Source organism: uncultured Intestinimonas sp. (assembly GCF_944387725.1).
Lineage (GTDB): Bacteria > Bacillota > Clostridia > Oscillospirales > Oscillospiraceae > Intestinimonas.
Window position 1 is genome coordinate 1 of sequence record NZ_CALXGA010000004.1, and the last position, 57179, is coordinate 57179.

Genomic DNA, 57179 nt, shown 5'->3' on the forward strand with positions numbered 1-57179 from the left:
TTCCATCACCCGTCCTTAGTTTACCACCTATTCCACCTCCTCGCTATTTCTATTTTCTAACTTGATGGAGTACTAGTCCCGGTCCCGGATGGGACTTCCAGCGCTCCGGGCGGACACCCCGGCCCGGATGCGCTGGGCGGCCTCTTGGGGCCCGATCTTCACCTGCTCCCCCGAGGCCATATCCTTCACCGAGCAGAGCCCGGCGGCAATCTCGTCCTCCCCCAGGAAGACCACATAGGGGATGCCCAGCTTGTCCGCATAGTTCATCTTGCTCTTGAACTTCTTCTTCTCGGTGTAAATCTGGGTCCGCACCCCCGCCTCCCGGAGGGTGGTGGCCAGGGCGATGGCGGGGGAGAGGTCCTCGGTCATGGGCAGCAGAAGGGCGTCGGCGGGGGCGGTGAGAAGGTCCTCATTCAGATACCCCTGGTCCTCTAGTACAAAGAAGAGCCGAGTAAGTCCGATGGAAATTCCAACTCCAGGGAGTTGTTTCTCCGTGTAATATTCCGCCAAGTTGTCATATCGCCCCCCGGAACAGATAGAACCAATCTCCGGGTGGTCCAGCATGACCGTCTCATAGACCGTGCCAGTGTAGTAGTCCAGGCCCCGGGCGATGGTGAGGTCCACGGCGAAGTGGTCCTCCGGCACCCCGAAAGCGGAGAGGTAGCCCACCACCGTGGAGAGCTCCCCGACGCCCTGGTCCAGCAGCTGGTTCTGCCCCCGAAGGTCCTCCAGGTCGGACATGGGGTCGGGAGTGGAGAGGAGGGCCAGCAGCCGGTCTGCCCCTTCCTCCGGCACACCGAAGTCGCCGGTGAGGATGGCCCTGACTTTCTCCGGGCCGATCTTTTCCAGCTTGTCGATGGTCCGCATGATATCCCCGGAGCGCTCCCGGAGGCCCAGCAGGTCAAAGAGGCCACTGAGGACTTTCCGGTTGTTGACCCGGATTTTGAACCGCCGCAGCCCCAGGGCGGTGAAGGTCTTGTAGATGATGGCGGGGACCTCGGCCTCATTGATGATGTCCAGGGCCCCGTCGCCGATGACGTCGATGTCGGCCTGGTAGAACTCCCGGAACCGCCCCCGCTGGGCCCGCTCCCCCCGGTAGACCTTGCCGATCTGGAAGCGGCGGAAGGGAAAGGAGAGCTCATTGTGGTGGAGGGCCACATACTTGGCCAGGGGGACCGTCAGGTCGAAGCGGAGGGAGAGGTCGGTGTCCCCCTTGGTAAAGCGGTAGATCTGCTTTTCGGTCTCGCCTCCCCCTTTGGCCAGCAGGACCTCGCTGGCCTCGATGGCGGGGGTGTCCAGGGGGGTGAAGCCATAGAGGGCGTAGGTCCTCCGCAGAGTCTCTACCATACGGTCGAACTGGACCTGCCGGTGGGGCAGCAGTTCCATAAAGCCAGATAGGGTGCGTGGTTTGATGCGCTCCATTTACAACGCTCCTTTGTATATAATCAGCGGGGGGACAAAAAGGCGCTTCCGCCCCGGCAATGGGACGAAAGCGCCTGCCTCCGTGGTGCCACCCATTTTCAACGGCCTGTGGAAAACCGGCCGTCCTCGCGCCTTCTGTTGCGGGAAGGGAACCGCGCCCGTCTCCGGGCCCGCTGCTGGGGCCGTCTTCTCCCGCTCCTGTCCGCAGAGCGCTTTCAGCCGGCGGCGCTCCTCTCTGTCCGGCGGTGCTGCGGGGTACTCCTGCTCCGTCCTCGCGGTGTCTTTGATGATATTATCCCACAATGGAGAAAAAGTCAATGGAAATCTCCACACTTTTCCGCAGCTTGTGGATAAATCCTCTTGCCGGTTTCTACATCCGCGATTTAAATGAAAAAACCGCCCCATTCTGGGAACGGTTAAAAGACTGGGCGCAGGCCGCAGCGGCCTGCGGTCATCTGCCCCAGGTTTCCCTCCCAGCTCCTTTCCGCCGCGGGACCAAGACTGGTCAGCTCCAGGCCGTCCTCTGTATGGACGGTCAGGTAGCAGTTGTAGTGGTAATCCTCTCCCTCCACAAGATAAGCCCCCAGGTCGGCGTTCCACAGACCTTCCACATCTTGGACAGCCTGAACCTGTCCGGCAAGGGAACCGGCGTCCTCTGGGTCCAGAATGGCGTACCGCACCTCCACCCACACCGCTTCCGCCAGGAGGTTGGGCTGAACACCTCTTGGGTCCAGCTCGATCTGGAGAACCGTGTCCAACCCCCCCGCGCCCAACGGCTCCCATTGGACCTTGCACTCCATGGAGAGGGCCTCCTCCGTCCGCAGACTGGGCAGGGCCTCCCGCCGGATGCTCTCCGCCGTGCCCAGGGCCGCCACCGGGGCTACCTCCTCCCGGAGGGAACAGGTGAGGCGCCCCCGGAGCCAGCCGGAGCCGTCATCGGTGAGTGGGACGCTCTCCCCGGTGTCCAGGCTCAGAAGGGCGGTCTCGCCCGCCCGGAACTCCTTGGGCATCACCCCCGCCTCCAGCACCAGGGCCCCGTCCTCATAGCGCAGGGTCGTCTCCGTCTGAGAAAAGAGACTGGCCTCCCGCTCCAGGGCCTCCTGGAGGGCCGCCTCCTGGCGGTCCATGGCCTCCCGATAGTCCTCCCGGAGATGATTGAAGTCCTCCTGGAGTGCGTGGATTTCCCCGTAAAGCCGGTTCATCTGACCGAAGAGGTCCCAGTTCATCCCCAGCAGCGCAGCCAGGGCGGCCCCGGCGGCCAGGGCAGGCAGTTTTTTCTTGTCCATCGCAGAAACCCTCTCCTTAGGGCTTGTTTGAAAATTGGCGATGTGTCCAGCAGCGAGGGATTTTGAGCCGCTGGCAAGCAATTTTTTCGCAGGAATCCTGGCGGATTTCAAGGAAAAATTGCGCCGTCCAGGGGGCAAAAGACCCGCTGATTGGGTATGTTGCCATTTTTCAAACAAGCCCTAGAAAAAGGGCCCGCTCCTTCTGAAAGCGGAGGGGCGGGCCCTGATATTTGGGCAGAGACTACACGGTGAAGGGGACGGTCTTGGGGCTGACGATGTCCCGCCAGTCCAGATCCCCCCGCTCCAGGCCGTGAATGAGCATTTCGGCGGTGCCCACGTTGGTGGCGTAGGGGATGTTGTACTGGTCACACAGACGGCTGATGTAGTCGATTTCCTTGTCCAGGTTGTGGCTCTGGGGGTCGGTGAAAAAGAGCACCATGTCGATCTCGTTGTAGGCGATCCGGGCCCCGATCTGTTGGCTGCCCCCGTGCTCATGGGACAAAAAGAGGTTCACCGGCAGGCCGGTAGCCTCGGCCACCATTTTTCCGGTGGTATTGGTGGCGCAGACGGTGTGCTTGGAGAGGATGCCGCAGTAAGCGATGCAGAACTGCACCATCAATTCCTTTTTTCGGTCGTGGCTCATCAGCGCGATGTTCATTTCTCCCTCATCCTCTCTTTTCCACAAAGGCCCTTTCCCGGACCTATCGGAGCTTCATCAGGGGGACCCGCTCCCCGACGAGTCGCTTGGCGATGTTTAAGTAGGCCAGGGCGGCCCCCCGGCGGCTGAACAGAATCAGGGGCTCCCCACGGTTGGCGGACAGCATGACATCAGGGTCCTCGGGAACCACCCCCAGCAGGGGGAGTCCGGCGGCGTCCATCGCGTCGTCAATGGTGGTGTGAAGCCGCCGCAGCAGCTTCGGCTGAACCCGGTTCATCACCAGATGAATGGTCTCCAGCGTCCGGGTCAGCTCCACCACCGTCTTCTGGGCGTCCCGCAGGGCAGAGGAGTCGCTGGTGGAGACCACCAGCCCCCGGTCCGCCCCGCAGACGGCAAGCCGGAAGCCGCTCCCAAGTCCCGCCGGGGAGTCCATCAGGATGTAGTCGAACCGCTCCCGGGCCCGCCGGAGCAGCTCCCGCATCTTCTCCGGGTCCAGCCCCTCCCTGGGGGGATAAACCGGGGCCGTGAGGAGGTAGAGCCCCCGAATCACCGGATGTTCCACGGCTGCCCGCTCCAGGGAGCACCGCCCGGCCATCACATCGGAAAAATCCATCAGGGCCCGGTCCGTCATGCCCAGGGAGATGTCCAGGTTCCGCAGGCCGATGTCCATGTCAATGCACAGGGTCCGATGGTTCAGGGCGGCCAGGCAGGAGGCCACGCCCCCGGTGAGGGAGGTCTTGCCTGTGCCGCCCTTCCCGGATGTGACCACGATTGCTGTTCCCATTGCCTTCCTCCTCAGCCTTGTCTCTCATTATACCATTTCATTGGGCAGATATCAAATCATATTTGTGAAAAATGGGCAAAAATTTTCGCTTCGCTGCCCAAATTATAAGGGGGCCTTGCGGATTCTCGCCCAGCGGCGGGGATAGCCCTTGGGGGTGGGAGCGATTTTCTCCACCGCCGCCACCGTCCGCTTCACCTCAGTCCCGGGGATGGCGTAGTGCCAGGCGGGCAGCAGCCGCCCCCCCAGCACCGATACCGCCCGGCCGGCGGCGTCCACCTCCGCCTGACAGCCTGCGGCCTTCATGGCCAGGAAGCGGCCCCCCACCCGCACAAAGGGCAGGCACAGCTCCGCCAGGACCCGCAGATCGGCCACCGCCCGGGCGGCGGCGAAGTCAAAGGCCTCCCGCCAGTCCGGCTCCTGGGCCAGCTCCTCGGCCCGGTCGTGGCGGAGGGTCACCCCCTCCAGTCCCAGCGCCTGGCACACGGTCTCCAGCCAGTCCAGCCGCTTCCCCAGGCTGTCCACCAGGGTCAGCCGCAGGTCAGGCGCCAGCACCTTGAGCACCACGCCGGGAAAGCCCGCCCCGGTGCCCACGTCCACCAGAGAGGCCCCCGCCAGTCCGGCGCAGCCCAGCAGGGCGGCTGAGTCCAGAAAGTGCAGGGTGGCCACCTCCTCCGGCCGGGTGATGGCGGTAAGGTTCATCACCTGGTTCTGCTCCAGCAGCAGCTGGCCGTAGCGCATCAGCTTCTCCACCGCTCCCGCAGGGGGCGCGATACCCAGCTCCGCCAGCCCCTGTTCCAGCAGCCCTCTCACAGCCTCACCCCCAAAAATTCCGCAGCAGGGAGGGAATGCCCGACCACAGGTTCAGCCCAATGAGCACCAGGCAGGCCCCGGTGAGCAGCACGCAGGCGGGGAGCCCCCCCCGGCCCAGGCGGCGCCGGAGGATGGCGGTGGCGGCCAGTCCGCCCAGGGCGGGGCAGAGGAAGAGGGGGCCTAGGCCGATGAGGAACCGGGCGGTGGCCAGATAGTAGGTAAAGGCCGCCAGGATCATCAGCATGTAGACCACGCCCACCCAGGCCCAGGCCCGCTTCACCGGCGAGGCGTAGACCACCGGGGCCCGCTCCTCCTCCTCAGGGCGCTTCTCCTCCGGCATGGCCGGCACCTCCTTCCGTCTCCCGGACCCGCTGCCCTTCCCGCAGCAGGTCCCGGATCTCTGTCAGCAGCTTCTCCTCGTTGGAGGGGGCAGGGGGCGTCGGAGCCGCCTCCTTCTTCCGCCACAGGCCGTTCACCGCCTTCATCATACAAAAGACTACAAAGGCCATGATGAGGAAGTTGAGTACAGCGTTGAGAAAGCTCCCCACCATCAGGTCCCCGCCGCCGGGCAGGGGGATGCTCAGGGCGGAGAGGTCCTCGTTGTCCCCGGCGAAGACGCCCAGGACGGGGTTGATGATATCGTTGACCAGAGAGTTGGTGATGGCGTTGAAGGCGCCGCCGATAAGGACGCCCACCGCCAGGTCCATGACGTTCCCCCGGGTGATGAATTTGCGGAATTCAGCAAAAAAGCCCTTGGCATTGTCTTTTCCCATGGTACAGCCTTTCTTATCCAAAATCAGGGAGGTCAGCTTGCCGGCAGGAGCACCCGCCGGGACGGGTCCACAATCCGGGCCAAAACCACCGCCAGCTCGGCCCGGGTGAGGCCCCGGTTCCCGGCAAAGGCCCCGGAGGCGTCCACACCGGTGAGAATACCCGCCCGGTAGAGGGTTAAGGCGGCCTGGTCCGCCGTGTCGGGGATCATCTCCACCTGGTTGATGGGGGTCAGCTCCTCCGCCGGCAGAGCGGAGCACAGCCACTCCGCCAGGTCCAGCCGGGTGGCGGGGTCCTCAAAGGCGGCCTCCTCCGGCTGGCTGTCCAGAAGCTCGTGCTCCCGGGCATACCACAGGGCGTTGCGGTACCACATGCCAGTGGCCGGGGCGGGGAGGAAGGAGGCAAACTCCCGGTTGAAGGCGGTGTAGTCGGAGCCTGGGTCGGCCACGAACTCCATCCGGGCGGCGTAGCCCTCCGCCGGGGCCAGGCTTCCGGTGAGCACCTGTTTGCCGTTGAGAATCAGCACGGCGCTGGCCGCGCCCCCCGCCGGGGTCAGGGCCTGGCCCTCGGCCTCGGTGACGGTGAGATAGAGGTGGAGCTGCCGGGGGTTCTGGGTGTCGAAGCGGTAAGTGAGGTCCCGGTTTTGCTCACAGGTGTTGAAGGACAGGAGCACCGCTCCGGCGGGGGTGGTGATGGCGCCGGTGCCCCAGCTCTCCGGGGCCTCCGGCAGGTCTCCCTGGCCCCCCCCGGCCCGGTAGTGGAGCCGGGCGGCCACGGTCATGACCTCCGCCAGGGTCACCGCCCCCTGGGGAGAAAAGGTATCCGCTCCGGTGCCCTGGAGCAGGCCGGCTTCGACACACAGCTCCGCGCTGTCGGCGTACCAGGCCCCCTCCGGCACGTCGGAAAAGGCCAGGGCCCGGCCCGGGAGGAGCAGGGCCAGGAGCAGCCCCGCCACGGCAATTCGCCTTTTCATTTGCATCCTCTCTTTCTGCGTTGGGCAGGGAAGGGGTCACTTCTGTTTGGGAATCAGGACTTCCTTCCCGCCCATATAGGGCTGGAGCACCTGTGGAATCTTCACGCTGCCGTCGGCCTGAAGGTTGTTCTCCAGCAGGGCAATGAGCATCCGGGGAGGCGCCACACAGGTGTTGTTCAGGGTGTGGGCCAGGTAGTTCTTGCCGTCCTCCCCCCGGATGCGGATTTTCAGCCTTCTGGCCTGGGCGTCCCCCAGGTTGGAGCAGGAGCAGACCTCAAAATACTTCTTCTGCCGGGGGCTCCAGGCCTCGATGTCGCAGGACTTCACCTTCAAATCCGCCAGATCGCCGGAACAGCACTCCAGCTGCCGTACCGGGATGTCGAAGCTGCGGAAGAGCTCCACCGAGTAGCGCCACATCTTTTCATACCACTCCATGGAGTCCTCTGGCTTGCAGACCACGATCATCTCCTGCTTCTCAAACTGGTGGATGCGGTAGACCCCCCGCTCCTCGATGCCGTGGGAGCCCTTCTCCTTGCGAAAACAGGGGGAGTAGGAGGTGAGGGTCTGGGGGAGCTTCTCCTCCGGGAGAATCTGGTCGATAAAGCGGCCGATCATGGAGTGCTCGCTGGTGCCGATGAGGTAGAGGTCCTCCCCCTCAATCTTATACATCATGCTGTCCATGTCGGTCTGGCTCATGACTCCCTCCACCACGTTGCCGTGGATCATGAAGGGGGGGATGCAGTAGGTGAAGCCCTTGTCGATCATAAAGTCCCGGCCGTAGGCCAGCACCGCCTCGTGGAGCCGGGCGATGTCCCCCAGGAGGTAGTAGAAGCCCTGTCCGGCCACCCGGCCCGCGGCGTCCATGTCAATGCCGTCAAAGGACTCCATTATCTCGGTGTGATAGGGGATGGGGAAGTCGGGGACCAGGGGCTCCCCGAAGCGCTCCACCTCCACGTTGGCGGAGTCGTCGGGGCCGATGGGCACCGAGGGATCAATGATCTGGGGGATCACCAGCAGTATCTTGTGGATTTCTCGGGCCAGCGCATCCTCCCGGCCCTCCAGATAGGCCAGCCGGTCGGCGTCGGCCTTGACCTCAGCCTTGAGCTGTTCGGCCTCCTGGAGCTTGGAGGGGTCCTTCTTGGACTGTCCCATGAGGATGCCCACCTGCTTGCTCTTGGTGTTTCGGGCGGTGCGGAGGTCCTGGGCCTCCTGGATGGTTTTCCGGTTCTCGGCATCCAGCGAGAGCACCTGGTCCACCAGGGGGAGCTTTTCGTCCTGGAATTTCTTTCGAATGTTCTCTTTCACGGCCTCCGGGTTCTCCCGGATGAATTTGATGTCCAGCATCTTTTTTCACCTCATTGTTTTTGTGGGGCGGGCTCCACCCCCGGGGGCTGGCCTGGCCAGGGCAGGCGCACTTCCGGCAGGTGTCCGGACCCCAGGGTCAGAACTTCCCTAAAAAGGGCATCGGCCCTGTGTTTCACGTGAAACAATCAATAGAGATCGTCATAAATCTCCTGATAGCGGTCCGCAGGGGAGAAGCGGTCATTGTTAGTGGTGCTCTGTGTGGGGAGATAGTCCTTCAGAGGCGTCTGGCCGTTGGAGGTGTCCTCCATGACCGCCATCAGCTCCCGGCAGAGGGAATACCGGCCCCGGACATAGGCCTCGTTTACCTGCCAAAAGTAGTCCAGCGCCTGGCAGGTCTGCTCCAGGACATACTCCTGATGGCTGATGATGTCAGGCAGCACGTCCAGCTGGTCCTGGGCGTCGGCCAGCTGGCTCTCCAGCTGGGCCACCTGGGCCTTCAGGTCCTCGTTCTCCTGGATGACGTTCTCCAAGGCTGAGGAACTCTCTTCCAGGTCGCTCATGGTCTCATGGTTGGCCCGCTGCTGAATGATATAGCTCCAGGCCATCAGCAGAAAGGCGGCGGCGAAGAGGATCACCAGATAGAGCATCACAGAGGTCCCTTTGCGGCGTTTTTCGGTTTCCGACTGGGCCTTGGCCGGGTCCCACACGGTCTTTTCCGGCTCCTGGCTCACAGGGGGCTCCCTCCCTTCAAGGTCTCCTCCAGCCGGTCCAGCAGCGCGGTCAGGTCCTCGTCATTGTAAAACTCAAACTCCAGCCGGCCCTTTTTGGGGCCCATGGTGATGGAGACCTTCCGGCCCCAGCGGGCCGAGAGCTCCTTGGCGGCGGCGTCCCGGTACAGCTTCATGGGGTCTGACGGCTTTTCGCCGCCGCTGTCCTCCATCTCCTCCCGGTCCCGGGCCAGGCGCTTGGCCAAGGCCTCGGTCTGCCGCACGGACAACCCCTCGGCCACCACCTTCTGAGCCAGCTTCTTCTGCTCCTCGGCGCGGGGCAGCGACAGCAGCGCCCGGGCGTGGCCGGCGGAGAGCCTGCCCTCCTCCACCAGGGCCCGGACGGCGTCGGGCAGGGCCATCAGCCGCAGGGCGTTGGCCACCGCCGGACGGGACTTGCCCACCCGCCGGGCGGCCTCCTCCTGGGTGAGGCCGTACTCCTCGATCAGGGCCTGGTAGCCCATAGCCTCTTCCATGGGATTCAAGTCCTCCCGCTGGAGGTTTTCAATGAGGCCAAGCTCCATGACCTTGCGGTCATCGGCCTCCACAATGACGGCCGGCACCTCACGGAGGCCGGCCAGCTTGGCCGCCCGCCAGCGGCGCTCCCCGGCGATGATCTGGTAGTAGCCGGAGGCCAGCCGCCGGACCGTCAAGGGCTGTAGGATGCCGTGGAGCCGGATGGACTCGGCCAGAGCGGCCAACGTCTCCTGGTCAAAGCGCTTCCGGGGCTGTTTCAGTCCCGGCTCCACCTGGGCGATGGGGAGGAGGACGGAGCCCCCTTCCTGGGTCTGGAGGGCGGCGTCCCCCAGCAGGGCCCCAAGCCCTCTGCCCAGGCCCCGTTCTAGTGCCATAGGATCACTCCTTTTTTGTGATGCTCCCCGTCTGGGGATGGGATTCAACGTTTTGCCGCCACCAGCGCATTTTTCTCCAGCACCTCCTCCGCCAGGGCCTGGTAGGCCTCAGCCCCCCGGGAGAGACTGTCGTAGGCCGTCACCGGCTTGCCGTGGCTGGGGGCCTCGGAGAGGCGGACGTTCCGGGGGATGACGGTGGCGTAGACCCTGCCGGGGAAGTGGCGCTTGACCTCCTCCGCCACCTGCATGGACAGATTGGTCCGGCCGTCATACATGGTGAGGACCACACCCTCCAGGTCAATGTCCCGGTTCAGGGAGCGCTTCACAATGCGGATGGTGGTCAGCAGGTCGCTGAGGCCCTCCAGGGCGTAGTACTCACACTGGACCGGCACCAGCACCGTGTCTGCCGCGCACAGGGCGTTGAGGGTCAGCAGCTCCAGGGAGGGAGGACAGTCAATGAAGAGGTAGTCATACGCATCCCGAAAGGGCGCCAGGGCGTCCTTCAGCAGGTACTCCCGGCGCTCCATGCCGATCATCTCCACCGTGGCCCCGGCCAGAGACTTGTTGGATGGGATCACGTCGGCCCAGGCCGTGGACACCACCGCCTTCCGGCAGTCCGCCCCGTCGATGAGAACGTCGTAGATGGAGGGGGAGGCCGTAGTTTTATCCACCCCGAAGCCCGAGGTGGTGTTGGCCTGGGGGTCAAAGTCACAGACCAGCACCCGCTGGCCCTGGGCCTGCAGGGCGGCGGCCAGGTTCACACAGGTGGTGGTCTTGCCTACGCCGCCCTTTTGGTTGACGATTGCAATGGTCTTTCCCATGAGACATTCGCTCCTGTTTCTCTGTTTGCCCCGACGGGTTGGGATAGGTCTCCATTCTCATGCGTAAAAAACAAAGCCACAGGTCTGGAAAGGCTCTCCGCCCATTGGCTCTGCACATCCTGGGGCAGTCTTTTTCAGCGCGCCCCACGCGGACACAAAGAACTGTGCGGCCATGCCGCACGAATCAACCCCTTTGCGGTCAATTCAGCCAATGACATTATTATAATGCCCCCGGCGGCGGAATTCAACAGGCAATGTGTGTTTCACGTGAAACAAGGTCTACAAAAACCGCAGAAAAAAGCGCGGAATGTTCCACGTGAAACATTCCGCACGATATGGGCGGGCGCAGGGGAGGGAGGAGGCCCTTTCGGGCGCCCGGCCCGAGGCCGGGAGCTTGACCGCCGGCCCGCCGCAGGACCCCGAGAAATTGCAGAGGGCATTGTGCCTCCGGGGTCCAACCACCGTCCAATCAGCCAGGCAGACAACCGCTTAACCCTTGGCCCGGCGCCGGGATTCCGCCGGAGTCTTTGGAATGCGGATGGTCAGCAGGATATTCTCCTCCGTCTCCTCCCGGGCGCACTGGGCGTCGATACCCGCCCCCTGCATCACCGAGAGGCCCCGGTCCACACTGTTGAGGAAAAACCGTACATCCTTGATGAGGTAGATGGGCTTTCGCCGCTTGGGGGGCTTGGGTGTCAGCAGGCTCTCGATGTAGGCCTCGGTCTGGGCCACCGTCAGATGGGCGGCGGCAATGTGATCCAGGGCGGAGCGCTGCGCGCTCTCCCCCTCCAGCCGCAGAAGGGCCCTGGCGTGCCGCTCCGTGAGGCCGTACTTTCGTAGCAGCGCCCGAATCTCCGGGGAGAGCTTCAGCAGGCGCAGCTTGTTGGCCACTGCAGACTGGGACTTTCCGATGCGCCGGGCGGCCTCCTCCTGGGAGAGGTGATAGGTGCGGATGAGCCGGTCCAAAGCCTGGGCCTCCTCCAGGAAGTTCAAATCCCGGCGCTGGAGGTTTTCCACCAGGGCCAGCAGGGAGGAGGCCCGGTCGTCCACATCCACCACAATACAGGGCACCTCCCGAAGTCCCGCCAGCTTGGCCGCCCGGAGCCGCCGCTCCCCGGACACCAGCTCCCAGCCGTCGCCCTGACGGCGCACCGACAGGGGCTGCAGAATGCCGTGCTCTTGGATGCTCTGGGCCAGCTCCTCCAGCCCCTGAGGGTCAAACTGGGTCCGGGGCTGCCCCGGGTTGGGCCGCAGCTCCTCCACCAGCAGATAGAGCACCTTGCCGGTCTCGAAAAGCCCCTCTCTTTTTCGGAAAATCGGCATAAGAAAGCCTTCTTTCACAGATTGATATCCATATTTTACCACATTCTCCGGTGAAATCTGCCGCTCCCCGTCGAAAGGCCATTTTTTCCTCCCAGACAAAGGGGGGGCCTCCGAAGAGGCCCCCGCGTCAGAGCGTTTTTTCATAGATGCACAGACCGTCCGCCCCGCTCCGGCGCACCGCGAAGCCATCGGGCGGAGCAGCGCCGCCAAGGCCCAAAATCCACGCCGTCATATTTTGGGCGCTCTCAATGGCCCGGTCCAGGTCCCCCTGATAGTCAAAGACCGTCTCCACGCCGATCCCCGCCGCCAGAAACATGCCCGGCGCACCGCGCGCCAGCAGTGCGATGCTCCGGTAAATGGCCGCGTAGCAGGACCGATTCTCTGCTGTGATACGGTCACGGTCAAGCTGGGGATGACCAAAGGTATCCACCCAGGCGGTAAAGATGGCTTCCGCCCCCGCCCGCTCCAGATGCCAGCCCGCCGCCCGAAAGGCGACAGCGGCACACTCCGCCACAAGGATGGGATGCCGCGCCAGAAGCTCCGTCAGAGGGCCGGGCATCTCCACCGGCTGCGGGTTGTCAAACTGCCAGCTGTCCATGGAGACAAGGGACCGCGTGGTGATCCCGTACCCACGGATCAGCCTCTGTATGGTCCACAGCTCGGGACACTTCCGAAGCATCAGGTGGACCTCCAGCACTGCGGCCACAGCCATCCCCTCCCACACCGAACATACAAGCCGTCCCGCACCATAGCCTGCGCAGTGGGGCGGGACGGCGGGCTCCGGCTCTCCCAGGCCGTCAGGCCTGGAGGAAACCCTTTCCAAAGATTTCGCTGGAGTTGGTGACGATCATGAAGGCCTGGGGGTCGTGCTCCTTGAGATACCGCCGCAGGAGGACGGCCTGGCCACGGCTGAGGACCGTCAGCACAATGTGGTGCTCCTTTTGAGTATAGGCCCCCTGGGCGTCCCAGACCGTGGCCCCCCGGATGAGGGTCTGGGTGATAAAGTCCGAGGCGATCTCCGGGTGGGAGGTGACGATCATAAAGGCCTTGCGGCGGTTGAGGGACTCGATGGCGCTGTCCACCAGCACCGACTTGAGCACCAAGCCCAGCAGGGAGCACAGCCCTGCGGTGATGTCGAAGACCAGCAGGGCCGCCGCCGCGATGAGGACATCGGAGCACAGCAGGGCCCGGCCCACGTCCAGGCCGGTATACTTCTTGAGTATCATGGCGGCAATGTCAGTACCCCCGGTGGAGGCGTCCAGATTAAAGAGAATGGCCGAGCCCAGGGCCGGCAGGAGCACCGCGAAAAAGAGCTCCAGCATCAGTTCGCCGGTAAGGGGCTCTGACAGGGGGCACAGCCACTCGAAGACCTGGACCAGGGCGGAGTAGAGCAGAGAGCAGTAGACCGTCCGAAATCCGAAGCCCTTGTCCAGCAGCAAAAAGCCCAGCACCAGGAAAAGCAGGTTAATCAGGGTGTTAAACACCGAGGGGGTCAGCCAGGCGTGGGGAAAGAGCTCCCCCAGCAGCACCGCCAGGCCGGATACCCCGCCCATAGAGAAGTGGTTGGGAAACTTAAAGAAATAGACCCCTGCGGACACCAGGACGGTGCCCAGGGTGATGAGCAGGAATTCCCGCACATCCTGTTTTTTCCCCATTGCATCGCACTCCTCTCATGACCGCTGGGCCTGGACGGCCGTCCAGACATCGTAGAAGGGGATGTCCGCCGCCGTGGGGATGGTGCCCAGCCGCCACAGGGAGACCCCTGTGATGCCGAACATCCGGGCCAGGTTCAGCTTGTCTGTGACGCTCCGGGCGTCCTCATACCACAGGGCCACCCGAAGGCCCCCCTCGGTGGTGTAGAGGGCCATGGGGTTCCGGGCGCTCTCGTCGTAGGTCACCACCGTATCGCTCTGCCCCAGCCGCTGGCGGATCACCTCCGGACCTGGGTGGTAGATGGTGGTATCGGCCAGGAGGCCGTTTTCGTCCACCGCAAACCCGGCGGTGCCGAAGGAGATCTGGAGGACAATCTTGCTCCTGTCCTGGACCCCGGTGTCCGGGTCGGTGATGGAGCACAGAGCCCGGTAGATGCTGGGCAGGGGGGTCACCGGGGAGTCGGGGGTGTGGGTCCCCACATACTCCTCCGGTACGCTGGTCCACTGGTAGTCGTGGGCCATAAGGATCACCTTATCGCAGACCTCCCCGATGGCCCGGTAGTCGTAGCCCTGATACCAGTCGTCCGGGGGGACGCAGACATAGAGGGTCTTGCCCTCCGGCAGGGCGGCCCGGAGCTCTGTGAGGAAAGAGACAAAGTCGGCCCGCAGGAGGTCGGTCCGCAGGCCCTCAAAGTCGATGGTGATGCCAGCGTAGTCCGCTGAGGCGGCGGCAAGGGCCTCCACCGCCTGGGCCCGGGCCTGCGGGTCGGGGAGGACGGCCTCCAGCACACTGGTGGAGGAGCCGTCGGCCAGATCCACATTCCGGGCGGTGTCGGCGTAGACGTTCAGATTGTAGGGAGTTCCGTTTCCCTGGAAATAGGAGAGGGCCAGCTCTGCCCCCGCCGGAATGGCCCAGTCGTTGCCGTTGGTCCGGGTGGTGTTCATGCGGGGACCCGCGGCCGAGTCGTACTCCAGCCGGGACCAGCCCAGGGAGACCACCTCCATGGTATCCGTAAGGCCGATCTGCCCATAGGAGGCAAAGGCGTAGAAGGCGTTGAGGAAGTCGACCCTGGAGACATACCGCTCATAGACCCGCACCAGCATGGCCGCCGCCTGGCCCCGGGTGGCGAAGGCCTCCGGCTGAAAGAGGAGGACCCCGTCCACCTCCACGCCGGTGGTCATGCCCATGGACGCGGCCAGGGCGATGTGCCCCACATGACTGGTCACATCGGGGAAGGGGGCACCCTCTCCGGCAATGTCGTTGGCCAGGGTCTCATAGCCCAGGGCCCGGACCAGCATCACCGCCATGTCCTCCCGGCTGATGTAGGACAAAGGGTAAAAGGCCTCTCCGGCCTCCAGGACCCCCCGGGCCAGGGCGGCTTCCACCGCCGCATAGTACCAGTCCCCGGGCTGGACGTCGGAGAAGGAGGGTTTCGCCGGCTCCACCGGCTCCCACGAGAACATCCGCTGGAGGATCACGACAAAGCTGGCCCGGTCCAGGGTCTCCTCCGGGCGGAAGGTGCCGTCCGCCAGACCCTCAATGAGGCCATAGTCCGCCGCCTTTCGGATGTCGGCATAGGCCCAGTGCTCCTGGGAGACGTCGGGGAACTCCACCGATTGGGCCGAGGCGGTGAGACCGCTGAGCAGCGCCATGCAGAAAAGCAGGGCGGCGAGTCGTTTGACATACATAGTGGGAAAACCTCCTTTGTGGGTTCTCCTCTATTCTATCAGCTTCGGCGGAACCTGACAATGGAGAATGTACAAGGATCTCCCGAACCTGTCTGCCAGGAAGAAATCCATTGGTCAAAAGCACGGACCCATCCCCGGTTTTTTGGTACATTTGCTTGATTGAACCGTAGGGGGCTTTCCTGTAAAATAGAACCAGAAAAAAATTTCATCGGGGAGGGGCCGGTATGAAACTTTTGGAGGAACGAATTCGGAGAGACGGAAGGGTCCAGGGCAGCGACGTCCTGAAGGTAGACAGCTTCCTCAATCACCAGATGGATGTGGCCCTCTTTCAGGAGCTGGGCCGGGAATTCAAGCGGCTGTTTGACGGCTGCGGCGTCACCAAGATCCTGACCATCGAGGCCTCTGGAATCGGGATTGCCTGTGTGACCGCGCAGTTTTTCGCCTGCCCCGTGATTTTTGCCAAAAAGAGCAGAACCAAGAACATCGCTGGGGACGTCTACACCTCCAAGGTGGAGTCCTTTACCCACGGCAAGGTCTACGATATCATCGTCTCCAAGGAGTTCCTGCTGCCCAGCGACCGGGTCCTCCTCATCGACGACTTCCTGGCCAACGGCTCCGCCCTCCAGGGACTCATCCAGCTGGTGCGGGAGGCCGGAGCCACCCTGGTGGGGGCCGGCGTCTGCGTGGAGAAGGCCTTTCAGCCGGGCGGCGGCCTCATCCGCAGCATGGGCGTCCGGGTGGAGGCCCTGGCCCGGGTCCAGTCCATGAGCCAGGAGAGCGGCGTCATCTTCTGCGAGGGGTAACAGATTTGCTGTCCGGCGGTTCATTTTGGGCTGGCTCCGCCGCAATCGTCACAGCGCAGCAAAAACGGCATGGGAAAATCCCATGCCGTTTTTTACGCTCTGTTATACGCCGTCCTGAGGGGAGGGGGGCTTGGACTGGCCGCCGCCCCGGCGCCGGCGGTGGTTCCGGCGGCTGCCCGAGGGCTTTCTCTGCTCCCCGAACTCCGCAGCCTCCGTCCAGGGCTGTTGGGGAGGACGATCCCCCCGGGGCGGTTGGGGCGGCCGCTCCTGGGGAGGATGGAGCGTCTGCGGCCCCTTCTTCTCTCCGCTGTTCCCCCGGCGGCGGCGGCTGCCGCCCCGGCGGTCCCCCCGGGCCTCCCGCTTCTCCCTGGCTTGTCCCTCCTCCGAGGCCTGGAAGACCCGCTCCAGGGCGGCGCCCAGCGCCGTCTGCTCCCGGGGCTCTCCGCGGCCCTCCTCCTGGGGGGACGTCAGACGGCGCTTGGAGAGTTCCTCCGGCGGCGGGGGCACATAGCCCTCCGGCCGCCTGCCCTTGCCGTTGCGGACCACGCAGATCTCACAGTTGTGATAACAGCGGGGGGCCTCCGGGGAGCCGTCCAGCTTGACCTTCACTTGCTCCCGCAGCAAATCCACCTGTGTCACGTCCCCCACCCCGTCCGGGGTCTCCACAAAGGAGTCCTGCCTGGGCATCCGGTGCACGGCGTCCTCATAGGCCTCCTGCTCGTATTTCAGGCAGCACATCAGCCGGCCGCAGGTTCCGGAAATCTTGGTGGGGTTCAGGGAGAGATTCTGGGTCTTGGCCATCTTGATGGACACCGGCTGAAACTCCCCCAGGAAGGTGGCGCAGCAGAAGGGCTTGCCGCAGATGCCCAGCCCCCCCAGCATCTTGGCCTCGTCTCGGACTCCAATCTGCCGCAGCTCAATGCGGGTGTGGAAGACGCCGGCCAGGTCCTTTACCAGAGCCCGGAAGTCCACCCGGCCCTCTGAGGTGAAGAAGAAGAGAATCTTGTTCCCCTCAAAGTTGTACTCCACCTCCACCAGCTTCATCTCCAGACCGTGCTGGGCGATTTTCTCCTGGCAGATGCGGAAGGCCCTGGCCTCCTTCTCCCGGTTCCGGGCCACCGTCTTCTGATCCTCTGCGGTGGCCAGCCGGATGAGGGGCCGGAGGGGGGATACCACCGTCTCGTCGGGCACCAGCGTGTTGGCTCTGACGCACTCGCCGTACTCCAGGCCCCGGGCCGTCTCGATGATAACCCCCTGGCCCAGGGCCACCTGGGTCCCCCTGGGGTCAAAATAGTATTGCTTTCCACCGCTTTTGAAGCGGACGCCGATGATCTCTGTCATGGATTTACCTCGTCATAGTTTCTGTGGTGAAGGAAAGGGGGGAGGCCGGACAGGCCCCGGCGCACAGCCATCCGGCAATGTGGCCGGCCCCCACGTTGTAGGCGAGGGCCTGCCGCAGCTGCCGCAGGCGGCCGGTCAGGAACGTCACCCGCCGGGGGTCCGCCCCGGCGGTCAAGGCCCGCAGGAGCTGCCGCGTTGTCTCGTCCAGCAGCTCTCCCAGGGCCTCCCTCTCCCACTTTTCCAGGCCCACGCAGGCCTCCAGCAGGACCCCCTCCGGCCCGGAGAGGAGGAGCTGGGCCAGCCGCGCCCCCGCGTCCTGCACCTCCCCCTGTCCGTCCCCCTCCAGCCAGGACACCGCCCGGCCCAGGACCCCCTCACATCGCCCGGCGGCCGCCAGCACCTCCTCCCGGGGCCGGTCCGGGAACCGGCGAAGGAGCCAGTCCCGGGCCTCCGTCGGAGTCACCGGGGAGAGGCTCAGCCCCTCGCACCGGGAGCGCACCGTGGGCAAGAGGGCCCCGGCGTTGTCTGTGAGGAGCAGAAAGGCGGCATAGGCCGGCCCGTCCTCCAGAATCTTGAGGAGGGCGTTCTGGGCGCTGTTATTCATGGTCTGGGCGTTCTCAAGAAGGTAGACCTTCCGCCCGGCCTCGTTGGGGAGGAGATAGGCGTCGCCGCGCAGCTCCCGGACCCGGGCCACCGTCAGCTCCTTCCCGTCGGCCCCCGCCCGGAGGATGTCCGGGTGAATCCCCGCCGCCGCCTTCCGGCAGTCGGAGCAGGTCCCGCAGGGGACCTCCCCGGGCCCGGAGCAGACCAGGGCCTGGGAGAGCACCGCCGCCAGGGTCCGCTTCCCGCAGCCCGCCGGGCCCGCCAGAATATAGGCGTGGGAGAGTCCCCGGCCAGCAGAGAGCCGCCGCTTCACCGAACCATTGCCGCAGAGGGCCTCCAGCCCCCGCATCAGGCGCGCTCGAACCGCTCGATGTCCACCACAAAGATGGTGGCGCCCCCCACGGTGACCTCCACCGGCATACTGGGATAGTAGCCGTAGCTCATCTCAGTGGTGGTGGGGATCATCTGCTTGCGGCTGTGGGAGTGCTCCTTGATGATGTCGATGACCGCCTGGACCTTCTCCTCATCCACGCCCACCAGGATGGTCACATTGCCGGCCATGAGAAAGCCGCCGGTGGTGGCCAGCTTGGTGGAGGAAAAGCCCTTCTTGGCGAGGGCGCGGGTCACGGCGTTGGCATCGTCAAAATTGATGATGGCAAGGATCAGTTTCATGATAAGCCCTCCTCGAAGGTTCCGATTTCACGCCCTTTGTCCTGCAAAAGGCCGATAGAAGCAGGGGAGGAGTTCCATCGAAAGGAGGCCGGCCCTTCATTCGACGCCTCCCCACAGCTTCGGTACCTTCTATTATACCCTACTTCCCGGCAGAAGGAAAGATGTTTTTTCCCGCCTGTCAGGGCCGGGCGGAAAATTGTTTTCCACACCGGTGTACAAAATGTGGAAAACTTGGTGGAAATGTGCGTAACTTCCCCCGCCTCCGCCGGGGCGGAGGAAAAAAAGCCGCCGGGAGACGGCGCAGTCTCCCGGCGGCTGTGGAAAGATTCAGCTCTGATGCTCCCCCTTGGCGTAGGCCACCACAGTGCGGCGGTTGGGCTCAGTGCCGGTGGAGTAGGTGGTCACGTCTGGATAATCCTGAAGAGCGGTGTGGATGACATGGCGCTCATAGGCGTTCATAGGCTCCAGGGTCACGTTCCGGCGGTACTTCACCACCTTGCCGGCCACCTTCCGGGCCAGCCGCTGGAGGGATTCCTCCCGCTTGGCCCGGTAGCCCTCGGCGTCCACATGAATCCGCACACGCTTGGACTGGCCCCGGTTCACCGCATAGCTGGTGAGCTGCTGGATGGCGTCCAGGGTCTCCCCCCGGCGGCCGATAAGGGCCCCCAAATGCGCTCCCACCAGCTCCACCTTGTAGCTGCCGTCCTCTCCCAGGGAGATGCGGGGGACCGCCTCCACCTCCATATGCTCCAGCAGGCCCGTGAGGAAATCCTGGATGGCCCCGGTCCGATCCCCGGCGGGGGCCGCGCCCTCCGGGGCGGCGGGGGCCTCCTCCGCCTTCCGGGCCTTCCGCTCCTGAGCCTTCTGTTCCGGGGCCGCCGGCTCCGGCTGGTGGGGGGCCGCCTGGACGGACTCCGGATCCTTAACCGGGGCGGGGGGATCGGGCGCCTCATAGGTGACCTTCACCTTGGCCGGGCTGCTGCCGATGCCCAGGAAGCCGCTCTTGGCCCGCTCCAGCACCTCCACGGAGACCTCGTCCCGGTCCAGACCCAGCTTCCGCAGGGCGGCTTGGATGGCCTCCTCCTCGTTTTTTCCTGTGCTCTCGATATGTTGCAGCATCAGTCTCGTCTCCTTATGTTACTCCTTGGGCTTGTCCCCCTGGGTCTCCTCCTGGATTGCCTGGACCTCTTGGTCCAGCTGTTCCCAGGGGGCTGCCTCTCCGGCAGAGGGCTCCGTCTCCCGGGACAAGTCGGACCCCTCCGGTTTCGGGGCTTCTTCGGCCTTGGGGGCCTCCCGGTGCTCCTCCATCATCTCTTCCACAATGAGCTCATCGGCCAGGGCCTCCGCCGCCGCAGCCTGGAGCCTGTCTGACTTCTTCTCCAGGGCCTTCTCCACCGCGTTTTCGTCCACGGCGGGGGCGGTGGGGTCATGGTAAGGGGTGGGTCCGTCGGGGCTGTAGCGGTAGGGATCGTAGGCCCGGCCCCGGGCATAGGCCCGGATGCCGATTCCGCTGACTGAGATCACCGAGGCATCGCTCTTCTTCTTCTCCTCGGCTGGCTTGACCTTTTTCTTGCCCCGGTTGGCCTTGGCCTCCTCGATGGCCCGGGCCCGGCGCTCAGCGGCCTCCCGGCGGCGCTGTTTCTCCTCCTCCTTCTCCAGGCGCTCCTGCTCAGCCTTGGCGGCGGCAGCGGCCTCGTAGTCCTTCTTCAGCAGCCGGCCGGCCACAAGCTCCTGGACCATAGACAACAGGTTGTTGGCCAGCCAGTAGATACTCATAGCCGCCGGCATGGAGTAGCCCACCCACAGGGAGATCACCGGGGACATGATCAGCATGGTGCGGTTGGTGCTCTTCATCTGCTCCGTCTGCTCCTGACTGCGGTTGAGCTGATTGGTCTTCATGGAGATCATAGACATCAGCAGGCCGGTGAGGGCGGAGATTACCGGCAGCAGGAAGGTGCCGATGGCATTCCAGTTATAGGGGCCCCGCCAGACCTGCCAGTTGGGGATGGTCTCCAGGGACAGGCCGAAGAAGGAAAAGTTGATCTGCTTGAGGCTGTCGGCAAAGGCCGCCACCGCCGGGTCGGCCGCCACCGCCTCGAAGTTCTGGAAAAGGACATTGGACGCCGCCAGCTGGTAGTAGTAGTTTCCAGAGGCGTCGATGACCGTGGCCGAGTAGCGGTTGAGGACCTCCACCAGGGTGGTGACCTCCTCCCCGGACAAGCCCATCATGTAGGTCAGGGGCTCCCGGATAATGGCATACAGGGGGAACAGAATCAGAATAGGAACCAAGGTCCACAGGCACCCGCTCATGGGGTTGACCTTCTCCTTCTCGTAGAGCTTCTGCATCTCCAGATTCTGCCGCTCCCGGTCGTTGGAGTACTTGCGCTGGATCTGCTGCATTTTTCCCTGGAGCATGTTCATCTGGATCATACTCCGCTTGCCCTTCAGGGAGAAGGGGAAGAGGATCAGCTTCACAATGACAGCGAAAAAGATCAGGGCGAAGCCGTAGCTGCCGAACAGATTGTAAAAGAGCTGGAGCAGCCAGGTGAACGGCATAAGAATATAATACATTTGCGTGCCTCCACATTTGATTCTTCGGCATTGGGCCTGCCGGAGCCGCAGGGGATGCCAAAGAGGCGGAAAACTCGCCCATGGGGCATCCCCGTACGGTTCAAACAAACCTTAGTACTTCACCAAGTTAGGAATTGCAGATTGGATTTCCAGCGGAATTTTTGCAGAACAAGGCAGAGGACGCCGGTGGGCTGGCGCCCACCAAGGACGATCACGAAGCGATGCGGAAATTCCGCCGAAAGGCAAATGCAATTTTCTGGCTTGGTCGAGTACTAGGGCTTGTTTGAAAATTGGTGATATGTCCAGCAGGGAGGGATTTTGGGCCTCTGGCAAGCAATTTTTTCGCAGGAATCCTGTCGGATTGCAAGGAAATATTGCGCCGTCCAGGGGGCAAAAGCCCCGCCGGTTGGGCATGTTGACATGTTTCAAACAAGCCCTAGGGCACCGGGTCGTACTCGATGCTCTTCTGCCTGTGGAACGGCTGGCACTTGAGGACGCGCCGCAGGGCCAGCCAGCCGCCCTTCCAGGCGCCGTACTTCTCCACCGCCTCCAGGGCGTAGGCCGAGCAGGTGGGGAGAAAGCGGCAGCAGGGCGGATGCAGGGGGGAGATCCGCCGGCGGTAAAACCGAATGAGAAAGAGAAGGAGTCCCTTCACTGATCCGCCTCCCCCTGGCCCCGCAGGCCCAGACGGCCGGCGGCAGAGAGAAAGTGGCGCTCCAGCTGCTGATAGCTGGAAAAAGCCGCCTTCACCCGGGCCACCACCACAATATCATAGCCGGCCCGGAGCTCCCCCTGGTGGAGGCGGTAAATCTCCCGAAGCCGGCGGCGGACCCGGTTGCGCGTCACCGCGCCCCCGACCTTCTTTCCTACAGTGAGGCCAAGCCGGCTCTCCGGCCGGCGGTTCTTCCGGCAGTAGAGGACCACGGTGGGGGAGGCGGCGCTCTTTCCCTTGCGGTAGAGCCGCTGAAATTCATGATTGCGCTTGAGGGTGACCACGGCGCTCAAAAAAATCACCTCTCTCTGGCGGGCGGAACCGGGGAGAAAAACCTCCGTATGCACCGCAGGGGCGGTGGGAATGGCTCCCCCGCCCCTTCTTGACATTCTATCCCGGCTCCGCCCTGCATTCGGCTTCCCCGCTTAGTAGGTCAGGCGGGCGCGGCCTTTAGCGCGCCGGCGGGCCAGGACCTTCCGGCCATTCCGGGTGGCCATGCGCTTGCGGAAGCCATGCTCCTTAGAGCGCTGGAGCTTCTTGGGCTGATAGGTACGCTTCATCTCTTTCCACCTCCTGTAAGGGTATCGACGGGACGGGCCCGTCCGCCACAACGGCCGGCGAAGGACCGGCCGGGGTCGTCTGCACTTGTAGTCCCGCTGTTTTTCGGGACGCATTGACTATTATAGCCTATGGTTTTCTAGGATGTCAACCACCTTTTTTCTCTTTTTTGGAGGATATGACGGGGATTTTTCCACAGGGAAGGGCAAAAGAACCCCTCTAACCGTCTGAGAAAGGGGCGTTGGGGTTATATTTATTAAAGGTAGCCCTGTGGAAAACCTTGCTTCGCACCGTTTCTTTTGATATAATTAGCTGAATACGGATTCTACAAAAAAAGGGAGGTCCCGCGATGAATTCCGCCGCGGATATCTGGTCCAAAGTGCTCTCCCTCATGGAAGCGGACATGACACCCACCACCATCCACACCTGGTTTGACGACACGGTGGCGGTGTCCCTGGAGGAGGACAAATTCATTCTGCACACGCCCTCTGACTTCAAGCGAGATATCATCCTCGCCCGCTACCTGCCACCCATCCAAAAGGCCCTCCACGAGCTCTTTTCCGCCGACTTTCAGGTGGTGGTGCTGGGGGACCAGGAGCTCTCCCAGTACCAGAACGCCCAGAGGCCCAAGGACGACGGCTTCCTGCCGGGCACGGAGGAGTACACTTTTGAGCGCTTTGTGGTGGGCTCCTCCAACAAATTTGCCCACGCCGCCGCCCGGGCCGTGGCCGACCACCCGGGGCAGAACTACAACCCCCTCTTCATCTACGGAGAGTCCGGCCTGGGGAAGACCCATCTCCTCTACGCCATCGCCCACAAGATTCACGCCGATCATCCGGACTTCCGCGTGGTCTACATCAAGGGCGACGCCTTCACCAACGAGCTCATCCAGGCCATCCGGGAGGGGCGCAACAAGGAGTTCCGGGACAAATTCCGCTCCGCCGACGTCTTCCTGATGGACGACGTGCAGTTCATCGCCGGCAAGGACTCCACCATGGAGGAGATGTTCCACACCTTCAATACTCTTTACGAAGCCCGCAAACAGATCGTCTTCACCGCCGACCGCCCCCCCAAGGAGATGCTCAAGCTGGAGGACCGGCTGAAGACCCGCTTTGAGTGGGGCCTCATCGCAGACATCCAGCCGCCGGACTACGAAACCCGCATGGCCATCATCAAGAACAAGGCCATCCGCATGGGGGTGGAGCTGCCCGAGGCGGTGCTCCAGTACATTGCCGAAAACATTACCGCCAACGTCCGGCAGATTGAGGGCACCGTCAACAAGATCATGGCTCTCCGGGACCTGGAGGGGAGCAGCATCGACGCCGCCACCGTCACCCGGGCCGTTCGGGACATGTTCAAGGACACCTCCGACATTATGCCCACCGCCGACGTCATCATACAAGAGGTGTGCAGCTTTTACAACATTGAAAACAGCGCTCTCCGGGGCCAGGGCAGGACCAAGGACACCGCCCTGGCCCGGCAGGTGGCCATCTACCTCATCCGGGAGATGACAAACCTCTCCCTGAAGGAGATCGGCAAGGAGTTTGAAAACCGGAACCACGCCACCATCCTCCACTCCATCGACCACATTGAGCGGCTGAAAAAAACCAATCCCGAGATTGTTGAAGTCATCAAGGACATCCGGGCCAACGTCAACGCCAGGTATGAGTAACGAAATCCCTCCGGGGGCAAGAACCATTTCTTTTTCTGCGGAAAATGAAACGGTTCTTGCCCCGCAACGGAGCCGCAAGTCCCTTCCGGCGGAACGCCGGACTTCCAAACCAGATGGAATCCGGTCAAACGGCCCCCGCCGGGCAGACGCCCCCGGAGGAACTCTGTTTATTCAAAAAATACGAATGAATATCCATTTTATCCGGAAAATGAAACTCATCCCTTTCCACCGGATTTTGTGGAAATGTGGAAAACTCCCTGTGGACAACTTTTCCCGTTTTTTCCCCATGTGGAAAGACCCTGATTTTCTCCACAACCCCTGTGGACAGATTTTTCTTGCAGCCCCAACGCTTTTCGCCGGTTTTCCACATCCATTTCCCCTACGGATACTATTGCTACAAAAATCCTCTCCTCTCCTCACAAAGAGAGCGGCAGAACACGAAAGGAAGGTACCCCCGCCATGAAGTTTTCCTGTGAAAAGGCCATCCTGCAATCGGCCATCGCCGTCACCGCACGGACCGTCTCCCCTAAAAGCTCCATCCCGGCTCTGGAGGGCATCCTCCTGGAAGCCGGGAATGAACTACGGCTCACCGGTTATAACCTGGAGACCGGCATCCGTACCATGGTCCCCGCCCAGATTGAAGAGGAGGGAAGCCTGGTGCTCTCCGCCCGGCTCTTCGGCGAAATCGTCCGCAAGCTTCCCGACGACGTCATCTCCTTCTCCGCAAAGGACTTTCAGGTAGATATCATCTGCGGAACCAGTCATTTCCATATCCTAGCCATTGACCCAGAGGATTTTCCCGACCTGCCCACCGTGGAAGACAAAAACGGATTCCATATTTCCCGGGACAAACTGGGCTCCATGATCCGCCAGACCATCTTCGCCGTCAGCGACAACGAGGCGCGGCCCATCCACACCGGCTCCCTCTTCGAGCTGGACGACACCGGCCTCACCGTCGTCAGCGTGGACGGCTACCGCCTGGCCCTCCGGCACGAGGCCGTCACCGCCAAGGACGGAGGGGCCTTCTCCTTTGTGGTGCCAGGCGCCGCCCTCAATGAGGTGGAGAAGATCTGCGGCGACAGCCAGGAGGACGCGGCCATTACCCAGGGGGAGCGCCACATCATGTTCCAGATCGGAGACACGATGCTGATCTCCCGGCGGCTGGAGGGAGAGTTTTTGGCCTACCGCCAGGCCATTCCCCGGAACAACGCCATCCAGGTAGAGGGGGACACCAAGACCCTATTGACCTCCATCGACCGGGTTTCCCTCATTATCAGCGACAAGCTCAAGTCCCCCCTACGCTGTGTCTTCGGAGACCAGGTGCTCCACATCACCACCAAGACCGGCATCGGGGACGCCTCTGACCAGTGCCCCATCGACGGGGACGGCGGGGGCCTGGAGATCGGCTTTAATAACCGCTATCTCATGGACGCTCTGAAGGCCGCTCCTGCCAGCCGGGTACGGCTGGAACTCAGCTCCGGCGTGGCCCCCTGCGTCATCCTGCCCGCCGGAGAGGGAGAGGAGGACTTCCTCTATATGGTCCTGCCGGTGCGGCTCAAGGCCGGAGAATAAGGAGGAGACCCCTTTTGGAATTGAAACCCTATCTGCGCTTTGCCCAGTTCTATGAGACCGACGCCATGGGCATTATCTACCACGCCAACTACATCCACTGGATGGAGGAGGCCCGCATCGACATGATGGACCAGCTAGGCTGGCCCTACCGGCGGGTCCACGACGCCGGGCTGGACTTCGGCGTCACCGAAGTGAGCTGCCGCCACCGGGGGATGGTCCGCTTCGGGGATACCGTGGCCATTCAACCCTCCCTCATCCGGCTGACCCCAGCCAAGATGGAGGTGGGCTACCGGATCACCGACGCCAAGACAGGGGAGCTGAAGGCTGAGGGTTCCACTGGGCACTTCTTCTTCGATATACGGCAGCAAAAGCCCGTGGCCCTCAAACGGGCCATCCCGGAGCTCTACCAGCTCTTTGCCCAGTGCAAGGAGGGGTGACCCTTGGAGAGAGGAGGAGAGGGAATGGAGGAACAGAGGGTAGCCATCACCACTGAATTTATCAAGCTGGACGCCCTGCTGAAATTCGCCGGGTTCACAGAGACCGGTGGGGAGGCCAAGGAGGCCATCCAGGCCGGGGCGGTGAAGGTTAACGGGGCGGTCTGCACCATGCGGGGCAAAAAGCTTCGTCCCGGCGACCAGGTGGAGCTCCATGGGGTGCGGCTGGTGGTGGAATGATTATCCGATCCATCGCTCTGGAGCACTTTCGCAACTACGGGGCTCTGGAGGCCGGCTTCTCCCCCGGGGTCAACGTCATCTATGGGGAGAACGCCCAGGGAAAGACCAACCTGCTGGAGGCGGTAGCCTATCTCTCCACCGCCTCCTCCCACCGGGCCCGGTATGACCGGGAGCTCATTCAGATGGGGGAGGAGGCCGCACTGATTCGGGCGGGGCTGCTGTCCCGGAACCGGGACTTCACCCTGGAGACCCGGCTGCGCCGGGGCCAGCGGCGGCAGCTCTTTTCCAACGGGGTGCGGCTCCGTTCGGCGGGGGAGCTCTCCGGAATCCTGACCACCGTGCTCTTCTGTCCCGAGGACCTCTCCCTCATCCGGGCGGGGGCGGCGGAGCGGCGGCGGTTTCTGGACGGGTGCATCTGCCAGCTCCGGCCCAGGTATGCCGCCGCCCTGGCCGAGTACCGGCGGCTCTATGAGCACAAGACCCGTATTCTTCGGGACTGGCAGGAGAAGCCCTCCCTTCTGGAGACCCTGGACGAGTTCTCCCTGGCCATGGCCCGGGCAGGGGCCGTGCTCATCCACTATCGGGCCCACTTCATCCGGCGGCTCCGGGAGGCGGCTCCCCCCATCCACGCCGACTTCTCCGGGGGGCGGGAGGCCCTGGGGCTCCATTACGCCACTGTGAGCACCATTTCTGATCCGGAGGCCCCGGTCCGGGAGCTTCTGCCCCGGATCTTGGAGCACCAGCGGACCCACCGCCAGGCCGAGCTGGAGACCCGGCAGTGCCTTACCGGGCCCCACAAGGATGATCTGGTGGTGGATCTGGACGGTATGGAGGCCAAGACCTACGCCTCCCAGGGACAGACCCGCACCGCCGCCCTCTCCCTAAAGCTGGGCTGCCGGGAAATCTTCTACCAGGACACCGGGGAGTGGCCCGTCCTCCTGCTGGATGATGTGCTCAGTGAGCTGGACCACCGGCGGCAGGCCTTCGTGCTCAACCGCATCGGCGGGGGGCAGGTCTTCATCACCTGCTGTGAGGAGGACCGGCTCTCCGGGCTGGAGGAGGGGGCCGTCTTCCACATCCAGGGTGGAAGACTGGTTTGACCCGCCGGGGGGCCGTCCGGCCGGATTCTATCCGGTCCACGGTGGGAGGGGTCCCCTCCCAAAGAGGACAGAAAGGAACAAAACAGCCATGTATCTGCATTTGGGACAATCGGTGGTGGTGCCCTTTCGGGACATCATCGGTATCTTCGAGATGGACAATACCACCTCTTCCCGGCTGACCCGGGACTTTCTGGCTCGGGCGGAGCGGGATGGGCGGGTGGTGGATATTTCCGGGGATCTGCCCAAATCCTTTGCCCTGTGCCGGGCCAGAGAGGGGCCCGCCGTGGTCTATCTCTCCCAGCTCTCCGCCGCCACCCTCCGGGGCCGGGTGGAGGGCGGAACCTTTGAGTAAATCCAATCCATACAGAGACGGCGGAGCGGATAAATCCACTCCCTACCCCTGTTTCCAAGGGTGGGGGGCGCATTTATGCGCTCTGCCCAGAGACCCAGGAGGTTTTGATATGTCAGAAGAATTGCAAAGCGGCGAGCTCACCCGGATGGAGCAGGTGGACCACGAGTACGGCGGATCCGAAATCCAGGTGCTGGAGGGGCTGGAGGCCGTCCGAAAGCGGCCGGGCATGTATATCGGCTCCACCTCCTCCTCCGGCCTCCACCATCTGGTCTACGAGATCGTGGACAACGCCATTGACGAGGCCATGGCCGGCTACTGTGACGAGATCAGCGTCGTCATCAAGGAAGGGGACGTCATCACCGTCACCGACAACGGCCGGGGTATCCCCGTGGATATCCAGCCTCAGACCGGCCTTCCTGCCCTGGAGGTGGTCTTTACCATCCTCCATGCCGGTGGCAAGTTCGGCGGCGGGGGCTACAAGGTCTCCGGCGGCCTCCACGGCGTAGGGGCCAGCGTGGTCAACGCCCTCTCCGAATGGCTGGAGGTCCAGGTCCACAAGGACGGGAGCATCTACGAGATGAAGTTCGCCCGGGGCAAGGTCACCCAGCCCATGACTGTGGTGGGGAAGACCGGCCAGCACGGCACTGTAGTCACCTTCAAGCCAGACCCGGAGATGTTCACCGAGACTACTATCTACGACTACGAAATCCTCCACACCCGGATGCGGGAGGAGGCCTTCCTCAACGCCGGGCTGCGCATTCACACCATTGACCAGCGGCCGGGGCAGGAGCAGCACGACGACATGTGCTACGAAGGGGGCATCCGGGAGTTTGTCACCTGGCTCAACCGCTCCAAGACGCCCATCCACCAAGAGGTCATCTACATGGAGGGCCGGAAGGACGCCTCTATGGCTGAGCTGGCCTTCCAGTACACCGACAGCTACAGCGAGACCATCCTCTCCTTCGCCAACAACGTTCACACCCCCGAGGGGGGGATGCACGAGACCGGTTTCAAGCAGGCCCTCACCACCACTCTCAACGCCTACGGCAAGAAGATGAACCTCCTCAAGGACGGCGACGAGATCAAGGGGGAGGACTATCGGGAGGGGCTTACCTGCGTCATCTCGGTGCGCATTGAGGAGCCCCAGTTCGAGGGCCAGACCAAGGCCAAGCTGGGCAACTCCGAGGTGCGGACCCTGGTGAGCGCCGTGGTCTCCGAGAAGCTGGAGGAGTTTTTGGAGGAGAACCCGGCGGTGGGCAAGGCCATTCTGGACAAGGCCCTCACCGCCTCCCGGGCCCGGGAGGCAGCCCGAAAGGCCCGGGAGTCCATCCGGCGCAAAACCGCCCTGGGTGGGGCGGCCATGCCTGACAAGCTCCGGGACTGCAACGAGAACAACCCAGAGCTCACCGAGCTCTATATCGTCGAGGGCGACTCCGCCGGCGGCTCGGCCACCCAGGGCCGGGATTCCCGCTTCCAGGCCATCCTCCCCCTGTGGGGTAAGATGCTCAACGTGGAGAAGGCCCGGGCCGACAAGGTCTACGGCAACGACAAGCTCCAGCCCGTCATCACCGCCCTGGGAGCCGGCATCGGCGACGAGTTCGACGCCGCCAAGCTCCGCTACCACAAGGTCATCATCATGGCCGACGCCGACGTGGACGGAGCACACATCCGCACGCTGCTTCTGACCTTCTTCTTCCGCTTCATGCGGCCCCTCATTGAGCAGGGCTATGTCTACGCCGCCGTGCCCCCCCTCTACAAGCTCACCCGGGGCAAGACCACCCGGGTGGCCTTCTCCGACGAGGAGCGGGATAAAGTCTCCGCCGAGCTCCGGGGAGACAACCCCAACGCCAAGGTGGACATCTCCCGGTACAAGGGCCTGGGTGAAATGGACCCCCATGAGCTCTGGGAGACCACCATGGACCCGGAAAAGCGGACCCTCAAGCGCATCGAGCTGGACGACGCCGTCCTGGCCGACGAGACCTTCACCGTTCTCATGGGGGAGAAGGTGGAGCCCCGGAAGGAGTTCATCGAGAAGAACGCCAAATACGCCGTGAACCTGGACTATTAAGGGCGCGCCTGCCCGGCGGGGGCAAGGTCCATTTCTTTTTCTGCGGAAAAAACGGGTCTTGACTCCAAAGAAAAAGGGGGTCCGGTTTTCGGGAGGCTTATAGGCGTATACGGCGGCCAGCGGCTTTCGTATGAGTGCGGGGACCCCTTCCGGCCGTTACGGCCTGAGTTTGTGCAATAAGGATGGGTTTGTGTTCTATCCAACCGCCGCCTGGCGGTCCTTCTCCCCGAGCAGAGTGCACGGCGCAAGTTTTGCGGTGTTGGGAGAACCTTGCCCACCGGCGGGGGACCGCAACTCCCGACAGTGGTGTCTGCGCCCAAGTGAAATACAAAAAGAGGACCCCAGGAAGAAGAACCTCAACTGAGGAGGAACAATAAGTGAGCAAAAAACCGCAGTATGATCCTGAAGAAATTCGCTATCCCAACCAGGTCATCGTCTCGTCGCCCCTGGTGCCGGAGATGGAGAAGTCCTATATCGAGTACGCCATGAGCGTCATCGTGGGCCGGGCCCTGCCCGACGTCCGGGACGGGCTTAAGCCCGTCCACCGGCGCATCCTCTACGCCATGTATGAGGACAATCTCACCCACGACAAGCCCTTCAAGAAGTCGGCCACCTGCGTGGGCGACGTGCTGGGCCGGTACCATCCCCACGGGGATCAGAGCGTCTATGACGCCCTGGTGCGGCTGGCTCAGGACTTCTCCATGCGCTACATGCTGGTGGAGGGCCACGGCAACTTCGGCTCCGTGGACGGCGACCCCCCGGCCGCCTACCGTTACACCGAGGCCCGGCTGTCCAAAATTTCCGAGGAAATGCTCCGAGATATCGACAAGGAGACTGTGGACTGGGACCCCAACTTCGACGAGTCCCGGAAGGAGCCCCGGGTCCTGCCCTCCCGGTTCCCCAACCTGCTGGTGAACGGATCGTCCGGCATCGCCGTGGGTATGGCCACCAACATCCCGCCCCACAACCTGCGAGAGGTCATCGACGCCGTCATCTGCGTTCTGGACGACCCGGAGGCCACCCTGGCCGACCTGATGGAGCACATCAAGGGGCCTGATTTCCCCACCCGGGGCATCATCATGGGCCGCTCCGGCATCCGGGCGGCCTACGCCACCGGCCGGGGCCGCCTGATGGTCCGCGCCCGCACCGAGTTCGAGGAGTTCGGCAAGGACCGCATCCGCATCATTGTCACAGAACTGCCCTATCAGGTCAACAAGCGGATGCTCATTAAGAGCATGGCCGAGCAGGTGGAGGACAAGCGCCTGGAGGGCATCTCCGACATCCGGGACGAGACCGACCGCAACGGTATGCGCATCGTCATCGAGCTCAAGAAGGACGCCAACCCCCAGGTGGTGCTCAACCGGCTCTTCGCCCAGACCCAGCTCCAGACCACTTTCGCCATCAATATGCTGGCCCTGGTGAACAACCAGTCCCAGCCCAAAATCCTCTCCCTGCGGCATATCCTGGACGAGTATATCGCCTTCCAGGAGGAAGTCCTCATCCGGCGGACCCGGTACGACCTGCGGAAGGCCCAGGAGCGGGCCCACCTGCTGGAGGGTCTGCTCATTGCACAGGACCACATCGACGAGGTCATCAAAATTATCCGGGAGAGCTACGACAACGCCAAGGAGCGGCTCATGGAGCGCTTTGCCCTGGATGACGTCCAGGCCCAGGCCATCTGCGACATGCGGCTTATCGCCCTCCAGGGCCTCAACCGGGAGAAGCTGGAGGCCGAGTACAAGGAGCTTGAGGAGCGCATTGCCTACTTCCAAAAGCTCCTCTCCGATGAGGAGATGCTCAAGGGCGTGCTCAAGGAGGAGCTCACCGCCATCCGGGACAAGTACGGCGACGGGCGCCGCACCGAAATCCAGGACGTGGAGGACGAGTTGGACATTGAGGACCTCATCGAGGAGGAGGAGTGCGTCTTCACCCTCACCCAGGCGGGCTACCTCAAACGGACCCCGGCCTCGGCCTACCGGGCCCAGAAGCGGGGGGGCAAGGGCGTCAGCGCTCAGACCCTCAAGGAGGCCGACTGTGTGGAGACCGTCTTTACCGCCTCCACCCACGACTATATCCTATTCTTCACCAACCGGGGCCGGGTCCACCGGAAGAAGGGCTACCAGATTCCCGAGGCGGGGCGGACGGCCAAGGGCACAAACATCGTCAACCTCCTGCCGGTGGAGCCGGGGGAGAAGGTCACTGCCATGATCCACCTGCGGGAGTACGCGGAGGACCGCTTCCTGGTGATGGTCACCCGGAACGGTACGGTAAAGCGCATCCAGCTCTCGGCCATCCACACCGCCCGGAAGGCGGGTATCCGCTGCATCACCCTGGAAGAGGGGGACGAGCTCATCTGCGTCCGGGAGACCGACGGGGAGCAGGCCATTCTCATCGTCACCCACGACGGCATGTCCATCAGCTTCCGGGAGACCGATGTGCGGTGCATGGGCCGGGACGCCGCCGGTGTCCGGGGCATCCGGCTTCGGGAGGGGGACTATGTCATCGGGGCCGCCCGGGCCAAGCACGACCACCAGGTTCTCATGGTTACAGAGAACGGCTATGGTAAGCGCACCGGCATGGACGAGTACTTCCGGGCCGACGGACCCCAGAACCGGGGGGGCTACGGCCTCAAGGGGTACCAGGTCACTGACAAGACCGGGCCCATTGCCGGGGTTAAGGTGGTGGATGAGAACGATGACATCTTCATCATCTCCGACGATGGCGTCATCATCCGCATGAGCGTGAAGGATATCAACATTTACAGCCGCTTCGCCCAGGGCGTCATCCTCATGCGGCTCCAGGAGGGGGTCAAGGTCATCTCCATCGCCCGCACGGAGCACGAGGAGGAGACGGAAAACCCGGCGGAGTCCGAAGAGAGCGGGGAGGAGGATGAGCAGCCGTGAGACGGAGGCGGGTCACCTACCGCCCCAGCAAGAGCCAGGCCATCTTCGGCGGCGTGGTGGGAATCATCTTTGTGTTCATCGGCCTCTTTATGGTCATTCCCACCTTTGGACCCTTCGGCCTTCTGTGGACCCTCATGGCCGTGGGGATTACCGGCATGAATTTCTATCAGGCCTTCGGCAAGGGCTATGCCGGACCTGAAATCCACATTGAGGAGGAGCCGGGGGATGGTTCGGGACCCCAAGCGGGCCCGGCGGCGCGGAATACCCAGGAGCGCCTGCGGGAGCTCCAGGCCCTCTACGGCCAGGGTCTTATCACCCAGGAGGAGTTCGAGGCCAAGCGGAAGGAGATTTTGGAGGATCTGTAGAATCGGAAGGAGAATGAGCATGAAGTTCTTTGGTGTACTCTATGTGCGGCCGCGCTGGTTTCCCCTGATTGGGTCTCTGTTCCTGCTGATCAGCCCTTTTTTCGCGGGGGACGGAGTCCCCTTCTGGGCCTGTTCCACCTTTTGGTCCGGAATCCTTCTGCTGCCGTCCGGGGTGCTGGCCGCCGGGCAGTGTCTGGAGGCCGATGTGGGCAAGAAGCGGAAGCTGCGGGGCTTTGCCTGTCTTCTGGCTCTGGCGGCTGCTCTTCCGCCTCTGGTCTCCTTCCTGGCAGCAATGCTGAGATCTGGAGGGCCGATGAGCGGCTGGCAGTCCTTTGAGCTGACCGTATCCATCCTCCTTCTGTTTTGCGGCGGCTTTGTCCTGTGCTGGGACTGGCTCCACCGGGAGGACTCATGACAGCTGCGCGGGAAGGAGAAGCGATGAAGCAGGTTACGATCTATACGGACGGGGCGTGCTCGGGCAATCCGGGGCCCGGTGGGTGGGGGGCCATCCTGATGTACGGGGAACACCGGAAGGAGCTCTCCGGGGGAGAGGCCCACACCACCAACAACCGCATGGAGCTCACCGGGGTCATCACCGCCCTGGAGGCCCTGAAGGAGCCCTGTGTGGTGGAGCTCTGGTCGGACTCCAAGTATGTCATTGACGCCCTTCAGAAGGGCTGGGCCAAGGGCTGGCGGGCCCGGGGCTGGGTGAAGAGCGACAAAAAGCCCGCCCTGAACCCGGATCTCTGGGCCCGGCTTCTGGAGCTGTGCGAATACCACCAGGTCCGCCTCCACTGGGTCAAGGGCCATGCGGAGAATCCGTATAACAACCGCTGTGACGAGCTGGCGGTGATGGAGAGCAGAAAGTACAGGGGGTAAAAGGCCCTTGACCCAATCCAAGGGGGTCCCCGCGCGGCCAGCGCAGCTGGGCGCGTGGGGGAAGGAGGAGCAAGGGAGCGGCCGAAGTTTTCGCCGGAAGGCGGAAACGGAGGCAAGCGGACTTTGCGACGACGCGGGCCATGCGGAGAATCCGTATAACAACCGCTGTGACGAGCTGGCGGTGATGGAGAGCAGAAAGTACAAGGGGTAAAAGGCCCTTGACCCAATCCAAGGGGGTCCCCGCGCGGCCAGCGCAGCTGGGCGCGTGGGGGAAGGAAAGAAAATGTGGACTGTCCGCCCCTCTTGCCTTTCCCGCGCCCATAGGGTAAAATAATGTCTGCTGAATCAGCCGCAAGGCGGTTGATTCGTGCGGCACAGCCGCGCAATTCTTCCCACAACCGCCGAAATTGGCGATTGTGGGTAAAAGTCAGCCATTCCTGCAATGCGTCCTTCTGCGGCGGAATGGATATGCCGCCGCAGGAAGTGCAGGTATTTTGGGCTGAAAGAGCCCAAAATACCTGCACTTGAACAAAGCCAATGGGCCTTGAAGCCCTGGCTTTCGGCTTTGTTCTTTACGCATGAAAATAGGGAAAAACAGAACCCAGGAGGGACTTGCATTGGAACACACCTGTGGCCGGAAGCAAAAAACACAGACAAAAAATAGGGAAAAAAAGCCCGCCTTGGAACACTTCTATGGCCTGAGCCGCCCGGAGCTGCTCACCATTACCGAGGGAAAGAAGACCTGGCAGGGGGCGGATCAGCTCTGGTACGCCGACGAGTGGAAGCAAAAGGCGGGTTGCGGCCCCACCGCCGCCTCGGTGATGGCAAGCTACCTGGCCCAGACCCGCCCGTCCTGTGCCGCCCTCTATCCGTCCGGGAGCCAGGCGAAGGCCGATTTCACCGCCCTGATGGGGGAGCTCTGGCAGTACGTCACCCCCGGCAAGCGCGGGGTCAACCGCCCCCGCCTCTTCGCTAAGGGCTTTCACACCTTTGGGTCGGCCAAGGGGGTGGAGCTCCCCCTGCGGGAGCTGGATATCCCCCGCTTCAAGCTGGCCCGGCCCACGGCGGACCAGTGCGCCGCCTTTCTGCGCTCCGCCCTCTCTACCGACGCCCCGGTGGCCTGGATGAACCTCCACCGCGGGGAAGTGGAGCACCTGGACAACTGGCACTGGGTCACCATCATTGCCCTGGAGGAGCGCTCCGACGGCGCCCTGCTGTGCACCTTTTTGGACAGCGGGAAGGAGCTTACCGCCGACTTCCGGCTCTGGTTCCAGACCACCAAGCTGGGGGGCGGCCTGGTGAGCGTGGGGGAGACCCCATGAGGGCTTTTCTCTCCGCCCACTGGAGCGTCCTGGCCCTGTGGGTCATCTTCGCCAGCGTCATTGACTTCGCCCTCATGGGCCTGGATAAGGGAAAGGCCCGCCGGGATGACTGGCGCATCCCCGAGCGGATCCTGTGGGCCTTTGCCCTGCTGGGGGGCGGCCCGGGAGGCTTTCTGGGGATGCGCTGCTTCCGCCACAAAACCCGGCACTGGTATTTTCGGTACGGCTTCCCCCTGCTGGCCCTCCTGGACTTGGCGCTGCTGGTGTGGCTGGCCCCCCTGTGGAGCCGCCTGTAGCCCCGATGGAATCAAAAAAGGACGCCGGCGGCGTCCTTTTTTGATGGAGGGCGGGCCCTTTGGGGAGGGGGCCGCACTTGAGAAAAGAGGGGCCGGTTTCAGCCCCTCTAAAAAGTTATTCACATTGTCAACAAAGTTATCAACAGGTGTGGAAAGCCGCGCTCCGCCGGCGGGACAGGGGCGGCGGCTCCTTTCTGGCTGTGGATCCGGCACAGGCGCCGGAAGCGCGCTGCTGGCCGTCCATTACGGGAACAGGGCCTCAGCCATCTGCATGGCCCCCTTGTGATCCCATTCATAGCGCTCCAAAGTATCCGCCCCCACACCGCAGAAATAGAAGCCATACGCGGCCCGGCCCCGGTCGCTGGTGGGGTCGAAATAGAGCCACTGGCCGTCGATGCGAGCCAAATCCCACATATGGTTCTCTCCGCCCATCTTGCCGCTGACGGTGACACAGGGGATGCCCGCCTGGGCCAAGAGGGATTGGAAGGCCTGGGCGTACCCGCCGCAGATGGCCAGTTGATCGTGGAGCGCCCCGTAGGCGGTTGTGGAATCATAGGGCATCTCGCCGGGCGTGCCGTAATAGCGGAAGTCGTAGCGCACATGCTCCGTCAGATGGGTATACAGGGCCTCCGCCTGCTCCGCCTGGGACATATCCGCGGTGACGGTTTGACCATAAATCCGCTCCGCCAGGGTCTGAATCTCCGCCAGACGCGCCAGGGCCGCTTCCCGGGTCAGGCCGCCCTGGGGCGTGACGGTGATGGCAGTCCCGTCCCGGTTGAGCTGGCAGAGCAGGTAGCCCCCGCCCACCTGTTGGAGGGCCCGGTTCATATCGTCCACCGCCAGGCTGGGATCGGTCAGGCGGATGGGGATGCTCTCCTGGTCCAGCCCCTCCTGGGCGATTTGCAGCAGGCCGGCCAGAGAGGCGGCTTCCGCCCCCTGAAATCCGTCTGGGTAATCGCCGGTGCGGTAGGGCATATAGGATATGGTGCATTGCAGCAGCCCATCTGCGCCAATCTCTGCGGTCAGATCATAGGCATACTTGTACGCCGGATGGTCCGACAAAATCCCGTAGTAGAGATTCTTGACGGCAGTGGGCAAGTCCTCCACCGCCAGGCCGGACACATCGAAGGCGGGGGGCTGCACCACCGCCGCGATGGCCTGGGTCAGCGCTTCCTGAAGTTCCTCCAGGCTGGAGACAGCGGGGGTCTCCGGCTGGGTGGGGGAGACTGGGCCGGCCTCCTCCTGCCAGGCCAGCCCCAGGTTCTGCCGGATGACGGTCCGCAGCGCCGTCATATCCGGGTCAGCCCAGAAAAAGCGCAGCTTTTCCTCCGCCACCGTGTTTCCCTGTGGCTCACCGCCCAGGACAAAAACGGCAAAGGTGTCGGCAATGTCCTCATGGAAGTAGTTGGCCCCGTAGCGGCTGACATAGCGGGTGGGGTTCTGGTCGTAGTCGTCCACGCCGGTGTCCCCCAGAGAGGCCCAAAAGGCGTCATAAAACGCCTTGCGGAAGGAGCCAGCAACAAAGCCGGCCGGATCGTGGGTGCTGCTGCCCACAGTCAGATCCACCTGGGTCTCGTCCTCCAGCAGGACGTGTCCGTACTCGTGGAGGATGGTGTAGGTCAGCTTGCTCCAGTCCCGCTTCTCCCCGTTCTCGTCATATACGTCGTAGTAGTCGATGCTGAGGGAGAACCGGGTGTTGTCCGTGACGCCGTCGGCCTCCATGGGGGAGGTGTAGGCCAGTACATTGCTGGTCCCATCGGTAAACAGGTTGAATTCCGCGATTTTCTGCCGGGCCTCCTGGGGGAGGATGGCGCACAGATAGTCCCATACAAGCTGATCCTCCGGGTCTGTGACGCTGGCCTGTCCGCCGCTCACCGGGTAGGAGGCGAGCACGTTGGTGAGGCCCACAGAGTAATTGCCTACCGTGACCAGGCAGCCCACCTCGCCGGTGGAGAGGGTGATGTATTTGCTGTAGACCGGGTCGGCCCAGCTGGTCTGCCCGTCCTCCTCCGCAGTGGGGGCGCCGTACATGGCCGCAATCAGGGCCCGCACCTCCGCCTCTGTGCAGCCCGTCTCCTCCGGGCGGATCTCGATGCGATCCAGGAAGCCGTTGCGGTACTGGTAGTAGGTATTCATGGGCGTCTGGCCGTCGAACCAGCGCATGGAGTAGCGGTAGGTTTCATATACATCCGTCCACTCGTTCCAGGAGACCTCCCAGGTGTCCGTCAGCTCCCCCGCCGCGCCGATGTAGGCCTCGGTCTCGGCCCGGGAGCTGCTGAAATAGATCACGTTCTGCGGGGTCTGGCGGTAGGTATAGCCCTCCCCCTGGGCCCGGGCCAGCTCCCGGTAGGAGGCGGTCTCAGGGGCGCAGATCTCCCGCGCCGCCGCCAGGGCGGTCTCCGCCGCCGAGGCGATGGCGTACTGGTCCAGCTGATCCGCGGTGTCCGCCGCCGAGTGGTACAGATAGCCCTGACCATCCTGCATCAGCAGGACGGAGGGGATGCCGGCCAGCTGGAGGGAGGCGTGGTCGCTGGCGGTCTCCGCCCGCCGCTCCAGACTCGGGTCCTTCTCCTGGAGCAGATCGCTGACCCAGTTGGCCTCGCCGTCCATGGTGCACACCAGCGTCCCGCTGGCGCCCAGGCCGCCCAGCATATCAAACTGGATGGCCCCGATCATCCGCCCCGTCTCCTCCTCCGTCAGGGAGTCGGTATAGGCCCGGGATCCGTTTTTGCCGTTCTCCTCGTCGGTGAAGCTGATGAAACGGAGCTCCGTATCGCTCTCCACATCCTTCAGCGCCTCCGCCGCGTAGAGCAGAGCCGCCGTGCCGGAGGCGTTATCATTGGCCCCGTAGGCGGTGGGCACGCTGTCGTGGTGGGCGGACAGGATCAAAATATCCGCGTCGGGGGAGGGGGCAGCCTTCACCGCAATCACATTGCTTCCGGTCCGGCCCTGGCTGTCGGTACAGGGCTGGAGGGTGACTGCGTACCCCATTCCCTCCAGCCGCTCCTTTAGGTATTGGGCGGCGTCCGCCTCTCCCTGGGAGCCGATGGGCCGGGGGGAGGCGGTGAGGGCCGCTAAATCCGCCCCCAGGCCGGTGAGATCCGAGAGGGAAGCGGCCCGCTCCAGCATCACCAGGGCCTCCGCCACCGGGATGCCGCCGTTGGGCGCCAGGACCCCGGAACCCCGACCGCCCATCACGCCCGCCTGGAGGCTCCAAAGCACGGCGGTTCTGGCCCAGGCCTCCACAGCGTCCACGTCCTGAAATTGGCTGATGTTCTGTACAGCCGCGCCGGGAGACCCCGCCCGCCGCCAGAGAATGGCGGCGAACTCCTGGCGGGTGACGGAGCGGGAGGGCTCATAGGTTCCGTTCCCCACGCCGGTGAGATAGCCCTGTTCTGCCGCCCAGGTCACCGCGCCGGCATAGACGCCGGACACGTCAGAGAAGGGGCAGACTTCTGAGACCGGGGGACGTCCCGCCGCTTCATAGAGCAGCTGGGCCGCCATGCCCCGGGTCACGATTGTACTCGGCGCGGCCAGGAATTCCTGGCTGACAGCCTGTTCCCGTCCCCAGGACAGGGCCTCCTCCGCCCAGGCGGGCCAGGGGTCTGACGGCGTGGCGGAAGAGGGGAGAACCAACAGGGCCAGGCCAAGCAGGAAAGCAGAGATTCGTTTCATCAAGCCACCTCATCCTCTTACAATGTCAGCGTGGATTTGCCGGCCCTGTTGGAACCGCGGCGCGGGGGGCCGGTATCAACAAGGCTTTTCCTATAGACGGCGCATGGGGGGAAAAGTTTTCCCCGTCTTTGACCGGAGCGCATACAGCCGCGCAATTCTTTCCACAGCCGCCGAAATCGGCGGTTGTGGGAAGCATTCAATCATTGATGCAATGGGTCCTCACGCGGCGGCATGGATATGCCGCCGCAGGAAGTGCAAGAGTTTTGGGCGGTTTCAGTTCAAAACCCTTGCACTTGAACAAATCCAATGGGCCTTAAGCGCTTTCGCTTTCAAGGCTTACGGCTTTGTTCAGTACGCATGACATGATGTCGGTTGGCGGCTCATTTGTGGTAAAGTGACAACCAGCAGAGGGGCGGTCAAAATCCATCGCCGCTGGACACATCGCCAATTTTCAAACAAGCCCTAATTGCTCGCTCTTTTTTCCTGCAACATCTTGACACCGCCAGGGCGGTACGACGGTTTGACTTTTTGTTTACGGTATGATAAGATACAAAAAAGCAGGGGAGGTGGCCGCCATGCGGGAGCTGACCGAAAAACAGCGGGTGATTCTGGACTATATCGTCTCCTTCCAGCGGGACTGCGGCTATCCCCCCTCGGTGCGGGAGATCGCGGAGCATTTGGGCCTCCACTCTCCCTCCACCGTTCACTTCCACCTCAAGGGACTGGAGGCGGCGGGCCTCATCATCAAGGCCCCTGGGAAGACTCGGGCCATCACTGTGGCCGATGACTTCCTCTGGGAGGAGGCGCTCCCCCGGGACCGGGTACCCATCTTGGGAGACGTGGCTGCCGGGGCCCCCATTCTGGCAGAGGAGCACATCGAGGACTACCTGACCTTCGACACCGGGAACCGGCAGGGGGAGTATTTCGCCCTGCGGGTCCGGGGGGAGTCCATGCTGGGGGCGGGGATTCTGCCCGGGGACCTGGTGGTGGTCCATCAGCAGGAGAGTTTTATCAACGGAGACATTGTAGTGGCCCTCTTCGAGGACGAGGCCACGGTGAAGACCCTCCGGAGAAAGGACGGCCACATCTGGCTCCTGCCGGAGAACCCGGAGTTCCAGCCCATCAACGGAGACTGCGCCCGGCTGCTGGGAAAGGTGGTGGCGGTGGTCCGCCAGTATTCCTGACGCCGGAACCCATCGTGACAAAACGACGGCCCGGACCGCGCATTGCGCGGGTCCGGGCCCTTTCTCTGCCCTACAGCCGGTTTTGCTCCCCCCAGCCGCACATCTCGTCCAGAATGGGGATCAGGGACTGCCCCCGCTCCGTCTGGCTGTACTCCACCTTGGGGGGAATCTGGGGGTACTCCTCCCGGTGGACCAGCTGGTCGGCCCCCCAGCTCCTTGAGGGTGGCGCTGAGGGTCTTGTAGAAGATCTTTCTGATATACCGCTTTATCTTGTTGAAGCGGACCGCCCCGAAGCGGGCCAGGGTGTAGAGCACGGTCATCTTGTACTTTTCGTTGATGAGAGACAGGGTATGGCTGAACCCGGTGGCGTTCAGATGCTCCCTCTGATGGAGCACCTGCGCTGGAAGAACCTGGGCCATGTGCTGGCCGGAGGCAACGGCGAGCCAGAGATCCGGAAGGCCTACGATATGGGAAACTCCATTGCGTAATCTGACACCAACCTAGGGCTTGTTTGAAAAATGTCAACATACCCAATCAGCGGGTCTTTTGCCCCCTGGACGGCGCAATTTTTCCTTGAAATCCGCCAGGATTCCTGCGAAAAAATTGCTTGCCAGCGGCTCAAAATCCCTCGCTGCTGGACACATCGCCAATTTTCAAACAAGCCCTAGATGCCAGACGGCTCCACCAACCTGGCCACGGTCTCCTGGTGGATCTACCTCTCCTATCACCCCAACATGACTGCCTACGCCATGGCCAAGACCTCCTACAGCGGGGAGCTGGTACGGGGCAATAAAAAGGTCGTTCTCACCATCCCCGGCACGGCCATTGTCGAGGCCGTCATGGGCTGCGGCAGCACCACGGGTCGGGACACCGGCAAGGGCGCCCAGCTCCGGCCGGCGAAATAACCGCATATACCGCCCCATAAAAAGCCCCCCCGGCGGCGCCCAATGTCATTAAATGAGCGGAGGAACAGCCCTCCGCTCATTTAATTGTCTTCTTATTATAACTGCAAATCATTAAAATTGCGCTGTGTATAATAATGGCCGAAATATATTGACAACGAATACAAAACGGAATACAATGAATCTGGAAGTTGGCCATAGTAGCCCAGGGCTTCCCGTAATGTGACACATACAGAGAGTTTCAGAATTTTTATTGTTTTTAAGAAATGTGTTCGGCTTGCCGTCATATTGATGAGTGACTGACAAACGTGCACGACAACAGACTTATCCGCCGAAAGGTGGTCTGTTTGTCGTGCGCGGTTTTTTCTGTATTTTTCGGTGATATCCGCGTTGCGTGGCAGGCGAGCGCAAGCAAGTCGGAATATCAAGAGTTGGAGCCTGCGTCATAAAAGGAGTAAAAACAATGAGAAATCGTCACACTCTGAGCATTTTAGTTACTATTTGGCTGATGGTCAACACCTACGACCCGTTTTATCGCAAGGTGTGGGTCAATATCGAAGCCGACAACATCAACGCCGACAGCGCAGAGGCGTCCTATCACGTTGCACACGCCGTTTCGAGTGCTGTCTACGAGGCGATGTTATTCGTCCTTACTAATCGTAACGGCGGAGGTGCTGTCTCCACGCTCGATGTTGAAGTCCGCGCTGAAGCCAGTACCCACACTGCAACACTGACACGTGCCGTGTTTCCGATGGAGACAGCGGCAGAAGTAGACCCGGAGCCTGCGCCTATCGAAACATATTCCTTCGAAATCGAGCGGTACATCGACCACTGTATGGACGCCATGCGCGCGGACACTGCGGAGATGTTGAAAGCCCTCGCCGCCTCCCATTTCGCGGACACCGACGGAGGGGAGGGCAACAGCTATGCGGTCACTCGCCGAAGCGTTACGGAGGAGCCTTGACCGCGCGACCCAGCAGGGAGAGGCCCTTTGCCTCTCCCTGGGCCATGCGGCCCGGAGCCAGAAGCTACCGCCCGCCGCTTTAATTCGTTTCCTTATCGCGGCAGAGGGCGGCTCGCTGGCAAAGGAGCTTCACCGCGCTAAGATCGACGCGACCCCTGCGGCTATCACACAGCGCCGCGCACAGATCCCGCCCGAAGTGTTCCGGGAAGTCTTTACGCGCTTCAACGCCTCAAGCGTGTATGGACGGCCCCAGAGCGGCTATAAAGGCTACCGCGTCCTCGCCGGGGATGGGACGGCTATCAATATGGCGCGTAACCCCAATGCCCCCAGCTATGTCTGCAACAACAGAGCGCCCCAGACGGTTATAACCAACTACACCTCAACCCGCTTTTCGACCTCTACGAGCGCACTTTCTTTGACGCTGTTATCCAGCCCACCCCCCAGAAAGACGAGCCGGGCGCACTGGTTCAAATGCTCCAGCGCAACACCTTTGACCGTAAGACGATTATCGTTCTTGACCGTGGATATGAGAGCTACAATGTCATAGCGCACCTGATGAACACTCCCAATGTCGATTTTGTCATTCGGGTGAAGCAGAACCATTCTGCCATGCGGGAAATTGCCCGCTTGCCGATGGTGGAATTGGACTGCGACATCGGTTTTACCATCTCCACCACACAGACAAACGAGGACAAGCGCAACCGGCACATTTACTTGCCTGTCCCCAAAAAGAGTAAGCCCGGTTCCACCACCCGCCGCGCCCGGTGGGACTTCCCCAGCCCCTACCCCATGCGCTTCCGTATCGTCCGCTTCCAGCTTGAAACGGGCAGTTTTGAAACACTGGCGACCTCTCTTCCGCGTTCCTTTACGATTGACGACCTAAAGGAAATATATAGAAGTAGATGGCGGGTGGAGAGTTGCTTCAGGGATACCAAGTACAGCGTGGGACTTGTCAACCTTCACGGGAAGCGGGACGCTTTCGTAGAGCAGGAGATATATGCGGCCATGATAGCGTTCAACTTTACCAGCCGTATTGTCAATGAGGTTGTTGTCCGGCAGCCGAAGAACGGCATATATGCTTACGCCGTCAACTTCAAGATGGCGGTGACGCTCTGCAAGGAATTTCTTAATGACCCGACTATGACCGGGGAACAAATCATGCGGGAAATATCCCGCCACACCATTCCTCTCCGCCCCGGACGGCAGGATGAGCGAAAACTCCGGGCAAAAGGATTTGGATGGTTCACCTACCGCGTTGCGGCATAAAAGGCAAATTTCAAAAAACGGGGGGCGGCGGTCTATTCCACCGCCCCCTGTTCGTATGTTTTTTTTAAAAAGCCCGAAATCAGCCTTGAAAGGGCCGATTTTTCAAAAAAAGGAGTGCAGGATAATTTAACGGGCAAAAGTTATTGACACCCCTGACAGGCTTGCAAAAAATATCAACATCTTCAAGGAACGTCTGTCAAAAAGGAGAGAAATCAAGAAATTTTCTGACATTTTAAGTTCTCACAAGTCCGGTCAGCGAGTAAAAAACAAAGCTGTTTTCGGTTTGCTTGAAATGCACCACCCCGCTTTTTTGGTGATTATCACCACAAACCGCCCCATTAAATTTAGAAATCAACAAGCCTTTGGAATGTATCAAAAATTCCCCAAAATTCTAAAAGAGTGATACAAGAGGAAAAAGCACAACAAGTATCGCAACCGGGCGAAAAAATAGCGTCTTTATCTTTTTCACACAGTATGGTATAGTAAAAATCGACGACGGCGCAGAGAAAGGTGGTAACTGATAATGGCACGTAAGAAAGTTAGCGAAACCGTGACTGAAAATCTTTTCCGTGAGTTTTACGGTGCGGATACATTTATAGAGAAGTCTGCTATTCCGTCGGCCTATGGCTTTACATCAAAAAAGGGTACGTCTTATAGTGGCTATCCCGATTTTTTCTGTGACTGTGGTGATTATTGTATTGTAGTTGAAGCAAAGGCAACAAATCATGCGGCAGCGCAAGAGGAAGTACAATATTATATGATAAACAATAAGATACACAAGGATATTATTGGGATTAGTGTATCTGGACAGTCGCAGGATGATATTCTTGTGACCTACTATTTGAAGCTTGCAGGAATGACTGAAATAAAGACATTCCCACAAGAAAACACTCTGCTTTCCATTTCTGCAATCAAAAAGCAGTATGGTAAAATAAAATATGGTGAAAGTGTCACAACTGAAGCCCTTATAACCGTATTAAAGGACTTAAACAAACGTTTTAATGACAATAACAAGGTTCGTGATACTGACCGCAGCTTATTCTTTTCCGGACTGATGATTGCCTTAAAAAACAACAATTTCAGAAGCACATACAAGAGTATTCAGGCCCCATCTAAACAAGAGGTTGCTACAACAAAAGCAACTGTGCTCGAAGCACATAATCTCAATAAAGCTATCCTTGAAGCAATAACAACTGAACTTGAGAGCAAAATCAATAGTCTATCTAAAGAGTTTAGTTGGCGCGACAAGTTCTCATTTATCAAGAATATTGACTATGCACTTGATGAATACAAGAAAATCATAGAAATTATCGAAGAGAAGATATTCTATCCCTTTCAGAACGAAGAAAAGCAGGATATTTTAGGGCGTGCATATAAAATTTTTCTGTCCCGTGCTGGGAAAGTAGATAATAAAAATATCATTCTGACACCTGACCATATCAAGGAACTTATGGTTCGTTTAGCGCGCCTGTCAGTTGATGATGTAGTGTTAGATACTTGTGCAGGCTCTGGTGGGTTCCTTATGGAAGCTATGGAAACAATGATTGCCCTTGCAAAAGGAAATCAGGAGACAATTACAAAAATTAAAGAGAAGCAGCTTATTGGGTTTGAGATCGACTCTGTCCTTTTTGCCCTTGCGTGTTCTAATATGTTTCTACATGGCGATGGTAGAACTAATTTATTATATAGAAGCAGTCTACTTGATGAAACGCAGGGCGGTATTGTCAACAATAGCGATAAAGAACTTCTTGAATATATACGAGGAATGAAGCCGACAAGGGTTATTATTAATCCGCCGTATGAAAACAACAATCCCATCAAATTTACAATTCAAGCTTTGAATTACCTTGAGCCTGGTGGAAAACTTGTAATTATTATGCCTACACCTACCTTAACCCATAATCAAGGGGGATTGACAGAAAAAGTTTTGTCGATAGCAAAGCTGGAGTATGTCATCAAAATGCCAAACAAGCTATTTTCGGAACAAAAGCGGACTGTGAATACATCAATTTTTGGTTTTACAAAAACTCCGCATATTCAATCCGATGATGTTCTGTTTTATAATCTGGATGATGATGGCTTTGTAAGCATTCAACATAAAGGTCGGATTGACAAAAATGGAACATGGCCAGAAATCGAAGATACAATTTTTGATGCCATTTCCAATTCAAAAGACATACCTGGAGTATGTCAGAAGAAAAAAATATATAAAGATGGTGTCCTAAACTGTGCAGGTGTGCAAAAGCGCCGTAATAGCAACTATGAAATGGTAAAAGTCAGCACATTATTCCATATAACTAAAGGGACGCTTGCAAGCGAAAGCAACGTAGAAGGTGATTATCCTTTTGTAACAGCAGGCGAAGAATGGAAAACGCATACAGAATATGCGCTTGATACAGAGGCGATTGTATATGCAGTTAGTGCGTCGGGTTCTTTAGGGCGTAGCCACTATGTCAATGGAAAATTTATTGCGAGCAATCTATGTCTTGTCTTGACAAGTAAACATGATCCCAAGTACCCGATTGACCTAAAATTTTATAATTGTTATTTTGCTTCAATAAGAAAACAAATTGTTTCTGACTTAGCCGATGGAACATCAAAGCTGACCATATCACCAGATATGTTCAAGGATTATTATATTGACTATATCCCATATAAGGAGCAACAAGCCTTTGTAAAAACGAAGTTGAAAGACTTTTTGACACTTCAAGAGAAATACAAAAAGGCACAGGAACAACTATCACAGGATATAGCCGCTTTGTCTGATTGAGCCTTATCGTCTGGATTGCATTTATTTTCAATTTCCTCTGAATAGAAACGCCTGTTAGATAGCAAAAAAACGCCCCGGTCACTTCCAAATTGGACGTGACCGGGGCGTTTTTTTCATGCCCCGCGCGGGGCTAATTTAATGACATTGCGGCACCGCCGGGGGGCTTTTCATCCATAGAGCCTGTTTGCCCTATCCGATCAATAGAACCAGGGGGAGAGGTCGCCAAAGGGCCAGAAGAAGTCGTATCCGCCGCTGTTCTGCTGCTCCTGCTGCTGAGTCTCCTGCTGCTGCTGTTCCAGGACCTCCTCCTGAGCGGCCCGGCGCTCTGGGGTGTCCTCGTCAAAGGTGAGGGTCAGGGTCAGGGAGGCCCCGTCCCGCTCCACCTCCATGGTGACGGTGTCGCCGGCCTGATAATTTTTCTTCTGCTCAATGAGCTCGGCGGAGGAGACCACTGTGGTGCCGTTCAGGGCGGTGATGATATCCCCCTCCTGGAGGCCGGCGGCGGCGGCGCAGGAGGCGGGGTCCACGCTCTCTACCAGAGCCCCCTGGCTGATGCCGTAGCGCTCCGCCACCGTCTGGGGCACGGTGCTCACGGTGATGCCCAGGTAGGGCTTGCCGGTGACATAGCCGTTTTCCATGATGTCGGCCACCATGTCCTTGACGTCATTGATGGGGATGGCGAAGCCCAGGCCCTCGATGGTGGCGGAGCTGGAGCTGCTGCCGGAGAGCTTGGCCGAGGTAATGCCGATGACCTGGCCGTACATATCAAAGAGGGGCCCGCCGGAGTTGCCGGAGTTGATGGCCGTGTCGGTCTGGAGCATGTTCATGACCTCGCCGTTTTCCATGGTGATGGAGCGGTCCCGGGCGGAGATAATGCCCTGAGTCATGGAGTAGGTCAGCTCACCCAGGGGGTTGCCGATGGCCACCACCTGCTCGCCCACCCGGACATTATCGGAGTCCCCGATGATGACGGGGGTGAGACCGGTGGCGTTGATTTTCAGCACGGCGATGTCGTTTTCCTCCTCGCCGCCCACCAGCTCGGCGTCATAGGTGGTGCCGTCCACAAAGGCAACCTGGATGCTGTTGGCGTCCTCAATGACGTGGTAGTTGGTGAGGATGTAGCCGTCCTGGGTGATGACAAAGCCAGAGCCGGCGGCGGCGGAGGAGACGGGCTGGCCCCAGCCGTTGGTGGTGACGATTTCGGTGGTGATGCCCACGGTGGAACCCACATAGGCGGCGTAGATCTCCGGGGCGGTGAGCAGTTCACTGCCGGTGATGTTGGCCACGCTGACGGTGGTGGGGGTCCGGGTTCCCTCGTAGATGGTGGTGCTTCCGCGGTCCAGAGCGCCGGTGGCGATGGCCACGCCGCCGCCCCCCACCATGCCGCCCACCAGGGCGCACACCAGGCACAGGGCGGCCACCTTGGCGCCGCCGCCCTTCTTCTGCCGCCGGGGCGGATCGTCCACGGGACGGCCGGTGGTCTCGATGGGGTTCTCCCAGGGCTCATGGCCTCTGCTGTCGTTGCTGTAATACATCAAAATCGCTCCTTTACGCGGGAATGTATCCTTTTTTGTTTTCATGAACAGGATACCGGATATTTATGACGATTTCATGAAGAAAGACGAAAGGATTTTTAAACGAACCTCGGATATTTTTTGAACAGAAGAATTTTCTGCGCACCAGCGGACTCAGTCCTCCGGCGGGGTCTGGTCCGGACGGTCCGCCAGCAGGGCGGCGGTATCCCGGACGGCCAGGCTCAAATCGGCGGCCAGGCCGTGGAAGATGCCCGAACGGCAGACATTCCACACCACCAGGCAGAGGATGGGCCCCAGGATCATGCCCAGCACGCCTCCCAGCTGCATCCCCACATACATGCTGATGAGGGAGAGAATGGGGGAGAGTCCCGTCTGGCTGCCCACGAACTTGGGCTCGGCCACCCGGCGGAAGACGCAGACCACCCCCCACACCGCCATGAGCCCCAGGGCGTGGAACCAGTTCCCGGTGATGAGGTCCACCACCGCCCAGGGTACCATGATGGTGCCTGAGCCGATGATGGGGATGAAGTCCAGCACCGCCAGGGCCAGGGCCAGCAGCACAGCGTAGGGCTGACCCAGGAGGAAAAAGCCCACCAGAAGGATGAAGAAGACCACAATGGAGATGAGGATTTCCGCCCGGACATAGCCGGCAAAGGCCCCCAGGGCGGTGTTCCTGACATGGGAAAAGAAGTTCCGGGCCCCCTGAGGGAGCCGGTCGGTGAGGAGGAAGCGGTAGTGGGGGTAGTCCGCAGTGATGAAATAGGTGCCCAGAATAAAGACGATGAGGGCCACCACAAAGGAGGGGATGCTCATGGCGAAGTTACCGGCCCAGTTGCCCAGGATGGGCATGGCGTCTCCCGCCCAGGCGCTCACCGCCTCCCAGAGGCGCTCCAGAATTCCGTCCACATAGGTGGTAATTTCCTCCGGGAGGTAGGCCAGCACCTGATCCAGCCAGGCCCCCACGGCGGTGACGGCGCTCTGAAGGGAGTGCCAGATCACCTCCCAGTTGTTCAGCAGGGAGCTGATCTCCGTAAAGAGGCTTTGGCTCAGGGCGAAAAAGATGCCACCCACGGCGGCGAAGGCCAGCAGAATGAGCAGCAGGGAGAGAAAGCCCCGGGGGAGCCCCAGCCGTTTCTGGAGCAGCCGCACCAGGGGGTTGAGCAGCCAGGACACCACCAGGGCCAGGACAAAGGGCATGAAGAGGCTCAGCAGCGGAGGGACAAGATAGCGGAAAAACAGCACGATGAGCACGGCAAGCACCAGGCGGATGCCTATGCGCATCCACAGCCTTCCCCGGTCCCGCCAGGATAATTCTCCTTGTTCCACCTTTGGCACATCCTTTCGATGGGTATGGTCTGAGGATCCAGCCCATTATAGCAGGTTTTCCACCGCACATATCAAAAATTTGTAAACTGTGGAGAACCGCGTGGGAGAGGCCCCCTCACTCCCGGACAAAATAGGCGATCCCAGTGGCGCCGGGCCCGATGTGGGTGCCCACCACCGAGCCGATGTCGCCCTCCACAATCTGCATCCCAGGGATGCGCGTGGAGAAGTAGGCCTCGCACTCGGCCATGGCCTCTGGGGCGTCGGAGTTGCCGAAGGACACCGGCAGGGCCGTGTCCACCGGCTCCTCGGCAATGCGCTTTTCCATCCACTGGTAGGCGGCCTTCCGGCCCCGGGACTTGCCGGCGGCCTCCACCACTCCGTTTCGGATGTTCAAAATGGGGGTGATGCCCAGCATTCCGCCCACCATGGCGGTGGCCGCCGAGATGCGTCCCCCCATTTTCAGATACTTGAGGGTCTCAGCCACGGCATAGAACCGCAGCCGCCGGGTGAGCCGCTCCAGGGTCTCATAGATCTCCCGGCCCCCCATTCCCCAGCCCCGGAGGAGGCAGGCCGTCTCCACCATCAGGCCCAGGCCGAAGGTGACGGTGGTGGAGTCCAGCACAAAAATACCCTCTCCCTCCACCATGTCCCGGGCGATGACCGCCGACTGGCAGGTGCCCGAGAGCTGGGAGGCGATGAAGAGCCCCACCACCTCGTCCCCCCGGTCCACATGGGCCTGGAACCGGCGGGCGAACTCCTCCGGGTTCACCTGGGAGGTGGTGGGCAGGGTCTCAGCCTGCCGCAGCTTGGCGTAAAACTCCCGGTTGGTGAGGTCCACCCCGTCCCGGTAGGTCTCATGGCCGAAGTGGACCGACAGGGGGACCACCTCAATGTCCAGCTCTACCTGCCGCTGGGGCGGGATGTCGCAGGTGCTGTCTGTCATAATGCGTACCATAAACTTGCCTTCCTTTCCGGCCTTCCAAGGACGGCGGGAGCCGCCCCCTGGCTGTTTTCTCTCAAAGACAGGGGCATTGTATCCGCCCCTGGGGCCCCTTGTCAAGCACAATTTTAAACCCCGAAGAAATTTGTCAGAAAAAAGCAAAACCGCCTGCCGGAGCAGACGGTTTTCTTTCCAGATGGGAGCGCGGCTCAGGCCAGCTTGTTGAGCTTAATGGTCATGGCGCTCTTTTTGTTGGCCGCGTTGTTGCGGTGCAGCAGGCCCTTGGCGGCGGCCTTGTCAATGGCCTTCACAGTGGCCTTGTAGACGACATCGGCCTCGCTGCGGTTGCCTTCGGCCACCACGGCGTCAAACTTCTTGATCTGGGTCTTCAGCGCAGACTTGGCCGCCTTGTTTCTGGCCGCCTTGGCCTCGTTGACCAGCACGCGCTTCTTGGCAGACTTGATATTCGGCAAACCAAACACCTCCTCCGATGATTGCTCACAGTGTCACGGGTTCTGCCCGTGCAGGTAACTATTCTACCAGAACGCCGGATAAAATGCAACTATTTCTTTGAGACTTTTTGCGATTTTTGTATAGGAGCCCTGCCGGACGCAAAAAATAGGGACTGCAAGGCAGAAGGACCACCACATCTTGAGAGAAAGGGCGGGAGAAACCATGCTGAAACGGCGGACGGATCTGGCGGTGGAGGCCCGGGAGCTCACCCGGCAGGGGGCCGGCGTCACCGAGCTGGAGGGGGTCCGGGCCCGGGAGGAGACCCGGGAGGGCTTCCCGGTGACCCGGGTGGAGGTGCTCAGTCAGGCCGGGGCGGAGGCCCTGGGCAAGCCGGTGGGCACCTATGTCACCCTGGACTTCGCCGCCCTGGCGGACCGGGCGGAGGGGGTCTTTCCCCGGGCGGTCCGGGCTCTGGCGGCAGAGCTGGGCCTTTTCTTAAAGGAGGTGCCCCCTTCGGCCCCGGCCCTGGTGGTGGGCCTGGGGAACCGGGCCATCACCCCGGACGCCGTGGGCCCCAAGGCGGCCGACCACACCCTGGTGACCCGCCACCTGGTGGAGCAGGCGCCGGAGCACTTCGGGGGCTTTCGGCCGGTGGCGGCTCTGGCGGCGGGGGTTCTGGGCACCACGGGGGTGGAGAGCGGTGAGCTGGCCGGGGCGGTGGCCGGAAAGGTCCGGCCCGGCTGCGTCATCGCCGTGGACGCCCTGGCCTCCCGGAGCCTCCACCGGGTCTGTACCACAGTGCAGCTCTCGGACACAGGCATCGTCCCCGGATCGGGGGTGGGCAACCACCGGTATGCCCTGAACCGGGAGACCATGGGGGCGCCGGTCATCGCCATTGGGGTCCCCACAGTAGTGGACGGGGCCACCCTGGCCCTGGACATTCTGGAGGAGGCCGGCCGGACCGGCCTGGACCCGGCGGCCCTTCGGGGGGCGGGGGGGAGCCTCATGGTCACCCCGCGGGACATCGACCAGCGGGTGAAGGACATGGCCAAGGTCATCGGCTACGGCGTCAACCTGGCCCTCCACCCGGACCTCACCCTGGAGGACGTGGAGCTCCTCCTCTCCTGACCCGGCTTGCAGGCCCGCCGCCTGGAGGTCCACACTTTTGCCGGGTGGGCAGCGCACAAGGATTCCAGTCTCTAGGGCTTGTTTGAAAAATGTCAACATGCCCAACCGGCGGGGCTTTTGCCCCCTGGACGGCGCAATTTTTCCTTGAAATCCGCCAGGATTCCTGCGAAAAAATTGCTTGCCAGCCGCCCAAAATCCCTCGCTGCCGGACACATCGCCAATTTTCAAACAAGCCCTAAGAGTTTTCCACATCGCTGTAGATAAAGTGGCTTCTGTAATAGTACTGTAGGATATTATAGTCCTCCACCAGGGCCTGTCCCTCGGGGGAGAGGGACCCGGTGAGGGTCCCGTTTTCCACATAGAGGCCGGTGGGGGTGTTGATAACGGGGACCCGGTCCATCACCTGCTGTGTGGCCTGCATAAAGGCCGGACCCTCCCAGCCGCAGAGCCGGAAGACCTGGTTCATCAGGAAGTTGGGGCTCAGGGCCGGGCCCTCTCCGGTGAAGTCCTGCCCCAGGACCTCCTTGGCGGCGTCGTTGGCCCAGATGAGGTAGCGGGTGCCGTAGTAGTTGAAAAAGCCCTCCTGGGTGGAGAGGTCCAGGTTCAGGCCCATAGCCTCATAGACCGAGTTGCCGTCCCCCATCCAGGGCATGTGGTCCCCAAAGAGGAGGAGAACCACCGGCTCATCGTCGGTCCGAAGGTAGTCGGTGAGCGCCTTGAGGTGCTGGTTGGTGTTGTAGATGGAGCCGAAGTAGTTGTCCAGGATGTACTGCTGCGCCTCGGTGTAGGCGCCGTTGTCCGCCACATAGTCTCCCTTTTCTCCCCACCAGCAGACATCATCGTTGTAGGGGCCATGGCCCTGGTAGGTCACAGAGAAGCTGAAATAGGGCTGGTCCGGCGTCTCGGCGGCCTGGTAGGTCTTCAGCAGCTCCGGGAAAAAGATGTCGTCCAGGGCCACGCCGCCGCCGCTCATGGGGGAGAAGTAGTTTTCCACAAAGTAGTAGTCCTCAAAGCCCAGGCTCTCGTTGACATTGAGCCGGTTGTAGAACCACTCATAGCAGGGGTGCATCCCCTCCACCCGATAGCCCTGGGAGCGGAAGTACCAGGCGTAGGAGTTGGTCCGGGCCCGGAAGTTCACCAGGTTGGAGAAGCCGGTGAGGAAGCAGCGCTCGGTGTTGATGGTCCCTCCGGCGAAGATGTTGGTCACCAGGTCCCCGGAATAGCCCTCGGCCTCCAGGTTGTGCCAGACCTCATAGACGTCTGCTGCCAGCTCCGGGACCCCCAGCCGGGAGAAGTCGCTGTAGGCCTCCAGCATGATGCCGATGATGTTGACCTTTTCCTCCTCCGGGATATCCGCGTCGGAATAGGCGGAGAGGATGGCCTCGGCCCGGTCGGCGCTGTAGTTTTCCGGCGGCGTCTCGATGGCCTCGGAGATGCTGTGGAGGAAGGGGTAGAGGAAGCCCCGAGCGATATACTGCTGGGTAGCGGACCAGATGTTGTTGAGCCGGGCGTAGTAGGCGGTGCGCTGGTTATAGAGGTCGCTGTCCAGCATCACCGGGTAGAGGAGGGTGCAGGCGGTGACCCCCGCCAGGGCGCAGATTCCCCGGCCCCGGCCCCGGGGCCGCCCCCGGACCAGGAAATGGAGAAACAGAACTCCGAAGACCCAGCAGGCGATCATCAGCCCCAGCTTCCAGTCCAGGAAGAGGTGGTATTTGCCGGCCATATCCCCGGCCTCCTTGAGCAGCAGGAGGTCGGCGAACATCAGGGGATCGTTGCGGAACATCAGCTTGTAGTAGTTTCCGGTGGACAGGCCGAAAACCAGGGCGGCTGTGACGCCGAAGGAGAGCTGGGCCCGGCCTGTGAGCCCGTAGAGCAGCAGGAGCAGGGCCAGCACCGGCAGGAGGTTGAGGACAAAGATCAGGGGGCACTCGAAGTAGCCGAAGATCAGGCGCATGGCGTAGTGCCCTGTGGCAAGCATCAGGGAAATCAGACAGACGCCTACCCCAGAGGTAAGGAGCACTCCCAGGTTCCAGATCCAGAAGAGGGCCTTTTTGGCCGGGGACCAGGCAGGGCTGGCGGTTTTTTGGAAGAGAAAAAATTGTCTCATAGCGCGCTTCTTTCTGGGTCCGGGGGCCGGGCCCCCGGGGAAATTTCTCTTGTGGGGTCCGGCATCCTGCCGGGGGGCGTCTGGACGGATTCCATCCGAATCCTGGTGTGGGAGGGAACCCTCCCGGGGTTTGCGGCTCCCGCCGCAGCCTGTTCCCCTTTCAGGGGAGCAAGAAGGAGGCGGCGGGAGCCGCAAAGCCCTTCCGGCGGGACGCCGGACCCCCCAAGGGCTTGTTTGAAAATTGGCGATGTGTCCGGCAGCGAGGGATTTTGGGCGGCTGGCAAGCAATTTTTTCGCAGAAATCCTGGCGGATTGCAAGGAAAACTTGCGCCGTCCAGGGGGCAAAAGCCCCGCCGGTTGGGCATGTTGACATGTTTCAAACAAGCCCTAGCCCCCGGCGGGTGGAACCCGCCTCCAATCAGAACGCCACGCGCTCCGCGAGATAGTCCCGCAGCCCGGCGATAGGGATGCGCACCTGCTCCATGGTGTCCCGCTCCCGGACGGTGACGCAGTTGTCAGCCGGATTCTCCCCGTCGCCCACGGTCTGGAAGTCCACCGTGACGCAGTAGGGGGTGCCGATCTCGTCCTGGCGGCGGTAACGCTTGCCAATGCTTCCGGCATCGTCGTAGTCCACCATGAAGTCCTTGACCAGCTGCGCCTGAATCTCCCGGGCCTTGTCCCCCAGCTTCTTGGACAGGGGCAGCACGGCGCACTTGTAGGGGGCCAGGGCGGGGTGAAGCCGCAGGACGGTGCGGACGTCGTTCTTCTCGGTGTCCACTACCTCTTCGTCGTAGGCGTCCACCAGGAAGGCCAGCGTCACCCGGTCGGCTCCCAGGGAAGGCTCGATTACATAAGGGATATAGTGCTCATTTTTCTCCTGATCGTAATAAGTCATATCCTTTCCGGAGGTATTCTGGTGAGCGGTGAGGTCGAAGTTGGTGCGGCTGGCCACCCCCCACAGCTCCCCCCAGCCAAAGGGGAAGACAAACTCAAAGTCGGTGGTGGCATTGGAGTAGTGGCTAAGCTCCTCAGGCTCGTGGTCCCGCAGGCGCAGGTTCTCGTCCTTCATGCCCAGGCTCAGCAGCCACTTGTGGCAGAAGTCCTTCCAGTAGGCGAACCACTCCAGCTCGGTGCCGGGCTGGCAGAAGAACTCCAGTTCCATCTGCTCGAACTCCCGGGTGCGGAAGGTGAAGTTGCCGGGGGTAATCTCGTTGCGGAAGCTCTTGCCCACCTGGCAGACCCCGAAGGGCAGCTTCCTTCTGGTGGTGCGCTGGACGTTCTGGAAGTTAACGAAGATGCCCTGGGCGGTCTCAGGCCGGAGGTAGACGGTGTTCTTGGCGTCCTCGGTGACCCCCTGGAAGGTTTTGAACATCAGGTTGAACTGCCGGATGTCGGTCCAGTTGTGCTTGCCGCAGGAGGGGCAGCAGATGTTGTGGGCTTCGATGAACTCTTTCATCTGGGCCTGGCTCATGGCGTCCACGCTGTGGCCCAGGTCAAAGCTGTGCGCTTGGCACCAGTCCTCGATGAGCTTGTCGGCCCGGAAGCGCTCCTTACACTCCTTACAGTCCATCAGGGGGTCGGAGAAGCCCCCCACATGGCCGGAGGCCACCCAGACCTGAGGGTTCATGAGGATGGCGGCGTCCAGACCCACGTTGTAGGGGTTCTCCTGGACAAACTTCTTCCACCAGGCCTTTTTCACGTTGTTCTTGAGCTCCACCCCCAGGGGGCCGTAGTCCCAGGTGTTGGCCAGCCCGCCGTAGATCTCGCTGCCGGCGAAAATGAAGCCCCGGCCCTTGCACAGGGCCACGATCTGTTCCATGGTCTTTTCAGTGTTTTTCATGGGAAGACACTCCTTAATATATTTTATCATGCGCGGGTAAAAAACGCCCTGAGCCGGAAACGGCTCAGGGCGAACTGTCACAAGTCCGTGGTGCCACCTGAATTCGGAGCGAAGCCGCTCCGCGCTCTGGACCCGGTAACGGCGGGGGACCGGCGGGGCATTTCCTCCCTGCGGCTTCCGGGCGCCTTCTCCGCCGCCCGCCGGAAGCCTTGCACTCTCCGGCTCCTCTCTGCATTCAGGGCGGCCGGGTACTCCTCCCGGTCATGGCCTTTTGCTGTGCCCTGTATTCTATCACGGGACTTCTTTGGAGTCAAGGGCGATTTCTGGCAGATGGCGGCTCCCTGCGGTCCTTGCGGCAAAATTGTCAACATGGTGTGGAAAATTCGACGGTTCCTGCCGGGATACGGTGGAGAACACGGCCAATCTGGACTACTCGGCGTCCTGAAGGGCCGCGACGCCCTCCTCTCCGGTGCGGACCTTGACCACGTTTTCCACATCGCAGACAAAAATCTTGCCGTCGCCGATGCTGCCGGTGTAGAGTATCTTGCGGACAGCGGCCACCACGTCGGCCACCGGGACGGCGGGGACATAGTCCGCGTCATTCTCCTCCCTGAGCACCGCCGCTTGTCTCAGAAAACCGGCCGGCTGTCCCAAAGGGGTGGACAGCCGGCCCGGTTTTTTGGTAGAATGGGGAAAAACACAGAAGAGGAGGACGCGAGATGCGGCTGCGGCTTATGGCGGGGCTTTTGGCCCTGGTTTTGCTCACAGGATGTGGAGAGAGGAGGGGCTCCCTGCTCCCCCAGGGCGGGGACGGGGAGGTGGACCTGGAGGAGGCCCAGGACGAGCTGGAGATCCAGCTGGGCCTGCTCTCTGGGGAGCTCACCCAGGAGGAGTACCAGGAGGCGCTGGATATCTGGCTCACCATCAAGCCCATCCGGGACCAGCGCCTGGAGCAGGGGGAGTGGGACAAGAGCGACTACGAGCGGCGGCTGTGGCGGCGGCTGACGAATCTCCTGGACCAGTACACCGTCAAGTACCTGGGGGGCGACGCCGAGGGCTTCGGCTACCAGAGCCCCCCAGAACAGACCCTGGCAGTCTATACCATCTCCTCCGGCGGTCTTCTGACCCCGGAGGAGGCGCAGACCTCTCCCGGCGGCGGCTGGACCGAAGAGCAGCTCCTGGCCCTGTGGGAGGACATGAACACCGTCCTGCCGGAGGGGGCCTTTGACGACTTCGACCGGCTGACCTTCTTCACCGACGGCCCTGGGGAGACGGTGGCCTGGGTGTGGATGACCGACCAGGAGGGGGCGCGCTGGGAGATCGCCCTGGACCCGGAGGACGCCGGGGACCGGGCCTACTTTGTGGAGACCGTCCTCCACGAGTACGGTCACTACCTGACCCTCAACAGCTCCCAGGCGGACTACACCCGGGAGCAGACTCTGGACACCTATAATGAGTATGGCATGGTCACCCGGCCGGGGTCCTACCTGGACGACTTCTACCAGACCTTCTGG

Annotated in this window: 53 protein-coding genes and 3 pseudogenes (1 of these 56 running past the window's edge); 22 read left to right on the top strand and 34 right to left on the bottom strand. The window is 61.5% G+C overall.

Annotated elements, in window-relative coordinates; all coding sequences use genetic code 11:
• Positions 1–72: 72 nt before the first annotated feature.
• The 16 genes from hisS to Q0K09_RS01225 all read right to left on the bottom strand — a co-directional run bounded on the left by hisS (position 73) and on the right by Q0K09_RS01225 (position 15112).
• Positions 73–1422, bottom strand: a complete 1350-nt coding sequence (gene hisS / locus Q0K09_RS01150; protein ID WP_294471838.1) for a histidine--tRNA ligase — start codon at positions 1420–1422, stop codon at positions 73–75.
• Positions 1423–1838: 416 nt separating this feature from the next.
• Positions 1839–2708 (bottom strand): hypothetical protein, encoded by an 870-nt coding sequence (locus Q0K09_RS01155; RefSeq protein WP_294471841.1) that lies wholly within the window; start codon positions 2706–2708, stop codon positions 1839–1841.
• A gap of 241 nt (positions 2709–2949) precedes the next feature.
• Positions 2950–3366, bottom strand: a complete 417-nt coding sequence (locus Q0K09_RS01160) for a methylglyoxal synthase (protein WP_294471845.1) — start codon at positions 3364–3366, stop codon at positions 2950–2952.
• A gap of 43 nt (positions 3367–3409) precedes the next feature.
• A complete protein-coding gene (minD, locus tag Q0K09_RS01165) occupies positions 3410–4150 on the bottom strand; it encodes a septum site-determining protein MinD (RefSeq protein ID WP_294471848.1) in 741 nt (246 codons plus the stop codon).
• Positions 4151–4252: 102 nt separating this feature from the next.
• Entirely contained in the window at positions 4253–4960 is a 708-nt protein-coding gene (gene rsmG, locus Q0K09_RS01170; protein ID WP_294471851.1) for a 16S rRNA (guanine(527)-N(7))-methyltransferase RsmG, read from the bottom strand.
• A gap of 4 nt (positions 4961–4964) precedes the next feature.
• Entirely contained in the window at positions 4965–5300 is a 336-nt protein-coding gene (locus Q0K09_RS01175) for a hypothetical protein (protein ID WP_294471854.1), read from the bottom strand.
• Positions 5278–5733, bottom strand: a complete 456-nt coding sequence (gene mscL / locus Q0K09_RS01180) for a large conductance mechanosensitive channel protein MscL (RefSeq protein ID WP_294471857.1) — start codon at positions 5731–5733, stop codon at positions 5278–5280. Before mscL ends, Q0K09_RS01175 begins: the two co-directional genes overlap by 23 nt.
• A 32-nt stretch (positions 5734–5765) precedes the next feature.
• A complete protein-coding gene (locus tag Q0K09_RS01185; RefSeq protein ID WP_294471860.1) occupies positions 5766–6704 on the bottom strand; it encodes an S-layer homology domain-containing protein in 939 nt (312 codons plus the stop codon).
• 36 nt (positions 6705–6740) lie between these two features.
• On the bottom strand, positions 6741–8048 hold the full coding sequence (gene serS, locus Q0K09_RS01190) for a serine--tRNA ligase (protein ID WP_294471863.1): 1308 nt from the start codon (positions 8046–8048) through the stop codon (positions 6741–6743).
• 146 nt (positions 8049–8194) lie between these two features.
• Positions 8195–8740, bottom strand: coding sequence for a hypothetical protein (locus Q0K09_RS01195; RefSeq protein ID WP_294471866.1), 546 nt, complete (start codon positions 8738–8740; stop codon positions 8195–8197).
• Positions 8737–9627 carry a ParB/RepB/Spo0J family partition protein gene (locus Q0K09_RS01200; RefSeq protein WP_294471869.1) on the bottom strand — a complete coding sequence of 297 codons (891 nt, stop codon included), beginning with the start codon at positions 9625–9627 and terminating at the stop codon, positions 8737–8739. Before Q0K09_RS01200 ends, Q0K09_RS01195 begins: the two co-directional genes overlap by 4 nt.
• A 44-nt stretch (positions 9628–9671) precedes the next feature.
• Positions 9672–10448, bottom strand: coding sequence for an AAA family ATPase (locus Q0K09_RS01205; RefSeq protein ID WP_294471871.1), 777 nt, complete (start codon positions 10446–10448; stop codon positions 9672–9674).
• 489 nt (positions 10449–10937) lie between these two features.
• Entirely contained in the window at positions 10938–11771 is an 834-nt protein-coding gene (locus Q0K09_RS01210; RefSeq protein ID WP_294471874.1) for a ParB/RepB/Spo0J family partition protein, read from the bottom strand.
• 127 nt (positions 11772–11898) lie between these two features.
• Positions 11899–12477: a hypothetical protein gene (locus tag Q0K09_RS01215; RefSeq protein WP_294471877.1), complete on the bottom strand. Its 579-nt coding sequence runs from the start codon at positions 12475–12477 to the stop codon at positions 11899–11901.
• Positions 12478–12568: 91 nt separating this feature from the next.
• Positions 12569–13426, bottom strand: coding sequence for a YitT family protein (locus tag Q0K09_RS01220; protein ID WP_294471881.1), 858 nt, complete (start codon positions 13424–13426; stop codon positions 12569–12571).
• 15 nt (positions 13427–13441) lie between these two features.
• Positions 13442–15112, bottom strand: coding sequence for an S-layer homology domain-containing protein (locus tag Q0K09_RS01225; protein WP_294471884.1), 1671 nt, complete (start codon positions 15110–15112; stop codon positions 13442–13444).
• 224 nt (positions 15113–15336) lie between these two features.
• Here Q0K09_RS01225 and Q0K09_RS01230 point away from each other — a divergent pair, with 224 nt between their 5' ends.
• Positions 15337–15915, top strand: coding sequence for a xanthine phosphoribosyltransferase (locus Q0K09_RS01230; protein WP_294471886.1), 579 nt, complete (start codon positions 15337–15339; stop codon positions 15913–15915).
• A gap of 591 nt (positions 15916–16506) precedes the next feature.
• On the opposite strand, the pseudogene Q0K09_RS01235 reads toward Q0K09_RS01230, so the two are convergent.
• The 8 genes and pseudogenes from Q0K09_RS01235 to rpmH form a co-directional block, all read right to left on the bottom strand.
• Positions 16507–17256: pseudogene (locus Q0K09_RS01235) on the bottom strand (stage 0 sporulation family protein); the annotation flags it as partial.
• A 4-nt stretch (positions 17257–17260) separates the two neighbouring features.
• Positions 17261–18208 (bottom strand): DNA polymerase III subunit delta, encoded by a 948-nt coding sequence (locus Q0K09_RS01240; RefSeq protein WP_294471888.1) that lies wholly within the window; start codon positions 18206–18208, stop codon positions 17261–17263.
• Entirely contained in the window at positions 18208–18531 is a 324-nt protein-coding gene (locus tag Q0K09_RS01245; RefSeq protein ID WP_294471890.1) for a cyclic-di-AMP receptor, read from the bottom strand. The genes Q0K09_RS01240 and Q0K09_RS01245 overlap by 1 nt, the downstream gene beginning before the upstream one ends.
• 327 nt (positions 18532–18858) lie before the next feature.
• On the bottom strand, positions 18859–19650 hold the full coding sequence (gene jag, locus Q0K09_RS01250) for an RNA-binding cell elongation regulator Jag/EloR (RefSeq protein ID WP_294471892.1): 792 nt from the start codon (positions 19648–19650) through the stop codon (positions 18859–18861).
• An 18-nt stretch (positions 19651–19668) separates the two neighbouring features.
• Entirely contained in the window at positions 19669–21102 is a 1434-nt protein-coding gene (locus Q0K09_RS01255) for a YidC/Oxa1 family membrane protein insertase (RefSeq protein ID WP_294471894.1), read from the bottom strand.
• Positions 21103–21538: 436 nt separating this feature from the next.
• On the bottom strand, positions 21539–21757 hold the full coding sequence (yidD, locus tag Q0K09_RS01260; RefSeq protein ID WP_294471896.1) for a membrane protein insertion efficiency factor YidD: 219 nt from the start codon (positions 21755–21757) through the stop codon (positions 21539–21541).
• The gene (gene rnpA, locus Q0K09_RS01265) at positions 21754–22098 is read right to left on the bottom strand and encodes a ribonuclease P protein component (protein ID WP_294471999.1); all 345 of its coding nucleotides are present in this window, start codon (positions 22096–22098) and stop codon (positions 21754–21756) included. Before rnpA ends, yidD begins: the two co-directional genes overlap by 4 nt.
• 141 nt (positions 22099–22239) lie before the next feature.
• Positions 22240–22374: a 50S ribosomal protein L34 gene (gene rpmH / locus Q0K09_RS01270; RefSeq protein WP_033117619.1), complete on the bottom strand. Its 135-nt coding sequence runs from the start codon at positions 22372–22374 to the stop codon at positions 22240–22242.
• Between the two features lie 347 nt (positions 22375–22721).
• Between rpmH and dnaA the strand changes: the two genes are divergently transcribed.
• Complete coding sequence (gene dnaA, locus Q0K09_RS01275; RefSeq protein WP_294471914.1) at positions 22722–24044, top strand: chromosomal replication initiator protein DnaA; 1323 nt, start codon at positions 22722–22724, stop codon at positions 24042–24044.
• Between the two features lie 124 nt (positions 24045–24168).
• Here the strand turns inward: dnaA and Q0K09_RS01280 are convergent, their stop codons facing one another.
• Positions 24169–24414, bottom strand: coding sequence for a hypothetical protein (locus tag Q0K09_RS01280; protein WP_294471917.1), 246 nt, complete (start codon positions 24412–24414; stop codon positions 24169–24171).
• Between the two features lie 89 nt (positions 24415–24503).
• Between Q0K09_RS01280 and dnaN the strand changes: the two genes are divergently transcribed.
• The 12 genes from dnaN to Q0K09_RS01340 all read left to right on the top strand — a co-directional run bounded on the left by dnaN (position 24504) and on the right by Q0K09_RS01340 (position 35575).
• Positions 24504–25616 (top strand): DNA polymerase III subunit beta, encoded by a 1113-nt coding sequence (gene dnaN, locus Q0K09_RS01285; protein WP_294471920.1) that lies wholly within the window; start codon positions 24504–24506, stop codon positions 25614–25616.
• Between the two features lie 14 nt (positions 25617–25630).
• Positions 25631–26053, top strand: a complete 423-nt coding sequence (locus Q0K09_RS01290) for a thioesterase family protein (protein WP_294471922.1) — start codon at positions 25631–25633, stop codon at positions 26051–26053.
• Positions 26054–26077: 24 nt separating this feature from the next.
• The gene (locus Q0K09_RS01295; protein ID WP_294471925.1) at positions 26078–26290 is read left to right on the top strand and encodes an RNA-binding S4 domain-containing protein; all 213 of its coding nucleotides are present in this window, start codon (positions 26078–26080) and stop codon (positions 26288–26290) included.
• The gene (gene recF, locus Q0K09_RS01300; protein ID WP_294471930.1) at positions 26287–27390 is read left to right on the top strand and encodes a DNA replication/repair protein RecF; all 1104 of its coding nucleotides are present in this window, start codon (positions 26287–26289) and stop codon (positions 27388–27390) included. The genes Q0K09_RS01295 and recF overlap by 4 nt, the downstream gene beginning before the upstream one ends.
• A gap of 88 nt (positions 27391–27478) precedes the next feature.
• Positions 27479–27742, top strand: coding sequence for an extracellular matrix regulator RemB (remB, locus tag Q0K09_RS01305; protein ID WP_294471935.1), 264 nt, complete (start codon positions 27479–27481; stop codon positions 27740–27742).
• A gap of 109 nt (positions 27743–27851) precedes the next feature.
• Positions 27852–29810, top strand: a complete 1959-nt coding sequence (gyrB, locus tag Q0K09_RS01310; RefSeq protein ID WP_294471938.1) for a DNA topoisomerase (ATP-hydrolyzing) subunit B — start codon at positions 27852–27854, stop codon at positions 29808–29810.
• A 377-nt stretch (positions 29811–30187) separates the two neighbouring features.
• A complete protein-coding gene (gyrA, locus tag Q0K09_RS01315; protein ID WP_294471940.1) occupies positions 30188–32713 on the top strand; it encodes a DNA gyrase subunit A in 2526 nt (841 codons plus the stop codon).
• On the top strand, positions 32710–33078 hold the full coding sequence (locus Q0K09_RS01320; protein ID WP_294471943.1) for an SHOCT domain-containing protein: 369 nt from the start codon (positions 32710–32712) through the stop codon (positions 33076–33078). The genes gyrA and Q0K09_RS01320 overlap by 4 nt, the downstream gene beginning before the upstream one ends.
• A 19-nt stretch (positions 33079–33097) precedes the next feature.
• Entirely contained in the window at positions 33098–33493 is a 396-nt protein-coding gene (locus Q0K09_RS01325) for a hypothetical protein (protein ID WP_294471947.1), read from the top strand.
• 23 nt (positions 33494–33516) lie between these two features.
• A complete protein-coding gene (gene rnhA / locus Q0K09_RS01330) occupies positions 33517–33957 on the top strand; it encodes a ribonuclease HI (RefSeq protein ID WP_294471949.1) in 441 nt (146 codons plus the stop codon).
• Positions 33958–34637: 680 nt separating this feature from the next.
• Positions 34638–35279 carry a hypothetical protein gene (locus tag Q0K09_RS01335; protein ID WP_294471952.1) on the top strand — a complete coding sequence of 214 codons (642 nt, stop codon included), beginning with the start codon at positions 34638–34640 and terminating at the stop codon, positions 35277–35279.
• Complete coding sequence (locus Q0K09_RS01340) at positions 35276–35575, top strand: DUF1294 domain-containing protein (RefSeq protein WP_294471955.1); 300 nt, start codon at positions 35276–35278, stop codon at positions 35573–35575. Before Q0K09_RS01335 ends, Q0K09_RS01340 begins: the two co-directional genes overlap by 4 nt.
• 243 nt (positions 35576–35818) lie before the next feature.
• Here Q0K09_RS01340 and Q0K09_RS01345 read toward each other — a convergent pair whose 3' ends face one another.
• The gene (locus tag Q0K09_RS01345) at positions 35819–39250 is read right to left on the bottom strand and encodes a M20/M25/M40 family metallo-hydrolase (RefSeq protein ID WP_294471958.1); all 3432 of its coding nucleotides are present in this window, start codon (positions 39248–39250) and stop codon (positions 35819–35821) included.
• A 575-nt stretch (positions 39251–39825) separates the two neighbouring features.
• Between Q0K09_RS01345 and lexA the strand changes: the two genes are divergently transcribed.
• Complete coding sequence (gene lexA, locus Q0K09_RS01350; RefSeq protein WP_294471960.1) at positions 39826–40434, top strand: transcriptional repressor LexA; 609 nt, start codon at positions 39826–39828, stop codon at positions 40432–40434.
• 70 nt (positions 40435–40504) lie between these two features.
• On the opposite strand, the pseudogene Q0K09_RS01355 reads toward lexA, so the two are convergent.
• Positions 40505–40829: pseudogene (locus Q0K09_RS01355) on the bottom strand (winged helix-turn-helix transcriptional regulator).
• Between Q0K09_RS01355 and Q0K09_RS01360 the strand changes: the two are divergent.
• The 5 genes from Q0K09_RS01360 (at position 40785) to Q0K09_RS01380 (ending at position 46336) form a co-directional block, all read left to right on the top strand.
• The gene (locus Q0K09_RS01360) at positions 40785–40922 is read left to right on the top strand and encodes a hypothetical protein (RefSeq protein ID WP_294472003.1); all 138 of its coding nucleotides are present in this window, start codon (positions 40785–40787) and stop codon (positions 40920–40922) included. The pseudogene Q0K09_RS01355 and the gene Q0K09_RS01360 overlap by 45 nt on opposite strands.
• Before the next feature lie 180 nt (positions 40923–41102).
• Complete coding sequence (locus Q0K09_RS01365) at positions 41103–41339, top strand: flavin reductase (protein ID WP_294471965.1); 237 nt, start codon at positions 41103–41105, stop codon at positions 41337–41339.
• Between the two features lie 460 nt (positions 41340–41799).
• On the top strand, positions 41800–42300 hold the full coding sequence (locus Q0K09_RS01370) for a hypothetical protein (protein WP_294471968.1): 501 nt from the start codon (positions 41800–41802) through the stop codon (positions 42298–42300).
• A gap of 336 nt (positions 42301–42636) precedes the next feature.
• The gene (locus tag Q0K09_RS01375; RefSeq protein ID WP_294472001.1) at positions 42637–43566 is read left to right on the top strand and encodes a transposase; all 930 of its coding nucleotides are present in this window, start codon (positions 42637–42639) and stop codon (positions 43564–43566) included.
• A gap of 523 nt (positions 43567–44089) precedes the next feature.
• Entirely contained in the window at positions 44090–46336 is a 2247-nt protein-coding gene (locus Q0K09_RS01380; RefSeq protein ID WP_294471971.1) for an N-6 DNA methylase, read from the top strand.
• Between the two features lie 197 nt (positions 46337–46533).
• On the opposite strand, the gene Q0K09_RS01385 is transcribed toward Q0K09_RS01380, so the two are convergent.
• The 4 genes from Q0K09_RS01385 to rpsT all read right to left on the bottom strand — a co-directional run bounded on the left by Q0K09_RS01385 (position 46534) and on the right by rpsT (position 50610).
• Positions 46534–47871, bottom strand: coding sequence for a trypsin-like peptidase domain-containing protein (locus tag Q0K09_RS01385; protein ID WP_294471975.1), 1338 nt, complete (start codon positions 47869–47871; stop codon positions 46534–46536).
• Positions 47872–48024: 153 nt separating this feature from the next.
• Positions 48025–49152 (bottom strand): sporulation integral membrane protein YtvI, encoded by a 1128-nt coding sequence (gene ytvI / locus Q0K09_RS01390; protein ID WP_294471980.1) that lies wholly within the window; start codon positions 49150–49152, stop codon positions 48025–48027.
• A 160-nt stretch (positions 49153–49312) separates the two neighbouring features.
• On the bottom strand, positions 49313–50152 hold the full coding sequence (locus tag Q0K09_RS01395; RefSeq protein ID WP_294471982.1) for a DegV family protein: 840 nt from the start codon (positions 50150–50152) through the stop codon (positions 49313–49315).
• Positions 50153–50346: 194 nt separating this feature from the next.
• Complete coding sequence (gene rpsT / locus Q0K09_RS01400) at positions 50347–50610, bottom strand: 30S ribosomal protein S20 (RefSeq protein ID WP_294471984.1); 264 nt, start codon at positions 50608–50610, stop codon at positions 50347–50349.
• A gap of 202 nt (positions 50611–50812) precedes the next feature.
• Here rpsT and gpr point away from each other — a divergent pair, with 202 nt between their 5' ends.
• The gene (gene gpr / locus Q0K09_RS01405) at positions 50813–51718 is read left to right on the top strand and encodes a GPR endopeptidase (RefSeq protein ID WP_294471985.1); all 906 of its coding nucleotides are present in this window, start codon (positions 50813–50815) and stop codon (positions 51716–51718) included.
• A gap of 235 nt (positions 51719–51953) precedes the next feature.
• On the opposite strand, the gene Q0K09_RS01410 is transcribed toward gpr, so the two are convergent.
• From Q0K09_RS01410 to Q0K09_RS01420, 3 genes and pseudogenes are all read right to left on the bottom strand, one after another.
• Positions 51954–53825, bottom strand: a complete 1872-nt coding sequence (locus tag Q0K09_RS01410; protein WP_294471987.1) for an LTA synthase family protein — start codon at positions 53823–53825, stop codon at positions 51954–51956.
• A gap of 418 nt (positions 53826–54243) precedes the next feature.
• On the bottom strand, positions 54244–55665 hold the full coding sequence (locus Q0K09_RS01415) for a glycine--tRNA ligase (RefSeq protein ID WP_294471989.1): 1422 nt from the start codon (positions 55663–55665) through the stop codon (positions 54244–54246).
• 429 nt (positions 55666–56094) lie between these two features.
• A pseudogene (locus Q0K09_RS01420) lies at positions 56095–56244 on the bottom strand (P-II family nitrogen regulator); the annotation flags it as partial.
• Positions 56245–56384: 140 nt separating this feature from the next.
• Here Q0K09_RS01420 and Q0K09_RS01425 point away from each other — a divergent pair.
• Positions 56385–57179 carry the 5' portion of a hypothetical protein gene (locus tag Q0K09_RS01425; protein WP_294471991.1) on the top strand. It continues 309 nt past the right edge of the window, so the window shows 795 of its 1104 coding nt (coding positions 1–795); it begins with the start codon at positions 56385–56387; its stop codon lies off the right edge, out of view.

Coding starts and splice junctions, on each gene's coding strand:
- hisS (WP_294471838.1), bottom strand. CDS start 1,422: ATGGAGCGCATCAAACCACGCACCCTATCTGGCTTTATGGAACTGCTG.
- Q0K09_RS01385 (WP_294471975.1), bottom strand. CDS start 47,871: ATGTATTACAGCAACGACAGCAGAGGCCATGAGCCCTGGGAGAACCCC.
- Q0K09_RS01360 (WP_294472003.1), top strand. CDS start 40,785: ATGGCTGAACCCGGTGGCGTTCAGATGCTCCCTCTGATGGAGCACCTG.
- Q0K09_RS01255 (WP_294471894.1), bottom strand. CDS start 21,102: ATGTATTATATTCTTATGCCGTTCACCTGGCTGCTCCAGCTCTTTTAC.
- Q0K09_RS01380 (WP_294471971.1), top strand. CDS start 44,090: ATGGCACGTAAGAAAGTTAGCGAAACCGTGACTGAAAATCTTTTCCGT.
- Q0K09_RS01160 (WP_294471845.1), bottom strand. CDS start 3,366: ATGAACATCGCGCTGATGAGCCACGACCGAAAAAAGGAATTGATGGTG.
- Q0K09_RS01395 (WP_294471982.1), bottom strand. CDS start 50,152: ATGGTACGCATTATGACAGACAGCACCTGCGACATCCCGCCCCAGCGG.
- Q0K09_RS01225 (WP_294471884.1), bottom strand. CDS start 15,112: ATGTATGTCAAACGACTCGCCGCCCTGCTTTTCTGCATGGCGCTGCTC.
- Q0K09_RS01240 (WP_294471888.1), bottom strand. CDS start 18,208: ATGCGGGGGCTGGAGGCCCTCTGCGGCAATGGTTCGGTGAAGCGGCGG.
- Q0K09_RS01365 (WP_294471965.1), top strand. CDS start 41,103: ATGCCAGACGGCTCCACCAACCTGGCCACGGTCTCCTGGTGGATCTAC.
- Q0K09_RS01220 (WP_294471881.1), bottom strand. CDS start 13,426: ATGGGGAAAAAACAGGATGTGCGGGAATTCCTGCTCATCACCCTGGGC.
- Q0K09_RS01410 (WP_294471987.1), bottom strand. CDS start 53,825: ATGAGACAATTTTTTCTCTTCCAAAAAACCGCCAGCCCTGCCTGGTCC.
- minD (WP_294471848.1), bottom strand. CDS start 4,150: ATGGGAACAGCAATCGTGGTCACATCCGGGAAGGGCGGCACAGGCAAG.
- serS (WP_294471863.1), bottom strand. CDS start 8,048: ATGCTGGACATCAAATTCATCCGGGAGAACCCGGAGGCCGTGAAAGAG.
- Q0K09_RS01370 (WP_294471968.1), top strand. CDS start 41,800: ATGAGAAATCGTCACACTCTGAGCATTTTAGTTACTATTTGGCTGATG.
- Q0K09_RS01340 (WP_294471955.1), top strand. CDS start 35,276: ATGAGGGCTTTTCTCTCCGCCCACTGGAGCGTCCTGGCCCTGTGGGTC.
- Q0K09_RS01205 (WP_294471871.1), bottom strand. CDS start 10,448: ATGGGAAAGACCATTGCAATCGTCAACCAAAAGGGCGGCGTAGGCAAG.
- Q0K09_RS01345 (WP_294471958.1), bottom strand. CDS start 39,250: ATGAAACGAATCTCTGCTTTCCTGCTTGGCCTGGCCCTGTTGGTTCTC.
- rpmH (WP_033117619.1), bottom strand. CDS start 22,374: ATGAAGCGTACCTATCAGCCCAAGAAGCTCCAGCGCTCTAAGGAGCAT.
- mscL (WP_294471857.1), bottom strand. CDS start 5,733: ATGGGAAAAGACAATGCCAAGGGCTTTTTTGCTGAATTCCGCAAATTC.
- Q0K09_RS01295 (WP_294471925.1), top strand. CDS start 26,078: ATGGAGGAACAGAGGGTAGCCATCACCACTGAATTTATCAAGCTGGAC.
- Q0K09_RS01325 (WP_294471947.1), top strand. CDS start 33,098: ATGAAGTTCTTTGGTGTACTCTATGTGCGGCCGCGCTGGTTTCCCCTG.
- Q0K09_RS01175 (WP_294471854.1), bottom strand. CDS start 5,300: ATGCCGGAGGAGAAGCGCCCTGAGGAGGAGGAGCGGGCCCCGGTGGTC.
- gyrB (WP_294471938.1), top strand. CDS start 27,852: ATGTCAGAAGAATTGCAAAGCGGCGAGCTCACCCGGATGGAGCAGGTG.
- recF (WP_294471930.1), top strand. CDS start 26,287: ATGATTATCCGATCCATCGCTCTGGAGCACTTTCGCAACTACGGGGCT.
- Q0K09_RS01210 (WP_294471874.1), bottom strand. CDS start 11,771: ATGCCGATTTTCCGAAAAAGAGAGGGGCTTTTCGAGACCGGCAAGGTG.
- lexA (WP_294471960.1), top strand. CDS start 39,826: ATGCGGGAGCTGACCGAAAAACAGCGGGTGATTCTGGACTATATCGTC.
- Q0K09_RS01230 (WP_294471886.1), top strand. CDS start 15,337: ATGAAACTTTTGGAGGAACGAATTCGGAGAGACGGAAGGGTCCAGGGC.
- Q0K09_RS01280 (WP_294471917.1), bottom strand. CDS start 24,414: ATGTGGAAAACCGGCGAAAAGCGTTGGGGCTGCAAGAAAAATCTGTCC.
- Q0K09_RS01185 (WP_294471860.1), bottom strand. CDS start 6,704: ATGAAAAGGCGAATTGCCGTGGCGGGGCTGCTCCTGGCCCTGCTCCTC.
- ytvI (WP_294471980.1), bottom strand. CDS start 49,152: ATGCGCATAGGCATCCGCCTGGTGCTTGCCGTGCTCATCGTGCTGTTT.
- Q0K09_RS01200 (WP_294471869.1), bottom strand. CDS start 9,627: ATGGCACTAGAACGGGGCCTGGGCAGAGGGCTTGGGGCCCTGCTGGGG.
- rnhA (WP_294471949.1), top strand. CDS start 33,517: ATGAAGCAGGTTACGATCTATACGGACGGGGCGTGCTCGGGCAATCCG.
- jag (WP_294471892.1), bottom strand. CDS start 19,650: ATGCTGCAACATATCGAGAGCACAGGAAAAAACGAGGAGGAGGCCATC.
- remB (WP_294471935.1), top strand. CDS start 27,479: ATGTATCTGCATTTGGGACAATCGGTGGTGGTGCCCTTTCGGGACATC.
- dnaA (WP_294471914.1), top strand. CDS start 22,722: ATGAATTCCGCCGCGGATATCTGGTCCAAAGTGCTCTCCCTCATGGAA.
- Q0K09_RS01155 (WP_294471841.1), bottom strand. CDS start 2,708: ATGGACAAGAAAAAACTGCCTGCCCTGGCCGCCGGGGCCGCCCTGGCT.
- Q0K09_RS01245 (WP_294471890.1), bottom strand. CDS start 18,531: ATGAAACTGATCCTTGCCATCATCAATTTTGACGATGCCAACGCCGTG.
- dnaN (WP_294471920.1), top strand. CDS start 24,504: ATGAAGTTTTCCTGTGAAAAGGCCATCCTGCAATCGGCCATCGCCGTC.
- gpr (WP_294471985.1), top strand. CDS start 50,813: ATGCTGAAACGGCGGACGGATCTGGCGGTGGAGGCCCGGGAGCTCACC.
- Q0K09_RS01415 (WP_294471989.1), bottom strand. CDS start 55,665: ATGAAAAACACTGAAAAGACCATGGAACAGATCGTGGCCCTGTGCAAG.